Raw genomic sequence first — 57671 nt, forward strand, 5'->3', positions numbered from 1 at the left:
ACCCTCTCGGGCTTTCCTCCGGGCTTTCGTTCTTCGTTCTTGCGTTTCCGACTCTATCAGAGTCAGTTCCGCTTGCTTTCCGGGGTCTTCGCTTTCGCGCTTTCCCTTTCCGGCGATTCCGACTCTATCAGAAGTTTTCCACCGGATTTCCCGGCTTCGGATTCCTGAATGAGGAGTCGATTGTGCCCCACGGGAATTCAATTCCTTTGGGGGCGAGAGAGACTTCAAACCATCGCTGCCGAACTTGTCCAGTTCGAGGCAACCGTTCGAATCTACCTCCCCACGGCGACGGTGTCAACAGTCGCTGCGGGACGACCAGGAGACTAGCAGCTGAACGGGGTGCTACGCACATCAGGCCGCCGTCGGCAGCGTGGCCGTCTGGTCGGCTGCCTCCACGTCCCCCACCTCGCCGGCGCGCGCGGCCCGGCCGCCCAGGACGTAGACGTACGCCAGGAACAGGGCCTCGGCGGCGACGCCGATCGTGATGCGGGCCCAGGTCGGGAGGCCGGACGGGGTCACGAAGCCCTCGATCAGGCCCGATACGAACAGGACCACCGCAAGGCCGATCGCCATGCCCAGCGCGGCCCGCCCCTGCTCGGCGAGGGCGGCGCGGCGCGTGCGCGGGCCCGGGTCGACGACCGTCCAGCCGAGGCGCAGGCCGGTGCCCGCCGCCACGAAGACGGCGGTCAGTTCGAGCAGGCCGTGCGGCAGGATCAGGCCGAGGAAGACGTCGAGGCGGCCCGCCGAGGCCATCAGGCCGATGCCCGTGCCGAGGTTGAGCATGTTCACGAAGAGGATCCAGAGCACCGGTATCCCCAGGAACGCGCCCAGGACCAGGCAGATCGCGGCCGCCTGGGCGTTGTTCGTCCAGACCTGGGCGGCGAAGGAGCCCGCCGGGTTGCTGGAGTAGTACGTCTCGTACCCGCCACCCGGCTTCGTGAGCGCCTTCAGGTCCTCCGGGGCCGCGATGGCGCCCTGCACCTCCGGATGCGTGGCTATCCACCAGCCGAGGAGGATGCCGACGGCCGTGGAGATCAGCGCCGTCGGTATCCACCAGCGGCGGCTGCGGTACACGGCGGCCGGGAAGCCCGCGGTGAAGAAGCGGGCCGCGTCGCGCCAGCCGGCGCGGCGGGCGCCCGTCACGGTGGCGCGGGCGCGGGCGACGAGCTGGGTCAGGCGGCCCGTGAGCATCGGGTCCGGGGTGCTGGACTGGATCAGCGAGAGGTGTGTGGAGGCCCGCTGGTACAGAGCGACCAGTTCGTCCGCCTCGGCGCCGGTCAGCCGGCGGCCGCGGCCGAGCAGCTGTTCCAGGCGGTCCCATTCCGCCCGGTGGGCCGTCACGAAGACGTCGAGATCCATCCGGTTACCGCTCCCCTGCCCCAGGACCCTCTGCTTCTGCTTACTTCTACCGTGGTCAGCTTGGCAGACTGGGTGGCCAAGGGGCGGGTCCGGTCACGGGAAAGGTGTGCAGGGTGAGCGATCTGGTGACGGGGGACGCGGTCGTCTTGGGGCTGAGGCCGGCGAGGCTGCCGAGCCGGGCGCTGGCGATCTTCCTCGACCTGCTCGTGTACCTCACCGGGTACCTGCTCATCTCGATCGGGCTGACCCTCGCGACCGCCTCGCTGGACACGGCCGCACAGGCCGCGGTGTCGGTGGCGAGCTTCGTCCTGGTGCTGGTCGGCGTGCCGATCGCGGTGGAGACGCTGTCCCACGGGCGTTCGCTCGGCAAGCTCGCCTGCGGGCTGCGCGTCGTGCGCGACGACGGCGGGCCGATCCGCTTCCGGCACGCGCTGGTGCGCGGGGCGATGGGGGTCGTGGAGCTGCTGGGCACCTTCGGTGCCATCGCCTGTATCGCGTCGCTCGTCTCTGCGCGGGGCCGGCGGCTGGGGGACGTGTTCGCGGGGGCGCTGGTCATACGGGAACGGGTGCCGGGGGCGCGGGTCATGCCGGTGCCCGCGCCGCCGCCGTGGCTGGCCGGGCGGTTCTCCGGGCTGGACCTGTCGGCCGTACCGGACGGGCTGTGGCTGGCGATACGGCAGTACCTGACGCGGATGAACCAGCTGGACCCGCAGGTGGGCGCCGCCATGGCGGTGCGGCTCGCCGATGATCTGGTGGCGCGTACGGGAGCGCCGGCGCCGGTGGGGGTGCCGGCCGCCGCGTTCCTGATGGCGGTCGTGCACGAGCGGCAGTCCCGGGACGCGGCCCGCGCCTTCGGTCCCGGTGGGCCCTCGTACGCTCCGCCCGTCTACGCTCCGCCCGTCTACGCTCCGCCCGTCGCGCCCGCGATGCCCGCGGGGATGCCGGCCGTGTCGGGGCACCCGGCTCCCGGGGCGTACGCACCGCCGGCCGTACCGCCCGCGACTGCGCCGGTCCCGGTTCCGGTCCCGGGCGAGGTGCCCGCGGCTCCCGCGCCGCCGCGGCCCGCGACGGGGTTCGCGCCCCCGGCGTGATCGCCTAACGTGCGCGGCATGTCAGCGAACATCGCATTCACCTTCCGCGTCACGGGCATCGCGGACGAGGCCCGGGCGCAAGCCGTCGTCGAGGAGCTCCGGGAGCTGATGCGGGACGAGAGCATGGGCGGACAGGTCACGATCGGCGTCCGGCGGGAGGGCGGCGTGCACGTCGTCACCGGCGGGACCGATTTCCCGGTCTCCGTCAGCCGCGCCCACCTGTGGTGCCCGGAGTTCGAGAAGTCCGTCGCCTGGTACGCGAAGGAGGCCGCGCCCTCGGCGACGTGCACGGTCGAGTGGAGCCACCCCGACGAGCAGTGCTGACGCGGGGGCGGGGCGCCGGACGGGGCCGTCAGTCCTCGGGGAACGTCGACGGCGGGGTCTCCAGGTGCTCCAGCTCGATGCCGGGGGCGGCGAGGACGACGTCCCCGGCGATGTGGACCGTGTGGACCTCGCCCGTGTCCAGGGCGGTGACCTGGTACTCGTCCACCACGAGCGGTCCGCTGTCCGTCGCGTGCCCGGCGCGCCCCCGCAGCGCCCACGCCTGGTCGACCGTACGGGGCGCCAGCACCGGGTCGGTGAGCGCGACGAGCCGGACCCGGGTCGCGGGGGCGCCGGGGGTCAGCCGCAGCAGGCGGGCCGTCGCGACGAGGAAGGCCGGCGAGGTGCCGGTGAAGCCCGCGGCGGGGACGTTGCCCTCGGTGGCCTCGGTTCCGGCCGGGTCGGAGCGCACCCAGGTGACCCCGTCGATGGCGGCGCCGCGGACCTGCCAGCTCGAAGCGTTGGCTTCGAGGCGGATCGGGCGGCCGAGTTCGTCGATGGCGAGGTCGACCGAGCCGCGGTGTTCGCCGTCCGGGCCGGTGAGCTGGGAGACGTAGCGCCAGCCGGAGGGGCCGGGCGCGCAGTGGAAGTGCTCCTCGCCGAGGGGCGTGTGGTCGTGCGGGTCGTGGAGCGAGTAGCGGCCGCGGGGCATGGGGTGCCGTCCTTGCGTACGTCGTACGGGGTCGTGCGGGTCGGGCCCACGGGGCAGGCCCCCGGCGTACGTGCCGGGGGCCTGCTCGGTGCTGTGCATCCGCGGGGATCGGCCGGGGACCAACCGGGGATCAGTAGCGGTAGTGGTCCGGCTTGTACGGGCCCTCGACCTTGACGCCGATGTAGTCGGCCTGCTCCTGGCGGAGCGTCGTGAGCCTGACGCCGAGGGCGTCGAGGTGGAGGCGGGCGACCTTCTCGTCGAGGTGCTTGGGCAGCACGTAGACGTCGGTCGGGTACTCCGAGGGCTTGGTGAAGAGCTCGATCTGGGCCAGGGTCTGGTCCGCGAAGGAGTTCGACATCACGAACGACGGGTGGCCGGTCGCGTTGCCCAGGTTCAGCAGGCGGCCCTCGGAGAGGACGATCAGGACCTTGCCGTCGGGGAACGTCCAGGTGTGAACCTGCGGCTTGACCTCGTCCTTGACGATGCCCTCGACCTTGGCCAGGCCGGCCATGTCGATCTCGTTGTCGAAGTGGCCGATGTTGCCCACGATCGCCTGGTGCTTCATCTTGGCCATGTCCCCGGCCATGATGATGTCCTTGTTGCCCGTGGTCGTGATGAAGATGTCGGCCGTCTCGACGACGTCGTCCAGGGTCGCGACCTGGAAGCCGTCCATGGCCGCCTGGAGCGCGCAGATCGGGTCGATCTCGGTGACGATGACGCGGGCGCCCTGGCCGCGCAGCGACTCGGCGCAGCCCTTGCCGACGTCGCCGTAGCCGAAGACGACCGCGACCTTGCCGCCGATGAGGACGTCGGTGGCGCGGTTGATGCCGTCGATGAGGGAGTGGCGGCAGCCGTACTTGTTGTCGAACTTCGACTTCGTGACGGCGTCGTTCACGTTGATCGCCGGGAAGAGCAGGGTGCCCTCGGCCATCATCTCGTACAGGCGGTGGACACCGGTGGTGGTCTCCTCGGTGACGCCGCGGATCTCGGACGCGAGCTGCGTCCACTTCTGCGGGGTCTCGCCGAGGGTGCGGTTCAGCAGGGTGAGGATGTGGCCGTACTCCTCGGAGTCCGCCGTGGACGGGTCCGGGGCGGAGCCGGCCTTCTCGAACTCGACGCCCTTGTGGACGAGGAGGGTGGCGTCACCACCGTCGTCGAGGATCATGTTCGGGCCGCCGGTGGGGGTGTTCGGCCAGGTCAGCGCCTGCTCCGTGCACCACCAGTACTCCTCCAGCGTCTCGCCCTTCCAGGCGAAGACGGGGACGCCCTGCGGGTTCTCCGGGGTGCCGTTCGGGCCGACGGCGATGGCGGCGGCCGCGTGGTCCTGGGTGGAGAAGATGTTGCAGGAGGCCCAGCGGACGTCGGCGCCGAGCGCGACCAGCGTCTCGATCAGGACGGCCGTCTGCACGGTCATGTGCAGCGAGCCGGTGATGCGGGCGCCGGCCAGCGGCTGGGTCTCGGCGTACTCGCGGCGGATCGACATCAGGCCGGGCATCTCGTGCTCGGCGAGGGTGATCTCCTTGCGGCCGAAGGCGGCGAGGGAAAGGTCGGCGACCTTGAAGTCCATGGGTGCTGCTCCTCATGGGTCGAGAGGGTGGGTACGGCTGAGCCGCGCATCGCCTGTGGGGGCGGTGCACCGGGCACTCAGTCCGTCGGGGGTCCTCTCTCCCCTCGGCCGGTCGCGAGGACCGCCCGACCGCCATCAGCAGCGACGCCTGACACTGATGACGAATCTACACCGATCGGCCGAGCGCGCCCCAGTGGGCCGGGGAAGAAGTCGCCGCGGAACCGGGGCCGTCCGGCCGACCCGATTCAGGCCTTTCGGTCTATTGATCAGACCCTTACGTGATGGACGATGCCGGAGGACCGTTCGTTCGTACGCGCGTGAAGGAGATTGCAGTGACCACTCCGGCCGACTCTCCCGGTGGCGGGACCGCGAGCGGGCGCACGCGCCTGAAGCTGCTCGCCGTCACCGCGTGCCCCACCGGGATCGCGCACACGTACATGGCCGCGGAGAAGCTCCAGCAGGCCGCCGCCCGCCTCGGCGTCGACATGAAGGTGGAGACGCAGGGCTCCATCGGGGCCGAGAACGTGTTCACTGACAACGATGTCAGAGAGGCGGACGGCATCATCATCGCCGCCGACAAGGAGGTCGACCGCGAGCGGTTCGCCGGCAAGCGGGTGCTGTCCACCTCAGTCGCCGACGGCGTCCACCGGCCGGAGGAGCTGATCGAGCGCGTGCGGAGCGCGCCGGTGCAGACCGGGACCGCGGCGGGTGCGGGCGGCGGCGGTGCGGGTGACAGCGGCGGAGCGGGTGGCGGTGGTGGCGGTGGCGGTGGCAAGGAGCGCAGCCTCGCGTACAAGGCCCTGATGAACGGCGTCAGCTACATGATCCCGTTCGTGGTGGTCGGCGGCCTGCTGATCGCCGTCTCCCTCGCACTCGGCGGGCACGCGACGGCCGAGGGGTACGTGATCCCCGAAGGCACCTTCTGGGCCCATGTGAACGCCATCGGCGGCATCGGCTTCCAGCTGATGATCCCGATCCTGTCCGGCTACATCGCGTACGCCATCGGCGACCGGCCGGCCCTCGTGCCGGGCATGATCGGCGGTTTCATCGCGAACACCGGGTCGCTGTACGACTCGAAGGCGGGCGCGGGCTTCATCGGCGCCATCGTGACGGGCTTCCTGGCCGGCCACCTGGTCCTGTGGATCAAGAAGGTCAAGGTCCCCAAGGCCGTCCGGCCGATCATGCCGGTCATCGTGATCCCGGTCGTCGCGACGACGACGCTGGGCCTGTTCTTCGTCTACGTCATCGGCAAGCCCATCGCCTGGGTCTTCGAGAACCTGACGAGCCGGCTGTCCGGCATGACCGGGACCAGCGCGATCCTGCTCGGCGCGATCCTCGGCCTGATGATCGCCTTCGACATGGGCGGCCCGGTCAACAAGACGGCGTTCCTCTTCGGTGCGGGGCTCATCGCCTCCGGGAACCACGCGGTCATGGGCATGTGCGCGGCGGCCATTCCGGTCATGCCGCTGGGCCAGGGCCTGGCGACGCTGCTGCGCCGCAAGCTGTACTCCGACCAGGAGCGCGAGACCGGCATGGCGGCGCTGTTCATGGGGATGTTCGGCATCTCGGAGGGCGCGATCCCGTTCGCGGCGGCGCGGCCGGCGATCGTCATCCCGGCGAACATGCTCGGTGGCGCGGTGGCCGGTGCGATCGCCGGTGTGGCGGGCGTGGGCGACCACGTGCCGCACGGCGGTCCGGTCGTGGCCGCGCTGGGTGCCGTCAGCGGCTGGGCCGGGTTCCTGATCGCCATCGCCGCCGGCACCGTCGTCACCGCCCTGACCACCAACGCCCTCATCGACCTCAAGGTGCGCCGGGGCGGGGCCGCCGCCGTGGCGCCCGCGGGTGTCGGTGTCCCCGAGCCGGTGCTCGTGGGGGTCGGTGCGGGCACGGGTGTCGGTACGGGTAGGGGTACGGGTACGGGCACCGCGACGGCGGTCGGCGCCGCCCCCGGCGGCGACCGGGCCGGTGCGCCCGAGGTGCTCTCCGGGTACCTCACCGCGCGGACCGTGAGGACCGAGCTGGCCTCCGGCACGAAGGAGGCGGCCATCCGCGAGATGGCCGAGATGCTGGCCACGACCGGGAACGTACGGGACGTGGACGAGCTCGTACGGGTCGCCCTCGCCCGCGAGGCGCAGGGCACGACGGGTCTCGGCGAGTCCATCGCCATCCCGCACGCCAAGACGGACGCGGTGTCCCGGCCGACGGTGGGCTTCGCCCGGTCCGGGGCGGGCATCGAATGGGGCGCGCTGGACGGGACCAAGGCCCGGCTGGTCTTCATGATCTCGGTGCCGGAGGCCGCCTCCGGCGACGAGCACCTGCGGATCCTCGCGCTGCTGTCCCGGGGGCTCATGGACGCGGACTTCCGGGACCGGCTCCTGTCGGCCCCGGACGCCCCGGCGGTGCTGGACGTGCTCCGCGAGATCCGGTAGCCGATACCCCTGACAACCGGGCAACCGGTCACCTGCGTACGAAGGCCCCCGCGGCGCATCTCGCGCGGCGGGGGCCTTCGTACGTGTGCAGGTACCGCGTCAGCCCTTCGCGGCGGCTTCCGCCTTGTAGATGTCCGGCTCCAGGTAGATCACGCGGGCGATGGGGACCGCCTCGCGGATCCGGGCCTCGGCGGCGTTGATCGCGTCCGCCACCTGCGTCGCGGTGTCGTCGCCCTCGACGGCGATCTTCGCGGCGACCAGGAGCTCCTCCGGGCCGAGGTGCAGGGTGCGCATGTGGATGATGCGGGTGACGACGTCGCCGTCGACGAGCGCGGCCTTGATCTTCTCGATGTCCTCCGTGCCCGCGGCCTCGCCGAGCAGCAGGGACTTCGTCTCGGCGGCCAGCACGACCGCGATGACGAGCAGCAGGGTGCCGATGCAGAGGGTGCCGATGCCGTCCCAGACGCCGTCGCCGGTCGCGAGGGCGAGGCCGACGCCGCCGAGGGCCAGGACCAGGCCGACGAGTGCGCCGAAGTCCTCCAGCAGGACCACCGGGAGCTCCGGGGCCTTGGCGCGCCGGATGAACTGGCTCCAGGTGAGGGTGCCGCGGATCTCGTTCGACTCCTTGATCGCCGTACGGAAGGAGAAGCTCTCGGCGATGATCGCGAAGACGAGCACGCCGATCGGCCAGTACCAGGCCTCGATGGGGTGCGGGTGGTTGACCTTCTCGATGCCCTCGTAGATGGCGAACATGCCGCCGACGGTGAAGAGCACGATGGAGACGAGGAAGGCGTAGATGTAGCGTTCGCGCCCGTATCCGAAGGGGTGTTGCGGCGTTGCCTCGCGCTGGGCCTTCTTCCCGCCGAGGAGCAGCAGCCCCTGGTTCCCGGAGTCGGCCAGCGAGTGGACGCTTTCCGCGAGCATCGACGACGAGCCGCTGAAGACGAAGGCCACGAACTTGGCTACAGCGATGGCGAGGTTGGCGGCGAGTGCCGCCACGATCGCCCTGGTACCGCCCGACGCGCTCATGGGTTTCCGGAGTCCCTTCCTCGGTACGGCGCCCCTGCCCGGGGCGCCGCTCTACGGCGGCACATTGTTGCAGCCGTGGCCGCGGACGCCACGTCAGACCGACACGGTGGCACGGAAAACAGTGCCGATACCGGACAGTTCGACCTTTTCGCCGGCCGGGACGAAGACCGTCTCCCCGGGCGACAGCGTCACTTCGCCGGCCTTCGCGCGGCCCGCCGTGCAGAGCAGGATCTGCGGGGCGGCGTCCGGCAGGAGGTGGGGGGCGGCGCCGGGGGCCAGGGCGAAGCGGGAGAGCCGGAATTCGTCGATGGGGGTCTCGTAGACCTCCTCGCCGTTGCCCTCGGGGCGCTGTACGGCCGGGTCGCCGGGCTCGAACCGCACGATCTTCAAGAGCTCGGGCACGTCCACGTGTTTGGGGGTGAGTCCTGCGCGCAGCACGTTGTCGGAGTTGGCGAGCAGCTCGACGCCGAGGCCGTCGAGGTAGGCGTGCGGGACGCCGGCGCCGAGGAACATCGCCTCGCCGGGCTGGAGTCGTACGTGGTTGAGGAGCATGGCCGCGATCACGCCCGGGTCGCCCGGGTAGTGGTGGACGAGCGGGGCGTACGGGGCGTACGGGCCTCCGAGCCGCTCGATCGCGGCGCCCGCCTCGGCGACCGTACGGGCCATCTCGGCGCGGTCCGCGGTCAGTACGGCGGTGAGCATCTCGCGCAGGGCCGCCTCCTCGGGGTGGGCCCGCAGCAGGTCGGCGTACGGCTTGAGCGAGTCCACCCCGAGGCCTTCGAGCAGTTCGGCGGCCTCCAGCGGCGGGCGGAACCCGCACAGGCCGTCGAAGTGGGTGAGCGCGCAGATCATCTCGGGCTTGTGGTTGGGGTCCTTGTAGTTGCGGTGGGCCGCGTCGGCCGGGATCCCGCGGCGCTCCTCGTCGGCGTAGCCCGCCTTGGCCTGCTCCAGATCGGGGTGGACCTGGAGGGACAGCGGGGCGCCGGCCGCGAGGAGTTTGAGGAGGAAGGGCAGCCGGGGGCCGAACTTGGTGACGGCGGCCGCGCCGAGCTCGCGCTCGGGGTCGGCGGCGATGACGTCCGCGAGGGTGGTCTCGCCGGCGCCGCGGTCGAGGCGGGAGGGGGCGCCGGGGTGGGCGCCCATCCACATCTCGGCCTGGGGCTCCCCGGTGGGTTCGACGCCGAGGAGCCCTGGGATCGCGGTGGTCGATCCCCAGGCGTAGGGGCGGATCGTGTTCGTCAGGCGGTCCATCTTCGTCCGTCTTCCTGGATGAAGGGCCGGCACGGTGGTGTGCTCAGCCGTGTCCCCTGGTCGCCAGCGCCAGGTAGGCGGTGGCGAAGTCCGTGACGGCGAGGAGTTCGGCGAGCTGTTCCAGTTCGCTGCCTTCCTCAGGTTCGAGCTCGCTGATGGCCGTGTCGTGGCTGAGGGCGAGCTCGCGCGCGGCCGGGGCGGCGGTGAGGCCGCCCGTGGGCCGGTCGCGCAGCAGGACGATGCGGGCACGGAGGGCCTGGGGCTCCTCCACCCGGTCACGGAAGAAGTCTTCGGGGTCGGCGCCGGCGGCGAAGGAGCCGGCGAGCAGGACCCCGTGGGCGGGCAGTGCCTCGGGCAGCTCGGCGGCCAGTGCGGGGCGGCCGGCGAGTTCGGCGAGGGTGGCGGCGAAGCGGCGGCCGGCCGGTCCGGCGCCGGCGCCCTCGCTCCAGATGAGCGGGAGGGTGTCGGCGAGCTCGGCGGCGAGGGTCTTGGCCGGGTTGGAGTACGTGGCGATGGCCGGTCCGCAGCGCTCGGCGGTGCGGTCGAGCCGGTCGGCGACGCCCTGCAGGGTCTCGGGGGCGGCGGTGATCAGCCCGACCTTGTCGAGGAGCAGGAGCAGCGGGATCAGCAGGGCCCACAGGGCGCCGGGTCCGGCCGCGGCCGACTCGTCGTACTCCTGGTACGGGGCCTTGGCCATCGGTACGAGGAGCCCGTGCGCGCCGTCCACGGCCTCGCTCAGCGGGGACCGCTCGGGCGCGACGGCGACGACGGTGCAGCCGCGCCGGTACGCCTGCTCGGCGAGGAGGGCGAGCCCGGGCTCGGAGCCGTCCGTGGTGGCGAGGAGCAGCAGGTCGACGGAGCCGGCCCAGCCGGGCAGCGCCCAGCGCAGGGCGCCCGCGGCGTGGGCGACGCCGGTGGGGTGCAGGCGGGTGACGGGTGCGGAGGCTCCGGCGAGGGCGCCGAGCAGGTCGGCGACTCCGGTGGCGGCGGTGCCGGACCCGGCGATGAGGACGGCGCGGGGCCGGCCGTCGGGGCGCAGGTCGGCGAGGCCCGCCTCGGTCGCGTGCCGGGCCGCGGTGCGGACTCTGGCCCCGGCCTCGGCGGCGCCGCGGAGCAGGCCGCGGCGGTCGGCGCGGGCGAGCTCGTCCGGTGCGTCGAGGAGCGACTCGTCGAGCATTGCGGCCTCCGGCTGATTTCAGAAGGGCGGGCGACTCGGTTGCTCGGGCGCCCGGCGCTGCGACGGGCGCCCCTTGGTGCCTGTGCGGCCCGGGACTCGCGGCCCGGGCCGGCGGCCTCAGGCGGGGCGGCGGGCCTCGTCGACGAGGAGGACCGGGATGCCGTCGCGGACCGGGTAGGCGAGGCCGCAGTCCTGGCCGGTGCAGATCAGCTCGGGAGCCGCTTCGTCGGCCGACTTGTCCTCGAGGGGCGAGTGGCAGGCGGGGCAGGCGAGGATCTCCAGAAGGCCGGCTTCGAGCGGCATGGGGCGGTTCCCTTCGAACATGCGGATTGGGCGAGGTCAGCGTACCGCCGGGCCGCACGTCGCGCGGCCCGGCCGTGACAGGGCGTTTATGCCCGGACGAGGGCGAGGACCTCGTCGCGGACCCTGGCGAGGGTCCCGGGGTCGCGGGCCTCGACGTTGAGGCGCAGCAGCGGCTCGGTGTTGGAGGCCCGCAGGTTGAACCACCAGTCGTCCGAGGTCGCGGTTAGGCCGTCGAGCTCGTCGAGGGTGATCCCCTCGGCGGAGCCGTACGCCTCCTTGACGGCGGCGAGCCGGCCGGCCTGGTCGGCGACGGTGGAGTTGATCTCGCCGGAGCCCGCGTAGCGGTCGTAGGAGGCGACGAGCTCGGAGAGCGGGCCGTCCTGGCCGCCGAGGGCCGCGAGGACGTGGAGCGCGGCGAGCATGCCGGTGTCCGCGTTCCAGAAGTCCTTGAAGTAGTAGTGCGCCGAGTGCTCGCCGCCGAAGATGGCGCCGGACTTGGCCATCTGCTCCTTGATGAAGGAGTGGCCGACGCGGGTGCGGACGGGGGTGCCGCCGTGCTCGCGGACGACCTCGGGCACGGACCAGGAGGTGATCAGGTTGTGGATCACCGTGCCGGTGCCGCCGTTGCGGGCCAGCTCGCGGGCCGCGACCAGGGCGGTGACGGCGGACGGGGAGACGCCCTCGCCGCGCTCGTCGACGACGAAGCAGCGGTCGGCGTCGCCGTCGAAGGCGAGGCCGAGGTCGGCGCCCTCGGCCTTCACTCGGGCCTGGAGGTCGACGATGTTCTTAGGGTCGAGGGGGTTGGCCTCGTGGTTGGGGAAGGTGCCGTCGAGCTCGAAGTACATCGGGACGACGTCCAGCGGCAGGCCCTCGAACACGGTCGGGACGGTGTGGCCGCCCATGCCGTTGCCCGCGTCGACGACGACCTTGAGCGGGCGGATGGCGCTGAGGTCGACCAGGCCCTTGAGGTGCTCGGCGTAGCCGGCGAGGGTGTCCTGCTCGGTGATCTTGCCGGGGGCGGTGCCTTCGGCGACGGCAGGGGCGCCCTGATCGGACCACTGCTCGGCGAGCTCGCGGATGGTGGAGAGGCCGGAGTCCTGGCCGACGGGGGCGGCGCCGGCCCGGCAGAGCTTGATGCCGTTGTAGCGGGCCGGGTTGTGCGAGGCCGTGAACATGGCGCCGGGCAGGTCCAGCGTGCCGGAGGCGTAGTACAGCTGGTCGGTGGAGCACAGCCCGATCAGGGTGACGTCCACGCCGCGGGCGGCCGCGCCGCGCGCGAAGGCGCCGGACAGGGCGGGCGAGGAGGGCCGCATGTCGTGGCCGACGACGATCGCGCTCGCACCGGTGACCTCGACGAAGGCAGCCCCGAACAGTTCGGCCAGCGACTCGTCCCACTCGTCGGGTACGACACCGCGTACGTCGTACGCCTTGACGATGTTCGAAAGATCTGCGGCCACTGCCTGCCCTCCTGAGGTGCTGTGCGGTGGAGCAAACCTACCTGCACGCGGAGCGGCTTTTCAGACCGTGTGATGTCAGGAGTCGGGCGAACGCAGGACGCGCAGGTGTCCGCGGCGCGTCTCCCCGGTGCCGCTGCCTCCGCTGCCCGGGCCGGATCCGCCCGCCTGCGCGGCGCGGTCGTGCGGACGGGCCGCTTCGCGGACGGCGTTGGCCAGCGCTTCGAGGTCGTCGCCGCTCGGGCGGGAGGGCGCGGACCCGTCGGTCAGGCGCACGACGTCCCAGCCGCGCGGGGCGGTCAGGCGCTCGGAGTGCTCGGCGCACAGGTCGTAGCAGTGGGGTTCCGCGTAGGTGGCGAGCGGGCCGAGGACTGCGGTCGAATCGGCGTAGACGTACGTCAGTGTCGCGACGGCAGGGCGGCCGCACGCGGTGCGCGAACAGCGACGTACAAGGCTCACGACGTTGGACGGTACCGCACTCTTGACCGGGCCGCGACGACTCACCCCCGGCCCACTCCCCCGTGTCGTGCCTGCGGAGGGGCGCGGCGGGTCCGGAAACGCCCGGGTGGCAGGGGCCGCGAGGGCTACCCTGCGGGGGTGACCGACAGCCCCCTGCCCCCTGGCCCGCCCCGCTCCGCCGAACCTCCCGCCGAGCCGCGGCCGCGCCGACGCGACCGGCACGGGCGGGGGATGCGGGGGCCGCTGGCCCCGCCGCAGGTGCCGTTGTCGGCGAGCCGGGCGGAGCTGTTCGGGGACCTCGTACGGGACTCGGTCGAGCGGCTGGAGCGGCGCTTCCCGCAGCTGGCGGAGGTGGAGTTCGTGGTCGCGGACGTGCCGGGGCCGCCGGGCGGTCCGGACGCCGGCTGGAACGACGAGGCGGTGCCGCTCGGGGCGCTGTCGGAGGCGGACGGGGCGGGACGGCCGGCGCGGGTCGTGGTGTTCCGGCGGCCGGTGGAGATCCGGACGAAGAGCCGGGACGAGCGCGCCCTGCTCGTGCACGAGATCGTGGTGGAGCAGGTGGCGGAGCTGCTGGGGCTGTCCCCGGAGACGGTGGACCCGCGGTACGGCCAGGACTGACGGGCGGTCCGGCCGTACCTCTCGTACGAGTCGCTAGTCGGTCAGGACCGTGAGGTCCTGGGCGGCCTTGGGGACCGAGACCATCGCGTGGTCGTCCGACAGCGGCTGGATCGTGAACATCGGGATCCCCTCGTGCGGCAGGGTCAGCGTGCGGGCCGCGTACACGGGCCCGCCGGAGACCGTCTCGACCGTCAGCGCGTAGGAGCCCTTGGCCCCCGCCGGGGCCAGCGACACCGCCTGCGTCGTGCCCGCCTTGACCGTGAACTCCTTCGAGGCCGGCTCCCCGGCCTCCGTGCCCGCCGAGGCCGTCACCTTGACCTTCGCGTCCGTGCCTCCCGCCACCGTCAGCGAGAGCACCGTCGCGTTCTCGTCGGCCCGGTTGTCGGCGACCGTGGCGCGCGTCCCGACCGGCCCGGTCGCCGGGACGAAGCCCAGCTCCTGCTTGGCGCCGCTGCCGCGGACCACGCGTACGGCGGCCACCACGGGTACGGCCTTCTTGCCGTTCGCCGGGACCAGCACCAGCGAGCCCGCCTCGCCGCGGGTCACGTCCTTGAGGTCGACGCTCGCGGTCATACCGCCCTTGAGGTGCAGCTGCTCGTTGTCCGCCGGGCTGATCGAGCCGTTCGGCCCGGCCAGCTTGAGGGTGAGGTCCGCGTCCTCCTCGCCCGGCGCGAAGGCCACCAGCCGTACGGAGGTGGCGTCCGCCGGGATCCCGGGCAGCACCAGCGAGCCCGCCGGGTCGGCGGAGGCAGGCAGCCAGTCGGCGCCCACCCCCTCCTCGCCGACCTGCACGGAGGCGCCGACCCGGCCCGCACGGGTCGTCACATGGGCGGTGACGTCCGGGAGCTGCATGCCGGGGGCCAGGGAGGCCAGCGAGACGGCCTTGGTGGACTTGGGGTCGATCCGGATGTTCTCGCCGGTGCCGCCGTCGGACTTGACCGCCCCGTCCGGGCCGAACATCTTGATGTCGATCACGGCCGCGGTGTCGTCCGGGTTGGTGAGGTGCACGTAGTCCTCGCGCCCCTTGGCCGTGCTCGCGCCGGGGAACCAGAAGTCGGTGCCGGGCGTGGTGCAGCCGACGCCCAGGACGCCGCGCGCCCGGCCGACCGTGACCTTCGTGGTCTGCTGCGCGGTCCAGCCGGGGGCCAGGATCCCGTCGGCGACGCCCGTCAGCGCGGGCGCCCCGGCGCCGGAGGCGGTCGCTCCGGCGGGCTTGCCGCGCTCTTTGAGCTCCAGCACCGGCTTGGCCTCCTTGGTCGCGCCGAGGAGGCGGGCCGCGCCCTTGCCCGCGGCGCCGGCCGCGCCGGGCGTGACCGCCGTGTACGTGGTCTCCGCGATGTCCGATGAGCTGGGCGCCGGGCAGACCAGCGCGGAGCGCTCCACCGGCATCCGGGCGGCGGCCGCCGGCTTGGCGTCGGCGGCAGGGGAGGCGGGGGCGGTGAGGTAGCCGACGCCGGTGACGGCCGCCAGGGCCGCGGCCACCGCCGCCAGCGTCAGGGGTGCGCGCTGCTTCACTGCTGGGGGCTCCCGTCCGGACGCGGTTCGTGCTGTCCGTAGGTGTCGTACGGCTGCTCGTACGGCGGGTAGGGGTACGGCTGCTGGGGCTGCTGCGGGTACGCCTGCGGGTCTTCGTAGCCCTGCTGCGGGTACGGGTACTGCTCGTACCCGGGGGCCTGGGCGGGCGCCGGCACGTACGGCTGCTGGGGCTGCTGGGGCTGCTGCTCGTACGCGTAGCCCTGGTCGCCGTACGCCTGGTACGCGTACGCGTCATCCCCGTACACCGGCTGCGCCGGGATCTGCGCGTACGGGTCGGCGACCGCGCCCGAGGGCTCCTCGGCGGCGGCCGGCGCGGCGGCCGGCGACTGCGCCTCCGCGCGCAGCCGGCGGGCGCGGCGGCCCTCGCCGGCCTCGCCCGCGGCGGACCGGTCGGCGGCCTCGGCCTCCTCCTCCGGCAGGTCGTCGTCGAGGCGCGCCCGGCGGCCCGGCAGGGCCATCACGAGCAGGACGAGCGCGAGCAGGCCCTGGGCCCAGTGCCAGGCGGTGCGGGTGAACGCGTCTGCGTGGACGAGGTCGAGGCGGCCTCCGTCGGCGGGCAGTTCGAAGCCCTGGGCCCAGCCGTCGAGGGTCTTGGACTTGAGGGGCTTGCCGTCGAGGGTGGCCTGCCAGCCGGGGGCCGCCCGGTCGGCGATGCGCAGCACGCGTCCCGACTCGCCCGCCGGGATCTTGGTGTGGACCTCGACGGGGCCGGAGGCGACCGGGATGGGCGCCTCGCCCGGCTTGCCGGAGACGATGGCGGCGCGGGCGACCTGGCGGTCCACCCGCCACAGGGCGCTGCCGTCGAGCTGGCTGAGGCGGCTGAGGCCCGGGGTGGCGTCGAGGACCTTGCGCATCTGCTGCGGGGCGCCGTCGCGGACCAGGATGTAGCGGATCGCGAACCCGCTGAGCTGGTCGCTCTGGTCGGCGCCGGAGCCGGCGACGAGGCTGGAGACGACCTTGTCGAGCTGGGGGCTGCTGCCGGCCGCGGCGGCGAGTTCGGCGTCGCCGAGGCGGCCGCCGGAGCCGCGGACCAGGGTGTAGGAGACGGTGGCGGGCGAGGTGCCGCCAAGGACGAGGGTGCGGGCCTGGTCGCGGGTGCCGCTCTCCTCGGCGACGAACGCCGGGACCTGGACGGGGTCGCGCCGCTCCAGCGGGCCGTCGGCGCCGCTGATCATCCAGCCGGCCGCGCCGAGCAGCGGGCCGGCGGCCGCGGCGAGCGCGATCAGCGCGGCGAGCGGCTGGCGCCAGCCGAAGCTGCTGGCGGCGACCCGCTCCTTGGCGCCGTCGGCGCCGACGACGGCGGCGGCGAGCAGGGCCAGTCCGTAGACGAGGGTGGCGGGCCCGGCCCAGCCGGTGCGGTTGACGACGACGGCCAGCAGCAGCGCGGCGAGGGCGGCGGCCCAGGCGCTGCGGACGGCGAACTGCCGCTCCCCGCGCAGCAGGGCCGCCAGGGCGGCGAGCACGATGCCGATGAGCAGCAGGCCGCCGGCGGTCCGGGGGCCGCCGGGGCTGATGCCGAGCAGGTCCAGGGCGGTGGCCGAGCCGGATCCGTACGGCAGGCCGGCCTCGCGCAGGAGCCGGTCGGGGTGCGTGAGCAGGCTCAGCGACCAGGGGGCGAGCACGAGGAGCGGGACGGCGAGCGTGGCGAGCAGCCGCAGGCCGTACGCCTTCCACTCGGCGCGGCGCAGCACCAGGGCGGCGGTCCCGAGGACGGCGGCCAGCGGCCAGACGACGGGGGTGAAGGCGGTGGCCAGGGTCAGCAGGAGGGTGTACGTCCACACCGGGCGCCAGCCGCCCCGCTCATCGCCCGCTGCGCCGAACCCGAAGGCGGCGACGGCCGAGCGGGCGATGAGCGGCAGCAGGATCGCGAGGACGGCGGTGCCGAGGCGGCCGCCGGCCAGGGCGCCGGTGACGGCGGGCAGGAAGGCGTAGGCGATGGCGGCCCAGGCGCGCAGCAGCCGGGATTCGACGAGCGGCCGGGAGGCGAAGTACGCGGTGAGCCCGGCGAGCGGGACCGAGCAGACGAGCAGCAGGGTCAGCGCGGCGCTGGTGGAGCCGAACAGCAGGACGGCGACGGAGCCGAGGACGGCGAGGTAGGGGGGCGCTCCGGCGGTGGAGCCGGCGGCGACGGGCTGCCAGTCGTCGGTGTAGGCCCGCCAGAGGGCGAGTCCGCTGTCGGGGGCGGGCAGCAGGGCGCCGCCCATGAGGGAGCCGCCGCCGAGCAGGGCGCGGCAGGCGATGACGGAGACGAGCAGGAGGAGGGCGAACAGGACGGGCGCGGGGTTGCGGGCGATCCGCTTGAGGCGCGCGAACTGTTCGATCTCCAGGTAGTCGGCGTCGTCGCCGCCGGGGCCGGATTCGACGGCTCCGCCGTGCCGGCCGACGGCGGCCGTGTCGGTGTCGCGGTCGGCGCCGAAGTAGCCGGCGAGCTGTTCGGCGTTGGCCCGCAGGCTCGCGCCCGGGGGCGGGAACAGGGGGCGCAGTTCCTTGGCGGGGACGGCGGGGCGGCCGCGTCTGCGGCGGGCGCCGAGGATCCGGCCGGGGCGCAGCAGGGTGGCGAGGAGGCCGGTGATCTCGTCGACGGCCTGGCCGGGGGCCTTGCCGACGAGGTAGGCGAGGGTGCGCAGCACGGTGCCGACGAGCAGGCGCAGCAGGACGTACGGCAGGGCGCGGCCGGTGCTGTTGGCGAGGACCGTGTAGACGGCGCCGGCCTTGTCGACGCGGTGCGGGCTGGAGCTCGTACGTCCGGCGCAGTCGACGGTGCGGCGCTCGCGGGCGGCGGCCTCGGCGTGGCGCAGGACGGCGTCGGGGGCGACGAGGACGGTGTGGCCGGCGCTCTGGGCGCGCCAGCAGAGGTCGACGTCGTCGCGCATGAGCGGCAGGCGGCGGTCGAAGCCGCCGAGGGCTTCGTAGACGTCGCGGCGTACGAGCATGCCGGCGGTGGAGACGGAGAGGACGGGGCGGACCTGGTCGTGCTGGCCCTGGTCCTGTTCGCGGCGGTCGAGGCCGGTCCAGCGGCGGCCGCTGCGGGCGATGGTGACGCCGGCTTCGAGGAGCTGCTTCTTGTCGTACCAGCCGCGCAGCTTGGGGCCGATGACGGCGGCGTCGGGGTTCTCGTCGGCGACGCGGAGCAGTTCGGTGAGGGCGTCGGGCTCGGGGGCGCTGTCGTCGTGGAGCAGCCAGAGCCACTGGACGGGTTCGCCGTGGGGGAGTTCGGGGAGGTCGTAGGCGTCGTCGCGCCAGGTGCGGCTGACGGGGTCCCAGCCGCTGGGGCGCTTGAGGTACGGGAGGTCCTCGGGGGTCAGGGCGGCGGCGCTGCGGGTGGCTTCGTCGACGGCGGCGCCGAAGCCGGTGCGGCGGGCGAGGTGGAGGACGCGGTCCTCGCCGAGGGCCTCGCCGAGCAAGCGCGCGGAGTCGTCGGCGCTGCCGGTGTCGGCGGCGACGTGGCTCTGGGCGGGGCGTTCCTGGCCGAGGAGGCCGGCGAGCGTTTTGGGCAGCCAGCGGGCGCCGTCGTGGGCGACGAGGACCGCGGTGACGACGTGCCGGGGGAACTCGGGTGTGGCGGCAGCCTGGTGGGAGGCCGTCGACTGGCTGTGCAGGGACATCGCTCTACTGGCCCTCCGGCCTGGGGGTCCCCCCGGACGCGGTCCGGGGAGTGGATCCGGGGGTGGTGTGCTCCCGGAGGCTGCTGGACAGCGCCCCACACTAACGGCTGGAAACACAGCGGTCCGCCTCCTGCGGGGAAGGTGCAGGAGGCGGACCGTTTGCTCTGCTCGTTGCTCTGTTCTGCGCGATGTTCCGCGCTACGTGCCGCGCGATGTTCCGTGTACCGCCGCGCGTTGCCGTGCGTTGCGCCGTGTTGCGCTGCGTGCTCAGACGGCGGCTTTTTTCAGCCGTCGGCGTTCGCGCTCGGAGAGGCCGCCCCAGATGCCGAATCGCTCGTCGTTGGCGAGTGCGTACTCAAGGCATTCGGAGCGGACTTCGCAGGCGAGGCAGACCTTCTTGGCCTCGCGGGTGGAGCCGCCCTTCTCGGGAAAGAAGGACTCGGGGTCGGTCTGGGCGCACAGAGCGCGCTCCTGCCATCCGAGCTCTTCGTCCGCCTCCTCGACCAGCAGTTCCTGAAACAGCTCGGTCATGTGCGCCCCTCGCTCTGTCTGTGCGTCCCCGTGGTGTTGTCGTCACTCATCGCTACGTAACGACACGAGTGAAATTACAAGTGGGCCGCTCCCGGCCAGTCAAGCCGAGATCTGCTATTGGGCCCCTTATTCACTCTGCGGAACCAAGCGTATGCAGAAAGTGTTCATATCGCCAAAAATCGTGACACATGCAACCGGTGCTCCACGGACCCCGTGCTCACCCGCAATCGACGTGCCGCTCCGCGGTGCGGTTGCGATCAAGCCAAAGAAGCGGCGCAGATCACATTTCGATCACGGGGCGGCGCGTCGGGTTTGGGCCGGGCCGGTGTGGCATCGGCGGGATGTGGAGCGCCACCTCCCCTCCATCGGTTTGCACAAACCTTTCTCCCAGCACGGCAACCGGATCAGATGAAACTTTTGCGGCCATACGTGGCATTGGGTTGACAGTCGGGCCCTCGACCCGGTCTCCTTGTCCCCATGTCAGTGACCTCGGCCGCCACCCGGACCCCCATTCGTGGGTTCCTGAGTGCTGCCCAGGTTCGCTGTTGCTGTTGCAGCTGTTGATGCCTCCGGAGCTTCGGCTCCCTTGAGCTCCGGCCACCCCCACAGCGACCGCCAGCACGACTGACATCCGTCGAGGACACCCCCACGATGAACAGCACGCCGCTCAGCACCCCCCTCACCGCTCCCGCCACGGCTCCCGTCGCCGTCGAGAGCGACCTCCAGATCGCCGGCGACATCCTCTCCGTCCAGCACCTCCTCCAGCCCGCCCGCGAACACCCGGCCACCGTCGCCGAGTTCGCCGGCCTCGCCCGCTCCATCGCCGCGAACCGCGCCGAGTGGGAGCACCTGGTCGAGTACGACGCCACCACCCGCTGGTACCACCGGCTGCGCACGGGCCCGGGCTACGAGGTCTGGCTGCTCAGCTGGGTCCCCGGCCAGGGAAGCGGCCGCCACGACCACGGCGCCTCCTCCGGCGTCATGACCGTCCTCGACGGCGAGCTCACCGAGCACGGCTCGCGCGGACCGCTCACCCTCGGCTCCGGCGCCCAGCGCGTTTTCGCCCCCGGCTACGCCCACGAGGTCGTCAACGACACCCTCGACGGAGCCGTCAGCCTGCACGTCTACTTCCCGGGCCTGACCGAGATGCCGATGCACAGCTGCTCCCCGGCCCGGTCCGAGGCCCTCTCCGTCTGATCCCGCGCGGCTGACCGACCGTCCCGCCCGTCGCCCGACCGCCACCCCTCCACGACAGCCTGCGGCTGACTGACACACTGTCCGCATGCGCATTGTTGTTCTGGCCGGCGGCATCGGCGGCGCCCGTTTCCTGCGCGGCCTGGGGGCCGCCGTCCCCGACGCGGACATCACGGTCATCGGCAACACCGGTGACGACATCCACCTGTTCGGACTGAAGGTGTGCCCCGATCTGGACACGGTGATGTACACCCTCGGCGGTGGCATCAACGAGGACCAGGGCTGGGGCCGCACCGACGAGTCCTTCACCGTCAAGGAGGAGCTCGCGGCGTACGGGGTCGGACCGGACTGGTTCGGCCTCGGCGACCGCGACTTCGCCACCCACATCGTCCGTACGCAGATGCTCGGCGCGGGCTACCCGCTGAGCGCCGTCACCGAGGCGCTCTGCGACCGCTGGCAGCCCGGGGTCCGGCTGCTGCCCATGTCCGACGACCGCGTCGAGACGCACGTCGCGGTCACCGACCCCGAGACCGGCGAACGCCGCGTCATCCACTTCCAGGAGTACTGGGTCCGGCTGCGCGCCTCGCTCGACGCCGAGGCCGTCGTACCCGTCGGCGCCGAGCAGGCCAAGCCCGCGCCCGGCGTACTGGAGGCCATCGCGGCCGCCGACCTGATCGTCTTCCCCCCGTCCAACCCGGTCGTCTCGATCGGCACCATCCTCGCCGTGCCCGGCATCCGCGAGGCCGTGGCCGCCGCCGAGGCGCCCGTCGTCGGCCTCTCCCCCATCGTCGGGGGCGCGCCCGTGCGCGGGATGGCCGACAAGGTGCTCGCCGCCGTCGGCGTCGAGTCCACGGCCGCGGCCGTCGCCCGGCACTACGGCGCCGGACTGCTCGACGGCTGGCTCGTGGACACCTCCGACGCCGACGCGGTCGCCGAGGTGGAGGCCGCCGGGATCGCCTGCCGCGCGGTGCCGCTGATGATGACCGACCTGGCCGCGACCGCCGAGATGGCCCGGGCCGCGCTGGCGCTGGCGGAGGCCTCCCGGTGAGCGTCCCCTCCGTCCCTCCGGCCGCTCCGGCCCATCCGGTCCCGCCGGTCCCCTCGTACGAGGTGCGCGCCGTCGCCGGGATCCCGGAGGTCCGCCCCGGCGACGACCTCGCGCGGCTGATCGCGGCGGCCGGTCCCGCACTGCGGGACGGGGACGTGCTGCTGGTCACCTCGAAGATCGTCTCCAAGGCGGAGGGCCGGATCGTCCACGCCGAGTCCCGCGAGGACGCCATCGACGCCGAGACCGTACGGGTCGTCGCGCGCCGCGGCGCCCTGCGGATCGTCGAGAACCGGCAGGGGCTCGTCATGGCGGCGGCCGGCGTCGACGCCTCGAACACCGAGCCCGGCACCGTACTGCTGCTGCCCGAGGACCCCGACGCCTCGGCCGCCGCGATCCGCGCCGGGCTGCGCGAGCTGCTGTCCGTCGACGTCGGCGTCATCGTGACCGACACCTTCGGACGGCCCTGGCGCTCCGGGCTCACGGACGTGGCGATCGGCTCGGCCGGGGTGCGCGTCCTGGACGACCTGCGCGGCGGTACGGACGCCCACGGCAATCCGCTGAGCGCGACGATAGTGGCGACGGCGGACGAGCTGGCCGCGGCCGGAGACCTGGTCAAGGGCAAGGCGACCGGGCTGCCGGTGGCCGTCGTACGCGGTCTGGGGCACCTGCTCGGCGAGGGTTCGACTGCGGCCGACCTGGTGCGCGCGCCGGCCGACGACATGTTCCGGCTGGGCACCTCGGAGGCGGTACGGGAAGCCGTGACGCAGCGGCGTACCGTACGGGCCTTCACCGACGAGCCGGTGGACCCGGGCGCGGTCCGCCGCGCGGTGGCCGCGGCGGTGACGGCCCCGGCTCCGCACCACACGACGCCGTGGCGGTTCGTCCTGCTGGAGTCGGCCGCGGCGCGGCTGGAGCTGCTGGACGCGATGCGCGACGCCTGGGTCGAGGACCTGCGGCGGGACGGCAAGTCCGAGGAGTCCATCGCGAAGCGGGTCCGGCGGGGCGATGTCCTGCGGGGTGCCCCGTACCTGGTGGTGCCGTGCATGGTGACGGACGGGGCGCACGACTACGGGCACGCCCGGCGCGATGCGGCGGAGCGGGAGATGTTCGTGGTCGCGATGGGCGCGGGCGTGCAGAACTTCCTGGTCGCGCTGGCCGGGGAGCGGCTGGGCTCGGCGTGGGTGTCCTCGACGATGTTCTGCCGGGACGTGGTGCGCAAGGTGCTCGGGCTGCCCGAGGGCTGGGATCCGATGGGGGCGGTGGCGGTGGGCCATGCCGCGGCGGCTGCGGCTCAGCGCCCGGCGCGGTCGGCGGAGGAGTTCATCGAGCTCCGCTGACCGGCCTGTTCGCCGGCCGGGTCAGAGCTTTCCGATGTCCGTCTTGCGCATCTTCGGGGCGCGGCGGGGCGGTACGTGGCCCGCGAGGAGGACGAGGCGGGCCGCGCGGTGGCGCTGGCCGGCGTACGGGGCGAGCAGCTCCAGCATCTCGGCGTCGTCGGCGTCCCGGTTCCCGGCGAGGGCGTAGCCGATGATGCCGGGCAGGTGCAGGTCGCCGGTGGTGACGGCGTCGGCGGCGCCGTTGCTGCGCTGGAGGGTCTCGGCGGAGGTCCACGGGCCGATGCCGGGGACGGCCTCCAGCCGGGCGGCGGCCTGCGGGAGCTCCATCGCGGCGGCCTCCTCCAGGCGCTTCGCCACGCGGGCGCTCCGGACGATCGCGGCGGAGCGCTTGGCGTCGACGCCGGCCTTGTGCCAGTCCCAGGACGGGATCAGCGCCCAGGTCCGGGCTTCGGGCATGACGTACAGGCCCTGCGGGAGGCCGCCGCGGGGACCGGGGGCGGGCTCCCCGTACTGGCACACCAGGCGGCGCCAGGCGCGGTACGCCTCGTCGGTGGTGACCTTCTGTTCCAGGACGATCGGGATCAGGGACTCCAGGACCAGTCCGGTACGGGTGAGGCGCAGCCCCGGGCGGCGGCGGTGGCTGGCGTGCACGAGGCGGTGGCGGGGGACGAAGGCGGCGGGGTCGTCGCCTTCGCCGAGGAGGGCGGGCAGGCCGTCGAGCATCCACTCGGCGCCGGGGCCCCAGGCCTCGGCGTGGGCGGTTCCGGTACGGGGGCCCAGGGCCACGCGGAGGGTGGCCGGGCCCTGGGGGGTCCGGCTGGTCTTCCAGACGGAGCCGTCGGGGGTGGTGCGGAACGTGGGGTCGCCGGGGCCGCGCCGCAGGGGCCCGAGCGTGAGCCCGAGATCGACCGCCCGGCCGGGATCCCACTCCCGGGTCCGGGCGCCTGCGGTGGCCGCGGCGGGTGCGCCGGCCGCGGTGGGTGCGCCGGCCGCGGTGGGTGCGCCGGCCGCGGTGGGTGCGGGCACGCTGGTGCGGCCGCCGCGGACGGCGGTGCGGGTGAGGGGGTCGAAGCGGCCGGCCATGCCTTGAGCGTAGCCCCGCGACGTCCCCCTACGGGCGGCCCTGGAGCTTCGCGGACGAAGTGCGGGTGGGCGGGAGCTGCGCGTAGAGGAGCTTGCCCGGGCATTCCGTGGCGAAGCCGTCGCGGTGGCCGGAGATCACGTTCAGCTTGACGTTCGTGCCCTTCTTGAAGCGGTTGCCGCCGCCCGACTTCAGGGTGGTCTTCGCCCGCGGGTCCCTGTTGAACAGCCCCAGCTTCCACGCCGTGAGCTGCGCCACCGCCTTCACCGCGGCCGCGGGCGGGTTGGTGCTCGTGTAGGTGCCGAGCACCGCGACGCCCATGCTGTCCGTGTTGAACCCCATGGTGTGCGCGCCGAGCACCGCCTTGGCGACTCCGCCCGCCCGGCCCTCGTACACCGTGCCGCACTTGTCGACGGCAAAGTTGTAGCCGAGGTCGCGCCAGCCGCTGCTGACCACGTGGTAGCGGTACAGGCTGCGCAGCACCGCCGGGGCGTCCTTGCAGGCGTAGTTGTTCCCGGAGGCGGTGTGGTGGACGAAGGCCGCCTTGACCGTGCTCGTGTAGACGAAGCCCGGCTCGCGCAGGGACTCGTCCGCGCCCCAGCCCAGCCGTGTCACGATCCGCGGTCGCGGGCCGATGTACGGGCGGGCGGCCGCGCTGAGGGTGCCCTCGCTGGCGAGGACGGCGTCGGCGGTGGAGTCGGCCTTGTCGAGCGCGCTGATCTCCTTCGCGCCGAGCGCGGCCAGCGGGACGTTGGCTGACGAGGACTCCGCCGTCTCCATGGTCATGCCCGGCAGGGCCACCACGTCGCCCTTGTCGTCGCCCTCGGGCTCGTCGGCGGTGCCCGTCGCGCCGTTCTTGGCGTCGACCACCGTCACCGGGTCCGTCGCGCCCGGGTCGACGAGCTCGATCCGCATGCCCGACGGGAGCCGGGCGCCCGCGCGGGTGGCCGGGGCTCCGGCTCCGGGTTCCGCCCGGACGCGGACCTCGATGCCGTCGGAGTCGCCGACCCACAGCGGGGCGGTGCTGCCGCGGACCCGGCCGGAGCCGCTCTCCCGGGTGTCGAGGTCGGGGGCGTGTTCGCTGTTGTGGGTCTCGATGTCCTGCCAGTCGGACCAGGTCCCGGTCGCCACCGTGCGGGTGCGGACCTGGACCCGGCCGGACAGCTGGGTGCTCGCGTCGTCCCAGACGACGCCGACCAGCGAGAACCGCTTGACCTCGCGCGGCGGCAGCCCCCGGCTCTCGGGCAGCCGCGGCGAGGTGCTCATGCCGGGGACGCCGGGCGACCGGTCGGCCGCGGGACCCAGGGGGCCGAGCGGCAGCGACTGGGTGGACCCGGCGGGGGCGACGGGGGTGGCGGCCGCGCCCTGCGAAGGCGCGGCCAGGGCCGGAGTGGAGAGCGCGAGCGGCAGGGCCGCCAGGGCGGCAGCCGTCGCGACACCGATCGAGGAAGCAAGGAATCCACGCATGAAAGCGATGCTGAGCACAGTCACCTCGAAGCGCCATCGGAGAACTGACGGTCCGTCCGATCCGGCCCGCGCGTCCCTCGCCCGTACGGAGGAGCCGATGCCCGCCGTACGGGCGAGGGGCCCGCGTAGGCTGGGGCGGGTGAACGCCACTGACCGCACCCCTGCCGACCTGCTGCGATCCGCGCTCGCCGCCGATCCGGGCCGCCCGCTCGTCACGTTCTACGACGACGCCACGGGCGAACGCGTCGAATTGTCCGTCGCCACCTTCGCCAATTGGGTGGCCAAGACCGCCAATCTGCTCCAGGGCGACCTGGGCGCCGAGCCCGGCGACCGGCTCGCGCTGCTGCTCCCCGCGCACTGGCAGAGCGCCGTGTGGCTGCTCGCCTGCGACTCGGTCGGGGTCGTGGCCTCGGTGGGCGGACGCCCGGACGACGCCGATCTCGTCGTCAGCGGGCCGGACACCCTGGAGGAGGCCCTGGCCTGCGGCGGCGAGCGCGTGGCGCTCGCGCTGCGTCCGCTGGGCGGGCGCTTCCCGCAGCCGCCCGCCGGATTCGCGGACTACGCGGTGGAGGTACCGGGCCAGGGCGACCGCTTCGCCCCCTTCGTCCCGGTGGAAGCCGACGGTCCGGCACTGATCGTCGACGGCGAGGAGTTCACGCACGCGCAGCTCGTCGACCGCGCCCGCGAGGACGCGGCGAAGCGCGGCCTCGCCGCCGGCTCCCGACTGCTGTCCGGCCTGGACTACGACACGTGGGACGGCCTCTCGGCCGGCCTGTTCGCCTCCCTGGCCACGGGCGGCTCCGTGGTCCTGTGCCGCAACCTGGACCGCCTCGCCCCGGAAGCCCTGACCCAGCGCATCGAATCCGAACGCGTCACCCACACCGCCGAGTAGGACGGGGCCGGGAGGAGCCGAGTGGTGTGGGTCTCGTCTCGTTCGGGCGTCGGGCGGGCGCTGACGCGGATGGGCTAACTTGGGACCCTCATAGGGCCCGAACCGGGTGGGGAGAAACAATTTTGGAAGCCATCCTGCTGGTCGGGGGGCAGGGGACGCGGCTGCGCCCCGTCACGGTCAACACCCCCAAGCCGATGGTGCGCGCGGCCGGTGTTCCGTTCCTCGCCCACCAGATAGCCAGGGCCGCCGCCGCCGGTGTCACGCACATCGTGATGGCCACCTGCTACCTCGCCGAGGTCTTCGAGCCGTACTTCGGCGACGGCTCCGCCTTCGGCGTCTCGCTGGAGTACGTCGTCGAGGACGAGCCGCTCGGCACCGGCGGAGCCATCCGCAACGCCGCGCAGCGGCTGACCGGCGGGCCGGACTCGCCCGTCCTCGTCTTCAACGGCGACATCCTCACGGGCCTCGACATCGCCGGGCTCGTCGACTCCCACCGGGCGGCCGCCGCCGACGTCTCCCTGCACCTGGTGCGGGTCGAGGACCCGCGCGCGTTCGGCCTGGTCCCCACCGACTCCGAGGGGCGGGTGCTGGCCTTCACCGAGAAGCCGCAGACCCCCGAGGAGATCATCACGGACCAGATCAACGCCGGCTGCTACGTCTTCCGCCGCAGCGTGATCGACTCCATCCCGGCCGGGCGCCCCGTCTCCGTCGAACGCGAGACCTTCCCCGGCCTGCTCGCCTCCGGGGCCCTGCTCCACGGCGTCACCGAGAACACGTACTGGCTGGACCTCGGCAAGCCCGAGTCCTTCGTCCAGGCCTCCGCCGACCTCGTACGCGGAGTCGTCCCCTCCCCGGCCGTCCCGGGCCCGCGCGGCGAGTCCCTGGTGCTCCCGGGCGCCGAGGTGGCGGCCGGAGCCAAGCTGTCCGGGGGCACCGTCGTGGGCGCCGGAGCCCGTATCGCGGCGGGCGCGGTCGTCGACGGCTCCATCGTGCTCGACGGCGCGGTCATCGCCGCGGACACCCAGGTGCGCGCCAGCCTGATCGGCGTCGGCGCCTCGGTGGGCACGCGGACCGTCCTGGACGGCGCGGTCGTCGGCGACGGGGCCGTCGTCGGCTCGGACAACGAACTGCGCGCGGGCGCGCGGGTGTGGTGCGGGGCCGAACTGCCCTCCGCCGCCGTCCGCTTCTCCTCCGACCGGTAACACCGCCGACGGCATACGACACGACGATGCCGCCGGCCCCGCGGGGCCGGCGGCATCGTCGTGTCCGGCTAGTTGGCCGTGACCGTGACCTTCTCGTCGTTCTGGATCTGCTTGACGAGCTGCTGCACCTTGGCCTTGTCCCAGAGCAGGTTGCCGCCGCGCTCGCCCGCGATCGGCATGTTCATCGACACGCCCTCGCCGCCGCTGATGCCCTTCATCGCGAAGAACATGTCGGCCAGGTCCCACAGGGACATGTCCTTGTCCACGACCAGCGTGTCCAGGCCCGCACCCAGCACCGGGTACAGCTTGAACGGGTTGAGGATCGTGCCCGGCGTCGCCGCCTGGTTGGCCAGCGTCGACAGGAACTTCTGCTGGTTCTTCGTACGCGCCAGGTCCGACTCGGCGAACGCGTACCGGGTCCGGACGAAGGCCAGCGCCTGGCTGCCATTGAGGGTCTGCTCGCCGGCCTTGAAGTCGGCGCCCGACTTCTCGTCCTTGAAGCCCTTCTCGATGTTCATGTCGACACCGCCGAGGGCGTCCACGATGTTCGCGAACCCGGCGAAGCCGATCTCCGCGTAGTGGTCGATGCGCAGGCCCGTGTTGAACTCCACGGTGCGCACCAGCAGTTCCGGGCCGTCGTCCGCGTACGTCGCGTTGAGCTTGGTGTGCTTGCCCGTGCCCGCGAACTTCTTCCCGGACTCGGAGCCGACGAAGGAGGGGACCTCCACGTCCGAGTCGCGCGGCAGCGAGACCATCGTGTTCCCGCTGGAGCAGGCCGCCAGGATCATCATCGAGTCGGTGCGCTTGCCCTCGGCCGAGCCCGTGTGGAGCTGCTTCTTCTGCTCGTCGGACAGGCCCTCGCGGCTGTCCGAGCCCACGACCAGGTACGTCGTGCAGTCGCCCTCCTTCGGGCGCTCGATGACCTTGGAGAGGTCGACCTCGCGGCGCACCTTGGAGTCGGCCCAGAAGTACGTGCCGATGGTGGTCGCGAGCAGCGCCGTGACGAGCACGATGGAGCCGATCTTGATCCGCTTGCGCCAGTCCGGGGCGGGTCCGGCCGGCCGCCCCGGCCGCCCGCCGGGACCCCCCGGGCCGCCGGGGCCGCCGGGACCGGTGGGCGAACCCGGGCCGCCCGGACCCGCCGGGGTGCTCTGCGGCCGCCCGTAGACCTGGCCGGTGTTGTAGCCGCTGTCGTAGCCGCCGTACGTGTCGTGGCTCGGGGCCTGCTGCGGAGGCACCCCGTACGCGGGCGGCTGCCCGGGCCGGGCCGGCGGCTGCGCCGGTCGCTGCGGTTGCTGCTGCGGCGGCACCGGCCGCTGCTGCCGGCGCTGGACATGCGGCATACGCCGGGCACCCTCGGGCTGCGCCTGTGCGCTGCCGTGTCCGTACCGGTCGTCCCCGCTGTCGTTGCGCCCCTCGGGCCACTCACTCATGCCGCCTAGGATGCCTGGCCGGATACGGTGCCCGACAGTCCGGGCGGAGCTTCGTTCCGGTGCTGTTGCAGAGCTGATGCCTGCATGTCGGGTTTCGCGTCGGCTTTAAGGTAGGCGCATGACAGAGATACCGGGCCGGGCGGCCGGCGAACCCCAGGGCAAGCCGATCTCGGCCTCGCGGACCACGCTCAGCCACATCATGACGGCCAACGACACCAACCTCCTCGGCACCGTGCACGGCGGCGTGATCATGAAGCTGGTGGACGACGCGGCGGGCGCCGTCGCCGGGCGCCACTCCGGCGGCCCCGCCGTCACCGCGTCCATGGACGAGATGGCCTTCCTCGCCCCGGTCCGCGTGGGTGACCTGGTCCACGTGAAGGCCCAGTGCAACTGGACCGGCCGCTCCTCCATGGAGATCGGCGTACGGGTCCTGGCGGAGCGGTGGAACGAGTCCACCCCCGCCACCCAGGTCGGCAGCGCCTACCTCGTCTTCACCGCCGTGGACGCCGAGGGCAAGCCGCGCACGGTCCCGCCGGTGCTCCCCGAGACCGACCAGGACCGGCGCCGCAACCAGGAGGCCCAGATCCGGCGCACGCACCGGCTCGCCCGGCGCCGGGCGATCATGGCGCTGCGCGAGGAGCGCGCGGCCCAGGGCTTCGACGACGACTGAGACCGGTCACCGGCGGCCGGGACCCGTCACCCGGGGCGGGGACGACCCGTCACCGGCGACCGAGACCCCTCACTTCCCGCAGATCACCTGGTCGCCCGTGACCACCCCGTACTGGCCCTGGTTCGGATCCTCGGGCCGGACCGGCACCACCTTCCGGTAGTCCGCCCCGGCGATCACCAGCACCGTCCGCCCCTGGCCCGCCACCGCCCGCAGCTCGCTGCCGGGCAGCGCGGTGGACACCGTACGGGCCGAGCGGTCCCAGCGCGGGTCGTACGCGACCACCGTGCGCTTGACGTCGCGGCTCGCGCCGTTGCCCGGGGCCCGGGTGGTGTCGAAGCCGGTGGCGCGCAGCGCCGCGTCCACGCGCCCGCCGAGCCCGTCGATCCGGGTGCCGTTCTCCACCTGCACCCGGATCTGCTGCGGCGGCACGTCCACCGGCACCGCCGGCTGCTGCTGCGGCCGGCGCGCAGGCCGGCGCCCCGGCTCTGCGGGGACGAGCGGCCGGTCCAGGCGCAGCGCCTCGAAGAGCTTCGCGGCCTTCGGCTCGTCCCACTTCACCGTCGAGCCGATGCCCTTGACGGGGTACGAGGGGTCCCCGATCGGCACCGACGCGAACTCCGACGACGCCGGGGTGAAATCGCGCAGGGCCTGCCCCAGGGCCAGCATCTGCTCGGAGCCGAAGCCCCGGTCGGCCCGGACCGAGCCCAGCAGGGTGGAGCTGACCTCCTTGAACTTCACCGGGTTCAGCAGCACCCCGCCGCCGGTGGCCTGCTTGATCAGGGCCGCGACGAACCGCTGCTGGCGCTGCATCCGGCCGAGGTCGGCGGCTCCGTCCACATGGCGCGAGCGCACGTACTGCAGGGCCTGTCCGCCGCTGAGCCGGTGGCTGCCCGGCTGCAGGTCCAGCCCGGTGTTCTGGTCGCGCAGGGCCTTGGCGGTGCAGATCTCCACGCCGCCCATCGCGTCGACCGTTTTCATGAAGCTGGTGAAGTCGACCTCCAGGTAGTGGTCGATCTTCACCCGGGTCATGCTCTCGACGGTCCGCACGGTCAGCTGAGGCCCGCCCTCCGCGTACGCAGCGTTCAGCTTGACGGGGTGCGGCCCGTGCTGCTTCCCGCTGGACTCGTCGCGGTGCTCGGGCAGCTCGGCGTAGCTGTCGCGGGGCAGGCTGACCACGCTGGCCCGCTGCCGGTCGGCGGAGAGGTGCACCAGCATGACGGTGTCGGTGCAGTGACAGGGGGCGCCGCCGAGGCGGTACTCGCGCTTGTCCTCGCGGGTGATCTTGTCCCGTCCGTCGGTGCCGACCAGCAGGAAGTTCAGTCCGTGTCCGGCCTGGGGCCGGTTCTTCATGTCCTTGAACGGGTCCACCCGCTCGATCCCGGTGTCCAAGCCGGTCATCACCGCGTGCCCGATCGCCCCGGAGCCCAGTACCGCCACCGCCAGCCCGGCCGCCAGCCGTACCCCCCACCGGGGCCGGTCGTCCCCCCGGCGCCGGTCCGGAGCACCGCCGCGCCGCGCGCGCTGCGGCCCCGGGGGCCGGGCGGGTCGGGTGGGACGGTGCGGTTGGGGCACGGGGGACACCTCCGCGGGGGCAGCAGGGCCGACAGGAACGAACCGGACACACCGGAGTCGGGTACATCAGGGACAGACACATCGGGCAGATCGTCAGAACAGTAGGCCCATACGATCAGCTGCTGTCCCTACCGATCATGCGGCGCGCACCCGTTTCCCCCGTACGCGGTAACGTGACACCGATACCCGACCTTGAAGGACCACATGCCCGCCCAGCAGCCCGCAGTCTCGGTGATCATGCCGGTGCTCAACGAGGAGCGCCATCTGCGTGACTCCGTCCGCCACATCCTCGGACAGGAGTACGCCGGCGAGATGGAGGTGGTGATCGCACTCGGGCCGTCCAAGGACCGCACCGACGAGATCGCCGCCGAGCTCGTACGCGAGGACCCCCGCGTCGTCACCGTTCCGAACCCCTCCGGCCGCACCCCGGCCGCTCTCAACGCCGCCATCAAGGCCTCGCGTCACCCGATCGTGGTACGCGTCGACGGCCACGGCATGCTCTCGCCGAACTACATCGCCACCGCGGTCCGTCTCCTGGAGGAGACCGGTGCGCAGAACGTCGGCGGCATCATGCACGCCGAGGGCGAGAACGCCTGGGAGGACGCCGTCGCCGCGGCGATGACCTCCAAGATCGGCGTCGGCAACGCGGCCTTCCACACCGGAGGCAAGGCCGGCCCCGCCGACACCGTCTACCTGGGTGTCTTCCGCCGCGAGGCGCTGGAGCGGGCGGGCGGCTACAACGAGGAGTTCATCCGCGCCCAGGACTGGGAGCTGAACTTCCGCATCCGCGAGGCCGGCGGGCTCATCTGGTTCTCGCCCGAGCTGAAGGTCCAGTACCGGCCGCGGCCCTCCGTACGGGCGCTCGCCAAGCAGTACAAGGACTACGGCCGCTGGCGTCACGTGGTGGCCCGCTACCACTCGGGCTCGATCAACCTGCGCTACCTCGCCTCGCCGACCGCCCTGTGCGCCATCGCCGCCGGTGTCGTGGTCGGCGCGGCCGTCAGCCCGTGGGGGTTCCTGGTCCCGGCCGGCTACCTCGCGGCGATCACCGTGGGCTCGGTCCCGGCCGGCAAGGGGCTCTCCCTCAAGGCGCGGGCGCAGATCCCGGTGGCCATGGCCACCATGCACATGTCCTGGGGCTTCGGCTTCCTGACCAGCCCGCGCTCGCTCGCGGACAAGGTCATCGCGAGCCGCCGCCCGGCGGTGCGCCGGGACCTGGCCAGCGAGGTCTGAGCAGGCCGCGTACGTACATGTGAAGGGGCCCGGTGGCGACAGCGCCACCGGGCCCCTTCGTTGCGTACGGGTCCTACCAGGTGAAGCCCGGCTGGATCGCCATGCACTCCTTGTCGTCGTCGCCGTTGAGCGGACGGGCGGAGTCCGGGGCCTTGGTCGGGGCGGGCGGCGGCGGGGTCGGCGCGTTGCCGGTCCGCCAGTCCTTGCCGACGAACAGCACGATCCCGGTGACGTCCTCGGTCTTCTCCACGGCGCTCGCCGGCAGGCCGAGCGCGGTGGCCACGGCCGCCGCGTCACCCGCCTGGTCGGGGCTGGAGAAGCGGATCACGGTGGTGTCCTCCGCCCCGGTCTGCGTGGTGGACAGGGCCTTGGTGAAGCCCTTGCCGACCAAGATCGCGGCGACGTCGTCGGCCCGGCCCTTGACCCGGGTCTGGGCGCCGTCCTTGCCTCCGGTCGCATTGCGCACGCTGACCGCGATCTTCGCCGGGGGCGCGGCCGGATCGGCGGCCGGCTGGGACGGGACCGCGGTCGAGGGGGAGGCGGCGGGCTGGGACGCGGCGGCGTCCGGGTTCGGGGTCCCGGAGCCCTTGCCGTCGAGGGCGATGTCCTCGCGGACCATCCGGAACAGGGCCTCGGCCTCGACCGGCTTGGGCTCGACCCGGCCCTCCTCGCGGGTGCTGTAGACCCACGGCATGGTGGTCATCGTGATCCGCCCGGTGGGGACCTTCTTGAGCTCCGTGCTGAGGTCGTACAGCTTGTCGATCTTGTTCAGGCCGGGGTCCACGACCATGGCCTTGATGGCCGCCTGCGCCAGGCTGTTCAGCTTCATCGGGTTGCTGAGCTTGGCGTTCTTGCGGAACTCGCGGGCCATCGAGTTCATGTACATGTGCTGGGCGTGGGTGCGGCCGAGGTCGGTGCCGTCCTCGAAGCCGTAGCGGGTGCGCAGCCACTGGAGGGCCTGCTCGCCCTGGATGGTGTTCGTCCCGGCGGGCAGCTTCAGGCCGGAGCCCTTGCCGTCGCGGGTGCGCGACTCCACGTTCTGCTGGACGCAGACCGGGACGCCGCCGATGGCGTCCGCCATCGTCACCACGCCCTTGAAGTCGATCATCATGAAGTGGTCGATCGGGATGTGCGTGAGCTCCGTCCAGGCGGCGACGGTGCAGCCCGGCCCGCCCCGGCCGAGGGACTCGTTGGTCTGCACGAGGCCCCGGCTGGCCGGGTGGACCTTGCCGCCCGGGCCCGGCTCGGTGCACTTCGGCATCATCAGCATCGTGTCGCGCGGCATGGACACGACCGACATGTTGCTGCGGTCGGCCGACAGGTGCAGCAGCATCTGCACGTCCGCGAGGGGCGGGCCGTCGAAGGTGTCCCTGGCCCCGCCGAGGGCCTGGTTGGCCGCGTCGTCACGGGCGTCGGAGCCGATGAGGAGGATGTTCAGCGGGGTCTGACCGAAGGCGTTGGGCTTGGAGCCGCCCAGCTTGTTCTCGCCGAGGTTCAGGACGTCCGTCTTGATGCTGCCGTTGAGGTGGCGGTAGTAGAGGTAGCCGCCCGCCGCCGTCGCGAGTATGAGGAGCGCCAGTACGGAGGACACCCAGCGCAGCACCCGCCGCCGGCCGCGCCGCTGGGGGGCGCCGCCGCCGGCGCCGCCTCTCGGTCGGGGGACGGTGCCGGACGCGCCGGATCCGCCGCCGGATATCTCACCGGACTGGGCGGGCGCCCCCTCCCCTCGCACGCTGCTGTGCCTCACGCGTCCCCCTCAAGATTCACTTCGTGTCGTGGTGTGCCGGTGCAGTTCCACCGGCACGGGCCGGCCTGCTTGCCTTGCTCGGTCGTGCTCGGCTTGCCTGCCTTGCGGCCTTGCTGTGATGCGGCGCCCCGGCCGGCCTACTTGGCGCAGATCGCCTTGTCGGCCTCGACCCGCTGAATGTCCTCCGGAGCCTTCTGCGGCGCCGTCAGCGAGACCCCCGCCCCCTTGAAGTCGGCGCCGAGCGTCAGCTTCATCGGCGTCTTGGGTCCGGCGTCCGCCGAGCCCATCTTCAGTGCCGTGGCCGGCAGCCCCATCAGGTCGGCCAGCGCCCGGGCCTGGTCGGCCTGGTTGGGCGCGTACTCCAGCTGCGTCGCGTCGAGCTTGGCGGGCGCGTTGCCGCGGTTGCTGGACTTGTTGACGCCCTTGCTGTTCTGCAGCCAGTTCACGGTGGCGGAGGCCGCACCCCCGGGCCCGCCGCCGTTGTAGACGTCCACCCGGACGTCGCCGGCGGGCGCGCGGTTGCCCTGGAGCAGGGCGTCCGCCTTGCCCTTGGCCTCCGCGTCGGCCGCGTCCTTCGCCGCCTGCTCCTTCTTCTCGACCTCCGTCAGCGAGACGTCGCCCTGGATCATCTTCAGCAGCGGGTCGGCCAGGCGCTGGTCGACGACGACGGTCGCCTTCTTGCCCTCGGGCTCGGCCGGGTTGTCGAGCACCGGGAGCGTGGTGAAGGTGATGTTCTTGAGGTCCATGTCCTTCAACTCACCGGCGAGATTGGTGAGTTTGTCGATGGACCCTATGCCCGAGTCGACGGTCAGCGACTTGGTGGCCGCCTCCGCGAGGGAGAAGAACTTCTTCGGACTGGTCAGCGTCTCCTTCGACTTCATCTCGCGCATCATCGAGCCCAGGAACTGCTGCTGGGTCTTGATCCGGTCGAGGTCGCCGTGGTTGCCGAACGAGTGCCTGGTGCGTACGAAGGCCAGGGCCTGCTCGCCCTGCAGCCGGTGCTCGCCGGCGTCCAGCTTCAGCTTGGAGTCCTTGTCGTCCACGGGCTTCGCGAGGCAGACCGGAACGCCGCCGACCGCCGTGCTCAGCACCTTCACCGCGTTGAAGTCGACCATCATGAAGTTGTCGACGGTGATCCCGGTGATCTCCTTCACCGTACGCATGGTGCAGCCCGGGTCGCGGCCCTCCTGGCCGAGGCTGATGTTGAACCGGGTCCCCTTCTCGCCGGGGATCGTCTTCGTCGAACCGTCGGGCTGCTTCGTCGGGCAGGCCGGGATGTTCGTGATCAGGTCGCGCGGGATGGACAGCGCGGTGGCATTGCTGCGGTCCTTGGAGACGTGGAAGAGGATCGTGGTGTCGGCGTGGCCGACGCTGTCCGCGTCCCCGTAGCCCTCGTTGCCGGCGCCGCTGCGCTTGTCGGTGCCGATGACCAGGATGTTGATGGGCTGGTCCTTCTTGAACCCGCCCGTGCCCGCGTCACCGACGTCGGTGACGTTGAGGTTGTTGTTCAGGTGGTCGTAGTAGAGGTACGCGCCCACCGAAGCGCCGACCAGCAGGAAGGCCAGGGTGCCGCCGGTGACGACCAGGATCCGCTTGCGCCGGCCGCCGCCTCCGCCGCCCTTGCGCGGCCGGCCGCCGCGCCGCCCGGGCGGACCCTCGCCGCGCCGCGGTCCGGGCACCGCCGGAGACGGGGCCTTGGGGGTCTTGGGGGTCTTGGGGGCCGTCGGCGCTCCGGGCGCACCGGCCCGGGCCGAAGACGGTCTGCGAGGTGCGGCGACGGAGGGCTGCTGCTGCGCAGCGGAACGGTCCAGTCGCAGTTCGTAGTTGCCAGTGCGGGGGTTGAGCACCCACTGGTCTGCGGGGTCGATCTCGTCTGCCCGCCCACGGCTTTGCGCATCCACGGTTGCTCGAATCCTCCGTCGGTGCCTCGCGACGCGTCTCCCCCAAGACGCCCGGTCAACGATCCGGCTGCTGGTGCACGGCCTCTTTTCTGGCCGGGGCACCGGATCGCTCACCCTATCCGCCCTGGTCAACTGCAAACCATGGTGGTGACAAATTCCACTCCCCTTATAACGGGTCAAACCCCGCAAGGCCTTCGGTTCGGACACCGCCTTTGGGGATTGCTTTACCGGCAATCGGCCGTGCCCGCCGTCGTTCCCGTGAAGGTGGGGACGGGCGCGGGGGTGGATCCGGTTCCCTTCGGGGCCGCCGAGGCCTCGCCTTCGGCGGCCCGGGCGGTCTCCGGGGCCTGTTCGGTTTCGGCCTTCGCCGGGGTCGTCGGGGGCGGCGGGGTCACCGTGAGCGGCCTGTCCATCCGCAGCTGCTCGAAGAGTTGGGCCGCGTCCGGCTGCACCAGCTCGTCACGGTTCGGGTCGGCGGCGTACGGGCGGCGGGGCACCGTCAGGAACTTGACCTGCTCGGCCGGTATGTCCCGGATGCCCCGCACCAGTTCGTACAGGCCGCGCAGCGAGGCCAGTCCCGGGTCCGTGGTCACCGAGGAGGTCGCCGCGTCCAGCAGCGGGTACAGCCGGCCCGGGTTCAGCAGCACCCCGGTGCTCTGCACCTTCTCGACCAGCGAGCCGAGGAACTGCTGCTGGCGCTCCATCCGTTCGGTGTCGCTGCCGTTGCCCAGGCTGTAGCGGGCGCGGACGAAGCCGAGGGCCTGCTCGCCGTGCAGGGTCTGCCGGCCGGCCGGGAGCTTCAGCTTCGCCTCGGAGTCGTTCATCGGCTGCTTGAGGCAGATCTCCACCCCGCCGACCGCGTCGACCATCTTCTTGAACCCGTCGAAATCCACCACCATGTGGTGGTCGATCCGGATTGCGGTGAGTTTCTCGACCGTACGGATCGTGCAGGCGGCCCCGCCCCACTGGTACGCCCAGTTGAACTGCGCGAGCCGCTCGGCGGTGCGGCTCCCGTCCGCCGTCAGGCAGGCCGGGATCCGCGTCATCAGGTCCCGGGGTATCGAGACCGCGGTCGCGCTCCTGCGGTCCGCGGGCAGGTGCAGCAGGATCGCGGTGTCCGAGCGCTCGGTGCCGCGGTCCTGCCCGTAGCGGGCGTTCTCCTTGCCGGAGCGCGAGTCCGAGCCGATCAGCAGGATGTTCTGCGAACCGCCCACGGCGTGCGTGGGGCGCTCGCGCTCGTAGCGCCCCAGCTCGGCCGCCGCGGAGGTGTCCTCGGTGATGTTCCCGTCGAGCTTGCGGTAGAGCCACCAGCCGACCGCGGCCCCGCACAGGACCAGCAGGGCCAGCCCGAGCGCGATCCAGCGCAGCAGGCGGCGCCGGCGGCCGCGCGGAGGCTTCGAGGAGCCTCCGGCCGCTTCGGTGCCGCCCGGTATGCCTGCGCTGTCCGTCACTGGCGTTCCGTCCCCTCACCACACGTGCGGGCCGTACGGCTGAAACCACGACCCCAGCCGATCGTGCCCCCGCCCCACCGCCCCGGCCCGGGGACAGCCCCCTGTCTAGACCCATGTGGGTGACAAATCGTGGCAACGCGAACGGCCCCCGGCGGAATGCCGGGGGCCGTTCGCGGTACTGCGGGCCGGGCGGGGTTACGGCAGGTTGCGGGCCATCACGATGCGCTGGACCTGGTTCGTGCCCTCGTAGATCTGCGTGATCTTCGCGTCGCGCATCATGCGCTCGACCGGGTAGTCGCGGGTGTAGCCGTAGCCGCCGAGGAGCTGGACGGCGTCCGTGGTGACCTCCATGGCGATGTCGGAGGCGAAGCACTTGGCCGCGGCGCCCAGGTACGTCAGGTCGGCGTCACCGCGCTCGGAGGCGGCGGCCGCCTGGTAGGTCAGGGCGCGGGCGGCCGAGACCTTCATGGCCATGTCCGCGAGCATGAACTGCACGCCCTGGAAGTCGCCGATCGGCTTGCCGAACTGCTTGCGCTCCTGGACGTAGCCCTTGGCGTAGTCCAGGGCGCCCTGGGCGATGCCGAGCGCCTGGGCGGCGATGGTGATGCGGGTGTGGTCGAGGGTCTTCATCGCCGTGGCGAAGCCGGTGCCCTCGGCGCCGATCATGCGGTCGGCCGGGATCCGCACGTTGTCGAGGTAGACCTCGCGGGTCGGGGAGCCCTTGATGCCGAGCTTCTTCTCCGGGGCGCCGAAGGAGACGCCCTCGTCGGACTTCTCGACGACGAAGGCGCTGATGCCCTTCGAGCGCTTCTCCGGGTCCGTCACGGCCATGACCGTGTAGTACTCGGAGACGCCCGCGTTGGTGATCCAGCGCTTGACGCCGTTGAGGACCCAGAAGTCCCCGTCGCGCACGGCGCGGGTCTTCATGCCGGCGGCGTCCGAGCCCGCGTCGGGCTCGGAGAGGCAGTACGAGAACATGCCGTCGCCCTTGGCCAGCGGGCCGAGGTACTTCTTCTTGAGGTCCTCGGAGCCGGAGAGGATCACCGGGAGCGAGCCGAGCTTGTTCACGGCCGGGATCAGGGAGGAGGACGCGCAGACGCGGGCCACCTCCTCGATCACGATCACGGTGGCCAGCGCGTCCGCGCCGGCGCCGCCGTAGATCTCGGGGACGTGGACGGCGTGCAGGTCGTTGGCGACGAGCGCGTCGTGGGCCTCCTGCGGGAAGCGGGCCTCCTCGTCGACCGCGGCGGCGAACGGCAGGATCTTCGCCTCGGCGAGCGAGCGGACGGACTCGCGGAGCATGTCGTGCTCCTCGGCCGGGCGGTACAGGTCGAAGTCGGCAGAACCCGCCAAGACTCTCACTCCCCAAGTGTGATGCGTGATGCTAACTACCGTTAAGTAACCCAAATCTTAGTGTCCGGCGTCCCGGCAGCGATATGTACGGGGCACGTGAGCTGCGTGACAGCCGGGTCTCCTGGGGAACGTCCCCCCGGACCGGCCCGACTATGCTCAGTGGCCGCAAACGGCCCCGCACCTCTGGAGCACCCATGGCCCCCCTCAGGATCACTGTGATCGGCACCGGCTACCTCGGCGCCACCCACGCCGCGGCGATGGCCGAGCTGGGCTTCGAGGTGCTCGGGCTGGACGTGGTCCCGGAGAAGATCGAGATGCTGTCCGCGGGCCGGGTGCCGATGTACGAGCCCGGGCTGGAGGAACTCCTCGCCGCGCACGTCGAGGGACTGCCGGGCTCCACCGGGCGGCTGCGCTTCACGCAGTCCTGGGAGGAGGTCGGCGCCTTCGGCGACGTCCACTTCGTCTGCGTGAACACCCCGCAGAAGCACGGCGAGTACGCCTGCGACATGAGTTACGTCGACTCCGCGATCGAGTCCCTCGCCCCGCACCTGACCCGGCCGGTCCTGGTCGTCGGCAAGTCCACCGTGCCCGTGGGCTCGGCGGAGCGGCTCGCCGCGAAGCTGGCCGGGCTGGCCCCGGCGGGCGACGAGGTCGAGCTGGCGTGGAACCCGGAGTTCCTGCGGGAGGGCTTCGCCGTACAGGACACCCTGCACCCCGACCGGATCGTGATCGGCGTCCAGGGCGAGCGCGGCGAGAAGGTGCTGCGCGAGGTGTACGGGACGCCCATGGCGGAGGGCACCCCGCTGGTGGTGACCGACTTCCCGACCGCCGAGCTCGTCAAGACCGCCGCCAACTCCTTCCTCGCCACCAAGATCTCCTTCATCAACGCGATGGCGGAGGTCTGCGAGGCGGCCGGCGGCGACGTGGTCAAGCTCGCCGAGGCCATCGGCCACGACGACCGCATCGGCAGGAAGTTCCTGCGCGCCGGCATCGGCTTCGGCGGCGGCTGCCTGCCCAAGGACATCCGGGCCTTCATGGCGCGCGCCGGCGAGCTCGGCGCGGACCAGGCGCTGACCTTCCTGCGCGAGGTCGACTCCATCAACATGCGCCGCCGCGGCCACATGGTCGAGCTGGCCCGCGAGGCCGTGGGCGGGTCCTTCCTCGGCAAGCGCGTCGCGGTGCTCGGCGCCACCTTCAAGCCGGACTCCGACGACGTCCGCGACTCCCCCGCGCTGAACGTGGCCGGGCAGATCCACCTCCAGGGCGGCCAGGTCACCGTCTACGACCCGAAGGGCATGGACAACGCCCGCCGCGTCTTCCCGACGCTCGGGTACGCGGACTCGGCGCTGGAGGCGGCCCGCGGCGCGGAGGTCGTCCTGCACCTCACCGAGTGGCGCGAGTTCCGCGACCTCGACCCGGTGGAGCTGGGCGCGGTCGTCACCGACCGCCTGATCCTCGACGGCCGCAACGCCCTGGACACCGACCGCTGGCGCGCGGCCGGCTGGACCTACCGCGCGATGGGCCGCCCGCGGGCCTGAGCCCCGGGCCGGGACCTGGACCTGCGCCTGGACCTGGGCCGGGACCTGGGCACTGGGCCTGGACCTGGGCCGAGCCCGGACCGAGTACCCGGACCGGGGACCCGGATCACGCCGGTCTGCGGTGCTGGGCGGCGCGGGCCGTGAATTCCGCGTCGCGCAGCACCCGCTGGGCGTTGCCCCAGGTCAGCAGGGCCAGGTCGGTCTCCGACCAGCCGCGCTCCAGCAGTTCCGCGATCAGCCGCGGATAGCCCGAGGGGTCGGTCAGGCCCGTCGGCCGGGGGACGCCCGGCTCGGTGCCGAAGGTGGCGCCGAGGCCGACGCAGTCCGGGCCGGCGACGGCCCGTACGTGTTCCACGTGGTCGGCCACCGCGTGCAGGGAGTCCCCGGTCTGCGCGGCGTCGAAGGTGACCATCGCCAGCCCCTGCGCGGCCCGCAGGGCCAGCAGCACCTCGTCGGTCACGTTCCCCGGATGCGGGTTCAGCGCCGCGGCCGCGGTGTGCGAGACGATCACCGGGGCCTTGGAGGCCCCCGCGAGCTGGCAGGCCACCTCCGGAGTGCACCCGGTCAGGTCCACCAGCATCGCCAGCCGGTTCATCTCCTTGACCACCTCGTGGCCGAAGGGCGACAGGTCCTCCCGGGCCCACGGCGCTCCCGCGGGGGCGAGGATCCGTACGCCCAGTGCGTGGAAGGCGCGCAGCGCGCCCAGCGAATCGGTCAGCGCACGTCCGGGTACCGGGCCCAGGAACGAGGCGATCCGGCCCCGGTTGCGGGCATCGGCCATGTCGTCCGCGGTCAGCGCGAGGCACAGGCCGTCCGGGTACCGGCGCATCAGGGCCAGCGCCACGTCGATCTGGTCGAGGGTGTCGGCCACCACCTGGTCGGCGGCCGCGGCCTCGCGCGGCGGCAGCAGCGACCAGAACTGGGCGCCGACCCCGCCGGCGCGCAGCCGAGGGATGTCGGTGTCGACACCGCTGTCGGGCGTTTCGATGTCGTGGTACGGGCTCTGGCGCAGGGTCCAGACGAGGGTGTTGTGCCCGTCGGCGACGGGATGTACGGACAGCAGCGCGACGGCCCGTTCCAGGGCGCTGCCCGCCACCGGGGCGGGCGTGTCCTCGGCCCCTTCGGAGCCGGGACCCACGGGGACCGTTTCGGCGGTGCTCGCGGTGGTCGCGGTGTACGCGGTGTGCGCCGCAAAGGCGGCTTGAGGTTCATCCTGCAGGTCGGCCATGGCGTTCGGCTCCGGTCTCGGCGGCAGCAGGGAGAGAGATGCTGCCACCGTGACACGCCAGGGGCCCGGGTCGCCCGGCGGATGTGGCGTTCGGGTGTCACCCGCAGGTCACACCCCTCGCCGCAGCCGCCGGGCAGGCCCGCCGCCGTGGCGCCGACGCGGCTACAGCACCGCGTTGGACGGGCCGCGGGACGCCGAGAGCTCGCGCGCCACCGCCTCCGCGTCGCGCAGCGCCCGTACGGCGTTGGACCAGGTCAGCTTGGCCAGGTCGGCCCGGGACCAGCCGCGCGTGAGCAGCTCCGCGATCAGGTTCGGGTAGCCGGCCACGTCGTCCAGCCCGGACGGGGTGAAGGCCGTGCCGTCGTAGTCCCCGCCGATGCCGATGTGGTCGACGCCGGCCACCTCGCGCATGTGGTCCAGGTGGTCGGCGACCGTGGCGGCCGTGGCCACCGGGCGCGGGCGCTCGGCCTCGAAGGCCCGGTGCAGGGCCATCGCCTCGGGCCTGGTGTCGAGGTGGTGGAAGCCGTGCGCGCGCAGGTTCTCGTCAGCGGCCAGGGTCCACTCGACGGCCGCCGGGAGGATGAACTTCGGTACGAACGTGGCCATCGCGACGCCGCCGTTGGCGGGCAGCAGCTCCAGCACGTCGTCCGGGATGTTGCGCGGGTGGTCGCAGACCGCCAGCGAGGACGAGTGCGAGAAGATCACCGGCGCGGCCGAGACGGCGAGCGCGTCGCGCATCGTCGTCGCGGCGACGTGCGAGAGGTCGACGAGCATGCCGACGCGGTTCATCTCGCGGACGACCTCGCGGCCGAAGTCGCTCAGGCCGCCGTGGCGCGGCTCGTCGGTCGCCGAGTCCGCCCAGTCGATCGTGTCGTTGTGCGTGAGCGTCATGTACCGCACGCCCAGCCGGTGCAGGGCGCGCAGCGTGGCGAGCGAGTTGTTGATGGAGTGGCCGCCCTCGGCGCCCATCAGCGAGGCGATCCGGCCGTCGGCGCGGGCCGCCTCCATGTCGTCGGCCGTCAGCGCCCGTACGAGGTCCGCCGGGTAACGCTCGATCAGCTGGGCGACGGCGTCGATCTGCTCCAGGGTGGCGCTGACCGCCGTGTCGCCCGCGTAGTCGGAGCGCACGTACACCGACCAGAACTGCGCGCCGACCCCGCCGGCGCGCAGCCGGGGGAGGTCGGTGTGCAGCCGGCCGCGCTGGTCGCCGGCGATGTCGCGCTGTGCCAGGTCGTAGCGGACCTGCTCGCGCAGCGCCCACGGCAGGTCGTTGTGCCCGTCGACCACCGGGTGCTCGGCGAGCAGCTCCCGCGCCTCGCTCAGGCGCTGCGCGGCGCTCACTTGCCGAATCCGAAGGAGTCCGCGCCCGTGACCTTCGCCCGCAGCCGCTTGCCCTTCTCGGTGGCCTGGTCGTTCAGCTCCTGCTGGAAGTCCTTCATGCGGGCGAGCAGCTCCGGGTCGTGGGCGGCCAGCATCCGTACGGCCAGCAGCCCGGCGTTGCGCGCCCCGGCGACGGAGACGGTGGCGACGGGAACCCCTGCGGGCATCTGGACGATCGACAGCAGGGAGTCCATGCCGTCGAGGTACTTCAGCGGCACCGGGACGCCGATGACCGGCAGCGGGGTGACGGAGGCGAGCATGCCGGGCAGGTGGGCGGCGCCGCCGGCCCCGGCGATGATCGCCTTGAGGCCGCGCCCGGCGGCCTGCTCCCCGTACGCGACCATCTCGCGCGGCATCCGGTGCGCCGAGACCACGTCGACCTCGTAGGGGATCTCGAACTCGTCCAGGGCCTGCGCGGCGGCCTCCATGACGGGCCAGTCGGAGTCCGAGCCCATGACGATGCCGATGACGGGACCTGCGGTGGAGCTGCTCATGTGGTGATCGTTCCCCTGAGGTAGCCGGCTGCGTGGCGTGCGCGTTCCAGCACATCGTCCAGGTCGTCGCCGTAGGTGTTGACGTGGCCGACCTTGCGGCCGTGTTTCACGTCCTTGCCGTACATGTGGATCTTGAGCTGCGGGTCGTGGGCCATGCAGTGGAGGTACGCCGCGTACATGTCGGGGTAGTCCCCGCCGAGCACGTTCGCCATGACCGTCCAGCGGACCCGGGGGCGCGGGTCGCCCAGGGGGAGGTCCAGGACCGCCCGTACGTGGTTGGCGAACTGGGAGGTGATCGCGCCGTCCTGGGTCCAGTGGCCGCTGTTGTGCGGGCGCATCGCCAGCTCGTTGACGAGGATCCGGCCGTCGGTGGTCTCGAACAGCTCCACGGCCAGGTGGCCGGTCACGCCGAGCTCCTTGGCGATGCGCAGGGCGAGGGCCTGGGCCTCGCCCGCGAGGGCCTCGGAGAGGTTCGGGGCGGGGGCGATCACCGTGTCGCACACGCCGTCGACCTGGATGGACTCGACCACGGGGTAGGCCACGGCCTGGCCGTGCGGGGAGCGGACGATGTTCGCCGCGAGCTCGCGGACGAAGTCGACCTTCTCCTCCGCGAGGACCGGGACGCCCGCCTTGAAGGGGGCCTCCGCGTCCTCGGGGGTGCGCACGAACCACACGCCCTTGCCGTCGTAGCCGCCGCGCACGGTCTTGAGGATGACCGGGAAGCCGCCGACCTCGGCCGCGAAGGCCGCCGCGTCCGCCGGATCGCTCACGATCCGGTGGCGGGGGCTCGGGGCGCCGATCTCGTCGAGCTTCGCGCGCATCACCCCCTTGTCGGCGGCGTGCATCAACGCGTCGGGCCCCGGGCGGACGGGGATGCCGTCCGCTTCCAGGGCCCGGAGGTGCTCGATGGGCACGTGCTCGTGGTCGAAAGTGATCACATCGCAGCCGCGCGCGAAGGCGCGCAACGTCTCCAGATCGCGATAGTCGCCGATGACGACGTCGCTCACGACCTGGGCCGCCGAGTCCTGTGGGGTGTCACTGAGGAGCTTGAATCTGATGCCGAGGGGGATACCCGCCTCGTGGGTCATGCGGGCGAGCTGACCGCCGCCGACCATGCCGACTACCGGGAACGTCACCTCTCCAGGGTATCCGCCGGTATTCCGCCATCCGGACGTGACCCTGGCCCGTTCTGGTCGACGCGCGTAGCATTCGCGCCCCGTGTGCCGTGCGTCGCACGGTGTGCGAAGGCACAGACGGGCCCCTGGGGCGACACTTAGCATGGGCGGGTTGACCGAAGGCGGCAGACGCCTCCACGGACGCCCCCGACCGGGGCGGTGACGACAGGACTGATCGATCACATGAGCACGCCGCAGCAGGGTTCCGCGCTCGAACGCGTACGGGGCCTCGCCCGCGAGGTCGCGAAGTTCGGGGCCGTCGGCGGCGTCGGTGTGCTCGTCAACCTGGGCGTCTTCAACCTGATCCGCCACACGACCGACCTCCAGGTCGTCCGGGCCAGCGTCATAGCCACCGTCGTGGCCATCATCACCAACTACCTGGGCTTCCGGTACTTCACCTACCGCGACCGCGCCCGCACCGGCGGGTCCCGCGAGCTGCCGCTGTTCGTGGCCTTCAGCGTGATCGGCCTGGTGATCGAGAACGGCGTGCTGTACACCGCCACCTACGGGTTCGGCTGGGACGGCCCGCTCGCCACGAACGTGTTCAAGTTCATCGGCATCGGCACGGCCACCGTGTTCCGCTTCTGGTCGTACCGGACCTGGGTCTTCAAGGCCCTGCCGGAAGCGGAGCCCGTTCAGGCCCCCGCCTCCGTGGTCGCCTCGCCGCGCGGCGGTGCGGCCGGGACCCGAGCCCCCGAGCCCGCCCGCAAGTAGCGCGGGGACCGCCCGCTCAGCGGACCGTCTGCTCCGGCGCCGGCCGCTCCGGCGCCGTCCGGCTCAGGAACAGCGCGAACACCGGCGGCTGCGTCTGCAGCAGCTCCAGGCGCCCCCCGTCGGCCTCCGCGAGGTCCCGGGCCACCGCCAGACCGATCCCGGTGGAATTGCGTCCGCTGATCGCCCGCTCGAAGATCCGGTTGCCGAGGTCCGGCGGAACCCCCGGCCCCTCGTCCGTGACCTCCAGCACCGCCTGGTTCCCGATCACCCGGGTACGCAGCGCGACCGTGCCGCCACCGTGCATCAGCGCGTTCTCCACGAGCGTCGCCAGCACCTGCGAGACCGCGCCCGGGGTGCCGACGGCCCGCATGCCCGTCTTGCCGGAGCGCACGATGGCCCGCCCCGCACTGCGGTAGGCCGGCCGCCACTCCTCCACCTGCTGCTTGACGACCTCGTCCAGGTCGAAGGGGACCGCCGAGCCCGTCCGCGGGTCCCGCGAGTTCGTCAGCAGCCGCTCGACCACATCCGTGAGCCGCTCCACCTGGGTCAGGGCGATGGTCGCCTCTTCCCGTACGGTCTCCAGGTCGTCGGTGACCGTGATCTCCTCCAGCCGCATCGACAGCGCCGTGAGCGGGGTGCGCAGCTGGTGCGAGGCGTCCGCGGCCAGGCGCCGCTCGGCGGTCAGCATCCGGCCGATCCGCTCCGCGCTGGAGTCCAGTACGTCCGCGACCCGGTCCAGCTCGGGGACCCCGTACCGCTTGTGCCGGGGCCGCGGGTCGCCCGATCCCAGCCGCTCGGCGGTCTCGGCCAGGTCGGTGAGCGGGGACGCCAGCCGGTTGGCCTGCCGTACGGCGAGCAGTACGGCCGCCACGACGGCGAGCAGCGCCACCGCCCCGACCACGGCCAGGGTCCGCCCGACCTCCCGGGTCACCGTGGAGCGGGACTCCTCTACGACCACGGTCTCGCCCTGCTCACCCTTGGCGGTGCCGCGGATGACGCTGTCGGGGATCCGGTCCCCGACCTCCACGGGCGGCTGCCCGGGGACGGTGATCCGGGCGTGGCTGCCCATGTCCAGCTGCTCGGCGAGGGCCTGGGCGTCGATGGGCTTGTGCTCCAGGACGCTCGCCTCGACGATGCCCACCAGGCGCAGCGCCTCGGACTCGATGCGGTCCTGGGCGCTGCTGGTGATCGTCCGGGTCTCCACGATCACCAGGGAGACCCCGAAGACGGCGATGACGACGAGCACCACGGCGAGCGTGGAGTTGATCAGGCGGCGGCGCATGGTCCCGGAGGCCGCTCAGCTCTTCTCGAAGCGGAAGCCGACCCCGCGGACGGTGGCGATGTAGCGGGGGTTCGCGGCGTCGTCGCCGAGCTTCTTGCGCAGCCAGGAGATGTGCATGTCGAGGGTCTTGGTGGAGGACCACCAGGTGGTGTCCCAGACCTCGCGCATCAGCTGGTCGCGGGTGACGACCCGGCCGGCGTCGCGGACCAGGACCCGCAGCAGGTCGAACTCCTTGGCCGTGAGCTGGAGCTCCTCCTCCCCCATCCACGCGCGGTGCGATTCGACGTCGATCCGCACGCCGTGGGTGGCGGGGGCCTGGGCGGCGTCGTTGGCGCCGCGCCGCAGCAGGGCCCGGACCCGGGCCAGCAGCTCGGCGAGGCGGAAGGGCTTGGTCACGTAGTCGTCGGCGCCGGCGTCCAGGCCGACGACCGTGTCGACCTCGTCCGCGCGGGCGGTGAGCACAAGAATGGGGAAGCCGTGGCCCTCGGCGCGCAGCCGGCGGGCGACCTCGAGGCCGTCCATGCCCGGCAGGCCCAGATCCAGGACGACGAGGTCGACTCCGCCCTGAAGTCCCGCGTCCAGGGCGGTGGGGCCGTCCTCCCGGACCTCGACCTCGTACCCCTCCCGGCGCAGGGCGCGGGCCAGGGGCTCCGAGATGGATGCGTCGTCCTCGGCGAGCAGTACACGCGTCATGTGGGTGATGGTAGTCCGCGGCGGGTGCGCGCAGGGGCGTGCCTGCACACCCCTGCCGATCTGGTCTTATGAAGGAGGGGGGCCTTCGAATGTGGCGAAACGGTTCCCGGCTCGCCTTGTGATCCATCTCTCAAGTCCTTTCATACGCCACAGTGTCGTGTCGTATGGTGGCGAGACGCCTTATGCACTACCTCTGAGACCTTTGTGCCGAAAAGCGCGCCGAAGGTCTCGATTCTGTCCGGATCGATCAGGGGGTCTTGACGACCTGCCTCATCGCGTTCGGTGACAGTGAATGACCTGTGGGCCGGGCCCCGCGCGCGAAGGATGCGCGACGGGGCGTGGATCCCGGTTACGGATGTCCCCTGCCCCCTTCCTCAAGGACGGGGGCAGACCCCTGGGCGTGGGGTGGGACACCCCGTCGCCGGTGCCGGCCACCCCCCACCCGGGCGCTGTTCCGCTCACGAAGCGAAGCGTCCCGAGCAAGCAAGGATCGACCATGGCTTCCAGCCTGACGAGGGGCTCGGCGGACCCGTCCACCGAGAAGACCTTCTTCGGCCACCCCCGTGGCCTGGCCACTCTGTTCATGACCGAGATGTGGGAGCGCTTCTCCTACTACGGCATGCGTGCACTCCTGGTGTACTACCTGGTCTCGGGCGGCGCCGACGCCGCCACGGGCAGCCAGGGTGGCGGTCTGGCCATGACCGCGGCCACCACCACGGCCATCTATTCCGTGTACGTCTCGATGGTCTACCTGATGGCCATGCCGGGCGGCTGGTTCGGTGACCGTGTCTGGGGCGCCCGCAAGACGGTCGCCATCGCCGGCTTCGTGATCATGGCCGGCCACCTCTCGCTGGCCCTCCCCGGCCAGGCGATGTTCTTCGTCGGTCTGATCCTCGTCGCGGCGGGCTCCGGTCTGCTGAAGGCCAACATCTCCACGATGGTCGGCCACCTGTACAACGGCCCGGAGGACCCGCGCCGTGACGGTGGCTTCACGCTGTTCTACATCGGCATCAACCTCGGTGCCTTCGTGGCCCCGCTCGTCGTCGGCACCGTCGGCAAGGAGCACAACTGGCACCTGGGCTTCGCCCTCGCCGCCGTCGGCATGGGCCTGGGTCTGACCCAGTTCCTGCTCGGCACCAAGCACCTGAGCCCGAAGAGCAGCGTGGTCCCGAACCCGCTGTCGCCCGAGGAGCGCAAGGCCGTCCTCACCAAGGTCGCGTTCGCGGTGCTGGGGATCGCCGTCTTCTACGGTGCCGTGGTCGCCCTCGGTGCCTACACCCTGAACTGGGCCCTGGTCCCGCTGACCCTGGCCGGCCTGTTCATCCCGATCGCCGTCCTGACGCGCATCAAGCGCGACAAGGACCTGTCGGGCGCCGAGCAGTCGAAGATGACCGCGTACATCTGGTTCTTCATCGCCGCCGCCGTCTTCTGGATGATCTACGACCAGGGTGGCTCCACGCTGTCCCTGTTCGCGGACGACAAGACCGCCGGCACCGTCTTCGGCTTCGACTTCTCCGCCACCTGGTACCAGTCGCTGAACCCGCTGTTCGTGATGGCCCTGGCCCCGGTCTTCGCCTGGCTGTGGGTGTGGCTGGCGCGCAAGAACCAGGAGCCGAACACCATCGTGAAGTTCGCGATGGGCCTGGTCCTGATCGGTGCCTCGTTCTTCGTCTTCATCGTCCCGATGGGCATGGCCGGCGACGGCACCAAGGTCTCCCCGATGTGGCTGGTCTCGATCTACATGATCCAGACCATCGGCGAGCTGTGCGTCTCCCCGGTCGGCCTCTCCGTCACCACGAAGATGGCCCCGCAGAAGTACGCCTCCCAGATGATGGGTGTCTGGTTCCTCGCGGTCACCGCCGGTGACTGCATCACCAGCCTCCTGTCCATCGGCGGTGTCGACCTCAACGGCACCTGGGTGATCGCCTTCCAGGCGCTCGCCGCGGCCCTGGCCGGCTTCGCGGTCTACGCGTACCGCAAGAAGGTCCAGGTTCTGATGGGCGACGTGCACTGACGCACTCCCTCTGACGCGCGCGGCGGCCCGGCACACCTCCTGGTGTGCCGGGCCGCCGTGTTGTCGGCTGCGTCGTTCCCTCGTACGGGTTACCGCGTGCCGCGCAGGCGGCGCCAGGGGGTGAACGTGAAGACCGCGCCGCCGAGCAGGATCACCGTGCCGGCGACCAGGGCCAGGGCCTTGATCCCGCCCTCGTCCTCGGCGCCCGTCTCGGCGAGGCCGCCCGAGGCGCCGGCGGAGCCGGTGGATCCGGTGGTGGCCGGCGAGCCGGAGCCGCCCTCCTGGGCCGTGGTGTCGAGCTCCAGCGAGACGCCGCTGCTGGCCGCCTTGCAGGGCACGTTGATCGGCGTGGCCCCCGGGGCCATCGTGACGTCGATCGTCAGCTGGTCCGGGCTCAGCGTGACCTTGCCGGTCTTTCCGGGCTTGTAGGTGCCGGTCATGTCGCTGAGGCTGACCGGGGCCTTGTCCGGGATCGGCTCGGCGTTGGCCGGGCCGGAGACCTTGACCATGCCGCTGTCGGCGCCGCCGAGCTTGATGTTCATCGAGGGCTTGAGGGCGCCGGCCGGCAGGGCCATCGGGCTGGCCATCGCGCCCTTGGCGGTCTTGACGGTCAGGTCGTAGCTGCCGCCGTTCTTCTTGGCGTTGATCGTGACCGGGGTCTTGATGCCGCCGGGGACGACCGGGCCGCAGTCGAAGGCGACCTCGACGGGCTTGCCGGGGAAGTCGGTCTGGCCGCCGCCCCCGGCGGTGGTGCCGCCGCTGGTGGCCCCGCCGTTCGTGGCACCACCGTTGGTGGCACCCCCGGTCGTGGCACCGCCATTGGTGGCACCGCCATTGGTCGCTCCGCCGTTCGTGGCACCGCCGTTCGTGGCACCGCCGTTCGTCGTGCCGCCGCTGGTCCCGGCCGCCACGTCGATGGTGGCCCCGACGCCCACGTCACCCGTGGGCGCGCACTTGGTGACGAAGGTGCCGAAGGAGAAGGTGACCGCGACGTCGTACTTGCCGGGGGTCAGCGTGATCTTGCCCGCCTTGGTGAGCTTCAGCTTCCCCTTCATCGTGGACATCTGCATGGGGGCCTTCTTGGGGATCGGCGGGTTCTTCTTCTCCCCGACGACCTTCAGCTCGCCGCCCCCGCCGCCCACCGTGATCCAGCCGGTGGGCTGGACCGAGTCCTGCGGGATGTCCATCAGGTCCGTGTTGTTCGAGGCCGGCTTCACGGTCTCCCAGGACACGTCGACCTCGTCACCGACCTTCGCCGACGCCGGAGCGGTGACCTTGGCGGTGGTCTCGCCCTCCACCGGGTCGCCGCCGCCCGCCGGCGGCACGCACTTGACGTTGAACTTGGTCTCCGCCGCCTGGGCGGGAGTGGCCCCGATGGCTATCCCGGCGCCGCCGAGCAGCAGCGCGATCACGGCCGCGCTCACCCTCCGTTGGGTCTTCACAAAGGTCCTTTCGTCGTCGGACTGTTCTCAGACGGTGCGGACGCCTGTGGTGCGTGTGGGGATCTCGGCCCCGGCGCGCTGTCCGGGGTGAACCACGGCAGGACCGCCGCGGTGGTGTGGGGGGAGTCCGGCGCGGCCGCCGGCCCGGCGTCGAATACGCCCTGCTGCTCCGGGGACTTCGCGCCCCGGTGGCGGCCGGCGCCCTGCCCCGGGCCGCGCGGCCGGACCTTGTCGACGACGGCCATGCCGATACGGAAGACCGCGGCCGGGATCACCAGCAGGAGCAGGCCCCAGAACAGCAGCACCCCGTACGGGCGGTCCACACCCCAGGGCTGGGTGGCCACGACCGTGTCGCCGTACTTGAGGGAGACGGTGTAGTCCCCGTGCGCCCCCGCCGCGAGGCTGACGTCCAGCCGCACCTCCGCCTTGCCGCCCGGCGGGATCGTGCCCTTCCACCGGACCTCGTCCCACAGTGGCGCGAACACCCCGTGGGCGGTGCCGAGCTGGAAGACCGGGTCCTTGACCGGGGCCGAGCCGAGGTTGCCGACGGTGACCGTGAACTTCCGGGCGGGCGGGGCGCCGAACCAGGTCAGCACCCCGTCCTCGCCCTCCAGCCGGACCCCGGTGAGCATCGCGAGACGCGCCGTGCCGGACTCGGCCGGCAGCTCGGCCACCGGGTGGTCGGTGATCTTCAGCGGGGCGGCGACGGTGGACTGGTCCCCGTTGACGGAGGTCACGTTGACGACGCAGGGGCAGGGCTTGGGGGGTGCCACCACGGCCAGCCGGGCGGTGAAGCGCCCGTCGTCGCCGACCGAGACCGCGGCCCCGTCGGCGTTGGCGCAGCTGTTGGTGCCGCCGATCATGTTCTGCCCGCAGACCAGCAGCATCACCAGCGTCCTGGCGCGCCAGCCGGTGCCGGTGACGGTGATCTCGGTGCCCTTCGCGGCCTCCTGGAGCGAGAGCGCCACGGCGGGCTTGCCCTCGTCGGCGGCGGCCGCCGCGGCCGGGGCGGAGGCCGGGAACAGGATCAGAGCGCACAGCGCCAGCCCCGTCGCGATGAGGGCCATGGCCTTGCCGCCGACCGCTGCGCTCACCTGGATGCTCCCGTCAGCTCGTGTTCCGGTGCCCGGTTCCCCGCGGGTACGGGCTCCTCGTCCGCCGGCGGTCCGCCGCGGGCCCGCCTGCCGCGTACGAGGAGCAGCGCGGCCAGGACGACCCCGCCGAGGCCGAGCAGCCCGGCGCCGACCCCGGCCGCGATCCCCCAGGGCACGAACCACGCCGATGCGGTGGCGGTGGCCGGGGCCGCGCCGGGGGCGGTGACCCTGAGGGTGAGGGCGACGTCGTCGAGGACCGGGGCTCCGGGCCAGGGCTCGGTCAGCGACACCCGCTGGCCCGGGAGCAGTTCCACGGGCAGGGCGCGGGCGGTGCGGCCGGGGACCTCGCCGAAGAGCCCCTCGGCGCGCAGGGCCAGTTCGGGGGCGAGGGCCACGTTGCCCCGGTTGACCAGGGTGTACGCGACGACCGCGCGGGCGCCCTTGCCGCGTACGGAGACGTCCTCGACGGTGAGGGCGGCCAGCGTCGGGCCGCCGACGCGCAGGTGGACCCGTACGCCCGCCTCGCGGCCGTCCTCGGTGGCGATCACGGCGGCCGGGTGGTCGCCGGGGAGGGAGGCGGGCGGCAGGGTGACCGTGAAGGGGACCACCGCGCGGGTGCGGGGCGGGATCTTCACGGTGGCGGCGGCCCCGAAGCTGATCCAGGAGCCGGCGCCGGGAGCCTCGCTGTTCTGGCGGCCTCCGGCCGCGGGGGTGGCCGGGCGGACGGCGAGGGCCCCGTCGGCCGTGTTGTAGGCGTCGGCCCCGCGCAGGGTGACGGTGCGCTCCCGGTCGGAGGTGTTCGTCAGGGCCAGCCGGTCCTCCAGGACGGTGCCGGCGGGGCCCGCGAGGTAGAAGTACGGGCGCGTCGGCCCGGCCCCGCCCGCGGCGGGCTCGGCGGTCCAGCCGGGCTCGTCGGCGGCGGCGGGCGTGGCGGTGGCGGCGGGCGTGGCTGCGGCGGGCGTGGCGGCGCCCGCGGCCCCGAGCAGCAGGGCCGCGGCGAGCAACGCGGTGCACAGGCGCCGGACCGGGGTGGGGATGGGGGTGGAGGTGGGGGTGTGGAGCACGGGCATGGCCGGGGGTGCTCCGTTCAGGACCGGGCCCGCTGGCCGCGCCGGGTCAGCCAGAGCACGCCGGCGGCGCCGGTGAGCAGCACCGTGCCGCCGAGGGTGCCGAGGGCGAGAGCGGAGTCGGTGGGTCCGGTCTGCGGGAGGGTGTCTTCCGTACCGCCGCCGCCGGAGCCCCCGGACGCGGCCGGCGCGGAGCCGGTCACGTCCAGCTCCAGGGAGGGCTTGGGGCTGTTGCCGGGGGTGCAGGTGGTGGTGGTCCCCAGCGCCTTGATGGTGAGCACGCCCGCGGTGAAGGTGACCTTGCCGCTCTTCTTGGGGGTGTAGGTGCCCGAGAGGTCGGTGATCTTGATGGGGGTGTTGGCGGGCACGGCCTCGGGGTTGGGCGGTCCCGAGACCGGCACGGACGCCTTCTCGGCGCCGCCGACGAGGATGACGGCGCTGGGGCTCATGGCGCCCTTGCCGAGTTCGACGGGGCTGGACGAGACGCCCTTCTGGAAGGACATCGTCAGCTTGTACCCGTCGCCCTCCTTGACGGCCTTGATGTCGATGGGCGAGACCGCCGACTTGTCCCCGATGGGGGTCTTGCAGTCGTACGCGACGTCGACGACGTCGGCATGGGCTGCGGGGGCGGCCAGCAGGACCGCCGTTCCGGCCAGCGCGGAGGCCAGCGCAAGCGCGGTGGAGCGTTTCCGGTCGGACACCTTCGTCTTCCCCTCGGGCCACGGATTTCTGACGGAACATCAGATCGGTGGCTCAAGGTACGCCCGGGGCCTTACGGAGGGAAGACAAAGGACAGGCCCGGATTGACCGTTCGTCAGTGCGCGCGCAGGCCCTTCTGCCAGACCGCCGAAACCAGCGGAACGCCCGGCCGGTAGGCCAGGTGGACGTGGCTCGGGGCATCCAGGAGGGCCAGGTCGGCGCGGGCCCCGGGGGCGATCCGGCCGATGTCGGTGCGGCGCAGGGCGCGGGCCCCGCCGGCGGTGGCGGACCAGAGCGCCTCGTCCGGGGTCATCCGCATGTCGCGTACGGCGAGGGCGATGCAGAAGGGCATGGAGCTGGTGTACGAGGAGCCCGGGTTGCAGTCCGTGGACAGCGCGACGGTGGCGCCCGCGTCGATCAGGCGGCGGGCGTCGGGCCACTGGGCGCGGGTGGAGAACTCCGCGCCGGGCAGCAGGGTGGCGACGGTGGTGTCCGCGGCCTGGACGAGCGCGTCGACGTCGGCGTCGGTGAGGTGGGTGCAGTGGTCGGCGGAGGCGGCCTCCAGCTCGACGGCGAGCTGCACGCCGGGGCCGTAGGACAGCTGGTTGGCGTGGACGCGCGGGATCAGCCCGGCGGCGGCGCCGGCGGTGAGGATCGCGCGGGCCTGGTCGCCGTCGAAGGCGCCCTTCTCGCAGAACACGTCCACCCAGCGGGCGTACGGGGCGCAGGCCGCCAGCATCTCGCCGGTGACGAGGTCGACGTAGCCCGCCGGGTCCTCGGCGTAGTCGGGGGAGACGATGTGGGCGCCGAGGTAGGTGACCTCCTCGGTGTGCGCGGCGGCGATGCGCAGGGCGCGGGCCTCGTCCTCGACGGTGAGGCCGTAGCCGGACTTGGTCTCGAAGGTGGTGGTGCCCTGGCGGCGGGCCTCGTCGAGGTGCCGTACGAGGCCGGCCTCCAGCTCCGCGTCGGTGGCGGCGCGGGTGGCGGCGACGGTGGTGCGGATGCCGCCGGCGGAGTAGCTCCGCCCGGACATGCGGGCGTTGAACTCGGCGGTGCGGTCGCCGGCGAAGACGAGGTGGGAGTGCGAGTCGACGAAGCCGGGGATCAGCGCCCTGCCGTTCGCGTCGAACGCGGAGTCGGCGGCCGGGGCCTGGCCGGCCGGACCGACCCAGGCGATCTTGTCGTCCTCGATGACGACGGCCGCGTCCTGGAGGAGGCCGAGGGGGGAACCGTCGCCGAGGGCGGGGTCGTTGGTGACGAGACTGCCGATGTTGGTGATGGCCGTGGTGGTCATGGGTTCCTCTCAGGGCTTGCTTGTCCCCCGCCCCGCCCCTTCCCGAAACCGGGCTCTGCCCGGACCCGAGGCGGGGTCTGGGGCGGAGCCCCGGTTTCGGGAAGGGGCGGGGCGGGGGAAAGACGGCGTCAGCCGCGGAGGGCTGCGATCGATTCGGCCAGGGCCGACGGGACGTCAGGGACCAGGGTGTGGGCGCCGTCGCGGACGATGTGGCGGCCGCCGACCACCGTGTGACGGACGTCCGACGCGGTGGCGGCGAAGACCGCGGTCTCGGCACCCAGCCGCGGCAGCGGACCCGCCGTACGGACGGAGTCCAGGGCGATGGTGGTGAAGTCCGCGAGCGCCCCCGCCTCCAGGCGCCCCGCGTCCGCGAGCCCCAGCGCCGCGTGCCCGTCCGCCGTGGCGGCGGTGAGCAGCGCGTTCGCCGTCCAGTGCCCCCGGGTCCGGCTCCGCAGCCGCTCGTTGAGCTCCATCGCGCGGGCCTCCTCCAGGAGGTCGATCACCGCGTGGCTGTCGCTGCCGAGCGAGAGCGGGCTGCCCGCCTGCTGGAGGCGGGTCGCCGGGCCGATGCCGTCGGCGAGGTCGCGCTCCGTCGTGGGGCACATGCACGTACCGGTCGTCGTGCCGCCCAGCAGGGCGATGTCCACGTCCGTCAGGTGCGTGTTGTGGACCCCGGTGGTCCGCGGGCCGAGCACCCCGTGGTCGGCCAGCAGCTGGGTCGGGGTGCGCCCGTGCGCGGCCAGGCAGGCCTCGTTCTCGGCGGTCTGCTCGGAGAGGTGGACGTGCAGCGGGGCCTGCCGCTCGTCCGCCCAGCGGGCGACGGTGGCCAGCTGCTCCGCCGGCACGGCGCGTACGGAGTGGATCGCCGCCCCGATCAGCGCGTGCCCGCGCGGCTTGAGGGCCGAGACCCGCTCGGCCCAGGCGTCGGCCGTCCCGTCCGAGAACCGCAGCTGGTGCGGGTTCGGGGCCTCGCCGAAGCCCGACGACAGGTACGCCGTGTCCAGCAGCGTGATCCTGATGCCGGCCGCCGCGGCCGCCTCGATCAGCGCCTCGCCCATGGCGTTGGGGTCGGCGTACGGGGCGCCGCCCGGCGCGTGGTGCACGTAGTGGAACTCGCCGACGTTGGTGATGCCGGCCAGCGCCATCTCCGCGTACACCGCGCGCGCGAGCGCGAAGTACGTGTCGGGGGTGAGGTTCTGGGCGACCTGGTACATGAACTCGCGCCAGGTCCAGAAGGTCCCGGAGCCCACCTGCACCAGCGAGCGCAGCGCCCGGTGGAAGGCGTGGGAGTGCGCGTTCGCGAGCCCCGGGACGGTCAGGCCGCGCAGCACCTCGGCCCCCGGCGGCGGGGTCTCGGCCCCGGTCCGCAGGGCGCCGATCCGGCCGTCCGCGGTGACCTCCAGGGCCACGCCCGGCTCGACGTGCGTGCCGAGCCAGGCGTGTTCCAACCAGTACGTCTTCACCGGCAGGCCAGTCCTTCCAGTACGTCGGCCAGCGCGAGGACACCGGCCACGCAGTCGTCCTCGGGGGCGAACTCCCGCGGGGAGTGGGAGACCCCGGTGGGGTTCCGTACGAACAGCATCGCGGTCGGGACGGCGGCGGAGAGGATTCCGGCGTCGTGTCCCGCCCCGGTGCCCAGGACGGGGACGGAGCCGCCGAGGATGCGGTTCATCTCGTCGCGCAGGGCGTGCTCGAACTCGACGACCGGGGTGAAGGACTCCCGTACGACGGCCAGGTCGATGCCGTCCTGGTCGGCGCGCTCGCGGGCGGCCTTCTCGATGGCGGTGACCACGGTGTCCAGCGTCGCCTGGTCGGCGGCGCGGGAGTCGAGCCAGCCGCGCACGAGGGACGGGATGGCGTTGACGCCGTTCGGCTCGACCGAGATCTTGCCGAAGGTCGCGACGGCGCCGGCCAGGGCCGCCTCGGTACGGGCGGCCAGGACGGTCGACGCGTACGTGAGCATCGGGTCGCGCCGGTCCACGAGACGGGTGGTGCCGGCGTGGTTGGCCTCGCCGCGGAAGTCGAACCGCCAGCGGCCGTGCGGCCAGATCGCGGACGCGATGCCGACGGCGTCGCCGGAGAGGTCCAGGGCCCGGCCCTGCTCCACGTGGAGCTCGACGAAGGCGCCGATGCGGGCGAGGCGCTCGGGGTCGGCCCCGATGGCCTCGGGGTCGTACCCGGCGGCCTCCATGGCCCGGGGCAGGCTGATCCCGTCGGCGTCGCGGAGCTCGTACGCCTTCTCCTTGGTCAGCTGCCCGGCGGCGAGCCGGGAGCCGACGCAGGCGAGGCCGAAGCGGGCCCCCTCCTCGTCGCCGAAGTTGGTGATGGCCAGTGGCCTGGCGAGCTCCGCGCCCCTCCTGCGGAGTTCGTCCAGGGCCGCGAAGGAGGACACCACGCCGAGGGGGCCGTCGAAGGCGCCGCCGTCGGGCACGGAGTCCAGGTGGGAGCCGGTGACGACGGCGTCACCGGCGAGGGGGTCGCCGAGCCAGGCCCACTGGTTGCCGTTGCGGTCGGTCTCGTACGCGAGGCCGCGGGCCTCGGCCTGGGCCTGGAACCAGGTCCGGCAGTCGGCGTCGGCCCCGGTCCACGCGTAG

General features: G+C 72.8%; 47 protein-coding genes (1 of these 47 running past the window's edge). 14 read left to right on the plus strand and 33 right to left on the minus strand.

What is annotated here, in order from left to right; all coding sequences use genetic code 11:
• Window positions 1-351: 351 nt before the first annotated feature.
• Window positions 352-1359 (minus strand): stage II sporulation protein M, encoded by a 1008-nt coding sequence (locus tag IF02_RS0112815; RefSeq protein WP_030156392.1) that lies wholly within the window; start codon window positions 1357-1359, stop codon window positions 352-354.
• A 113-nt stretch (window positions 1360-1472) separates the two neighbouring features.
• Between IF02_RS0112815 and IF02_RS0112820 the strand changes: the two genes are divergently transcribed.
• Both IF02_RS0112820 and IF02_RS0112825 read left to right on the plus strand, forming a co-directional pair.
• Complete coding sequence (locus tag IF02_RS0112820; RefSeq protein WP_030156394.1) at window positions 1473-2450, plus strand: RDD family protein; 978 nt, start codon at window positions 1473-1475, stop codon at window positions 2448-2450.
• Between the two features lie 18 nt (window positions 2451-2468).
• Window positions 2469-2774, plus strand: coding sequence for a hypothetical protein (locus IF02_RS0112825; RefSeq protein WP_030156396.1), 306 nt, complete (start codon window positions 2469-2471; stop codon window positions 2772-2774).
• Between the two features lie 28 nt (window positions 2775-2802).
• Here IF02_RS0112825 and IF02_RS0112830 read toward each other — a convergent pair whose 3' ends face one another.
• Both IF02_RS0112830 and ahcY read right to left on the minus strand, forming a co-directional pair.
• Window positions 2803-3423 carry a hypothetical protein gene (locus IF02_RS0112830; RefSeq protein WP_030156398.1) on the minus strand — a complete coding sequence of 207 codons (621 nt, stop codon included), beginning with the start codon at window positions 3421-3423 and terminating at the stop codon, window positions 2803-2805.
• 130 nt (window positions 3424-3553) lie between these two features.
• Window positions 3554-4990, minus strand: a complete 1437-nt coding sequence (gene ahcY / locus IF02_RS0112835; protein WP_030156399.1) for an adenosylhomocysteinase — start codon at window positions 4988-4990, stop codon at window positions 3554-3556.
• A gap of 332 nt (window positions 4991-5322) precedes the next feature.
• Here ahcY and IF02_RS0112840 point away from each other — a divergent pair, with 332 nt between their 5' ends.
• The gene (locus IF02_RS0112840) at window positions 5323-7419 is read left to right on the plus strand and encodes a fructose-specific PTS transporter subunit EIIC (RefSeq protein WP_030156401.1); all 2097 of its coding nucleotides are present in this window, start codon (window positions 5323-5325) and stop codon (window positions 7417-7419) included.
• Between the two features lie 99 nt (window positions 7420-7518).
• Here IF02_RS0112840 and IF02_RS0112845 read toward each other — a convergent pair whose 3' ends face one another.
• The 6 genes from IF02_RS0112845 to IF02_RS0112870 all read right to left on the minus strand — a co-directional run bounded on the left by IF02_RS0112845 (window position 7519) and on the right by IF02_RS0112870 (window position 13137).
• Window positions 7519-8448 (minus strand): cation diffusion facilitator family transporter, encoded by a 930-nt coding sequence (locus IF02_RS0112845; protein ID WP_030156403.1) that lies wholly within the window; start codon window positions 8446-8448, stop codon window positions 7519-7521.
• A gap of 93 nt (window positions 8449-8541) precedes the next feature.
• Entirely contained in the window at window positions 8542-9699 is a 1158-nt protein-coding gene (gene manA / locus IF02_RS0112850) for a mannose-6-phosphate isomerase, class I (protein ID WP_030156404.1), read from the minus strand.
• Between the two features lie 43 nt (window positions 9700-9742).
• Entirely contained in the window at window positions 9743-10876 is a 1134-nt protein-coding gene (locus tag IF02_RS0112855; protein WP_030156406.1) for an SIS domain-containing protein, read from the minus strand.
• A gap of 117 nt (window positions 10877-10993) precedes the next feature.
• A complete protein-coding gene (locus IF02_RS0112860) occupies window positions 10994-11179 on the minus strand; it encodes a Trm112 family protein (RefSeq protein ID WP_030156407.1) in 186 nt (61 codons plus the stop codon).
• 86 nt (window positions 11180-11265) lie between these two features.
• Entirely contained in the window at window positions 11266-12636 is a 1371-nt protein-coding gene (locus IF02_RS0112865) for a phosphomannomutase/phosphoglucomutase (protein WP_030156408.1), read from the minus strand.
• 75 nt (window positions 12637-12711) lie between these two features.
• Window positions 12712-13137, minus strand: coding sequence for a DUF3499 domain-containing protein (locus IF02_RS0112870; RefSeq protein WP_078622061.1), 426 nt, complete (start codon window positions 13135-13137; stop codon window positions 12712-12714).
• Between the two features lie 93 nt (window positions 13138-13230).
• Between IF02_RS0112870 and IF02_RS0112875 the strand changes: the two genes are divergently transcribed.
• The gene (locus IF02_RS0112875) at window positions 13231-13710 is read left to right on the plus strand and encodes a metallopeptidase family protein (protein WP_078622062.1); all 480 of its coding nucleotides are present in this window, start codon (window positions 13231-13233) and stop codon (window positions 13708-13710) included.
• Between the two features lie 33 nt (window positions 13711-13743).
• Here the strand turns inward: IF02_RS0112875 and IF02_RS0112880 are convergent, their stop codons facing one another.
• From IF02_RS0112880 to IF02_RS0112890, 3 genes are all read right to left on the minus strand, one after another.
• Window positions 13744-15225 carry a DUF5719 family protein gene (locus IF02_RS0112880; RefSeq protein ID WP_030156411.1) on the minus strand — a complete coding sequence of 494 codons (1482 nt, stop codon included), beginning with the start codon at window positions 15223-15225 and terminating at the stop codon, window positions 13744-13746.
• Complete coding sequence (locus IF02_RS0112885; RefSeq protein ID WP_078622063.1) at window positions 15222-18851, minus strand: glycosyltransferase family 2 protein; 3630 nt, start codon at window positions 18849-18851, stop codon at window positions 15222-15224. The genes IF02_RS0112880 and IF02_RS0112885 overlap by 4 nt, the downstream gene beginning before the upstream one ends.
• Before the next feature lie 267 nt (window positions 18852-19118).
• On the minus strand, window positions 19119-19382 hold the full coding sequence (locus IF02_RS0112890) for a WhiB family transcriptional regulator (protein ID WP_003983763.1): 264 nt from the start codon (window positions 19380-19382) through the stop codon (window positions 19119-19121).
• A gap of 651 nt (window positions 19383-20033) precedes the next feature.
• On the opposite strand from IF02_RS0112890, the gene IF02_RS0112895 reads away from it, so the two are divergent.
• The 3 genes from IF02_RS0112895 (at window position 20034) to IF02_RS0112905 (ending at window position 22961) form a co-directional block, all read left to right on the plus strand.
• On the plus strand, window positions 20034-20579 hold the full coding sequence (locus IF02_RS0112895; RefSeq protein WP_051696181.1) for a cysteine dioxygenase: 546 nt from the start codon (window positions 20034-20036) through the stop codon (window positions 20577-20579).
• 85 nt (window positions 20580-20664) lie between these two features.
• A complete protein-coding gene (gene cofD / locus IF02_RS0112900; protein WP_030156415.1) occupies window positions 20665-21624 on the plus strand; it encodes a 2-phospho-L-lactate transferase in 960 nt (319 codons plus the stop codon).
• A gap of 62 nt (window positions 21625-21686) precedes the next feature.
• Window positions 21687-22961: a coenzyme F420-0:L-glutamate ligase gene (locus IF02_RS0112905; protein WP_030156417.1), complete on the plus strand. Its 1275-nt coding sequence runs from the start codon at window positions 21687-21689 to the stop codon at window positions 22959-22961.
• Window positions 22962-22982: 21 nt separating this feature from the next.
• On the opposite strand, the gene IF02_RS0112910 is transcribed toward IF02_RS0112905, so the two are convergent.
• Both IF02_RS0112910 and IF02_RS0112915 read right to left on the minus strand, forming a co-directional pair.
• The gene (locus IF02_RS0112910; protein WP_030156418.1) at window positions 22983-24044 is read right to left on the minus strand and encodes a DNA-3-methyladenine glycosylase family protein; all 1062 of its coding nucleotides are present in this window, start codon (window positions 24042-24044) and stop codon (window positions 22983-22985) included.
• 28 nt (window positions 24045-24072) lie between these two features.
• A complete protein-coding gene (locus IF02_RS0112915) occupies window positions 24073-25509 on the minus strand; it encodes a peptidoglycan recognition protein (protein WP_030156420.1) in 1437 nt (478 codons plus the stop codon).
• A gap of 139 nt (window positions 25510-25648) precedes the next feature.
• Between IF02_RS0112915 and IF02_RS0112920 the strand changes: the two genes are divergently transcribed.
• Window positions 25649-26401 (plus strand): TIGR03089 family protein, encoded by a 753-nt coding sequence (locus IF02_RS0112920; RefSeq protein WP_030156422.1) that lies wholly within the window; start codon window positions 25649-25651, stop codon window positions 26399-26401.
• A 119-nt stretch (window positions 26402-26520) separates the two neighbouring features.
• Window positions 26521-27603, plus strand: a complete 1083-nt coding sequence (locus IF02_RS0112925) for a sugar phosphate nucleotidyltransferase (RefSeq protein ID WP_030156424.1) — start codon at window positions 26521-26523, stop codon at window positions 27601-27603.
• Between the two features lie 68 nt (window positions 27604-27671).
• Here IF02_RS0112925 and IF02_RS0112930 read toward each other — a convergent pair whose 3' ends face one another.
• Window positions 27672-29036, minus strand: a complete 1365-nt coding sequence (locus IF02_RS0112930) for an LCP family protein (RefSeq protein WP_078622065.1) — start codon at window positions 29034-29036, stop codon at window positions 27672-27674.
• Window positions 29037-29154: 118 nt separating this feature from the next.
• Here IF02_RS0112930 and IF02_RS0112935 point away from each other — a divergent pair, with 118 nt between their 5' ends.
• Window positions 29155-29706, plus strand: a complete 552-nt coding sequence (locus IF02_RS0112935) for an acyl-CoA thioesterase (RefSeq protein WP_030156426.1) — start codon at window positions 29155-29157, stop codon at window positions 29704-29706.
• A 69-nt stretch (window positions 29707-29775) separates the two neighbouring features.
• Here the strand turns inward: IF02_RS0112935 and IF02_RS0112940 are convergent, their stop codons facing one another.
• A complete protein-coding gene (locus IF02_RS0112940) occupies window positions 29776-31278 on the minus strand; it encodes an LCP family protein (protein WP_078622066.1) in 1503 nt (500 codons plus the stop codon).
• A 204-nt stretch (window positions 31279-31482) separates the two neighbouring features.
• Between IF02_RS0112940 and IF02_RS0112945 the strand changes: the two genes are divergently transcribed.
• Window positions 31483-32511 (plus strand): glycosyltransferase family 2 protein, encoded by a 1029-nt coding sequence (locus tag IF02_RS0112945; RefSeq protein ID WP_030156430.1) that lies wholly within the window; start codon window positions 31483-31485, stop codon window positions 32509-32511.
• A 73-nt stretch (window positions 32512-32584) separates the two neighbouring features.
• On the opposite strand, the gene IF02_RS0112950 is transcribed toward IF02_RS0112945, so the two are convergent.
• The 4 genes from IF02_RS0112950 to IF02_RS0112965 form a co-directional block, all read right to left on the minus strand.
• Entirely contained in the window at window positions 32585-34258 is a 1674-nt protein-coding gene (locus IF02_RS0112950; RefSeq protein WP_234318182.1) for an LCP family protein, read from the minus strand.
• A gap of 137 nt (window positions 34259-34395) precedes the next feature.
• The gene (locus IF02_RS0112955; RefSeq protein ID WP_030156435.1) at window positions 34396-36159 is read right to left on the minus strand and encodes an LCP family protein; all 1764 of its coding nucleotides are present in this window, start codon (window positions 36157-36159) and stop codon (window positions 34396-34398) included.
• A gap of 224 nt (window positions 36160-36383) precedes the next feature.
• Window positions 36384-37610: an LCP family protein gene (locus IF02_RS0112960; RefSeq protein WP_030156436.1), complete on the minus strand. Its 1227-nt coding sequence runs from the start codon at window positions 37608-37610 to the stop codon at window positions 36384-36386.
• 195 nt (window positions 37611-37805) lie between these two features.
• A complete protein-coding gene (locus IF02_RS0112965; protein WP_030156437.1) occupies window positions 37806-38963 on the minus strand; it encodes an acyl-CoA dehydrogenase family protein in 1158 nt (385 codons plus the stop codon).
• A gap of 194 nt (window positions 38964-39157) precedes the next feature.
• Here IF02_RS0112965 and IF02_RS0112970 point away from each other — a divergent pair, with 194 nt between their 5' ends.
• Window positions 39158-40501, plus strand: a complete 1344-nt coding sequence (locus tag IF02_RS0112970; protein ID WP_030156439.1) for a UDP-glucose dehydrogenase family protein — start codon at window positions 39158-39160, stop codon at window positions 40499-40501.
• Between the two features lie 106 nt (window positions 40502-40607).
• Here the strand turns inward: IF02_RS0112970 and IF02_RS0112975 are convergent, their stop codons facing one another.
• The 4 genes from IF02_RS0112975 to IF02_RS0112990 all read right to left on the minus strand — a co-directional run bounded on the left by IF02_RS0112975 (window position 40608) and on the right by IF02_RS0112990 (window position 44739).
• Window positions 40608-41777 (minus strand): dipeptidase, encoded by a 1170-nt coding sequence (locus tag IF02_RS0112975; RefSeq protein ID WP_234318183.1) that lies wholly within the window; start codon window positions 41775-41777, stop codon window positions 40608-40610.
• Between the two features lie 114 nt (window positions 41778-41891).
• A complete protein-coding gene (locus IF02_RS0112980; RefSeq protein ID WP_030156443.1) occupies window positions 41892-43070 on the minus strand; it encodes a dipeptidase in 1179 nt (392 codons plus the stop codon).
• Window positions 43067-43603, minus strand: a complete 537-nt coding sequence (gene purE / locus IF02_RS0112985) for a 5-(carboxyamino)imidazole ribonucleotide mutase (RefSeq protein ID WP_030156445.1) — start codon at window positions 43601-43603, stop codon at window positions 43067-43069. The genes IF02_RS0112980 and purE overlap by 4 nt, the downstream gene beginning before the upstream one ends.
• The gene (locus IF02_RS0112990) at window positions 43600-44739 is read right to left on the minus strand and encodes a 5-(carboxyamino)imidazole ribonucleotide synthase (RefSeq protein ID WP_078622067.1); all 1140 of its coding nucleotides are present in this window, start codon (window positions 44737-44739) and stop codon (window positions 43600-43602) included. The genes purE and IF02_RS0112990 overlap by 4 nt, the downstream gene beginning before the upstream one ends.
• Window positions 44740-44961: 222 nt before the next feature.
• On the opposite strand from IF02_RS0112990, the gene IF02_RS0112995 reads away from it, so the two are divergent.
• Window positions 44962-45492: a GtrA family protein gene (locus IF02_RS0112995; protein WP_037836175.1), complete on the plus strand. Its 531-nt coding sequence runs from the start codon at window positions 44962-44964 to the stop codon at window positions 45490-45492.
• A gap of 16 nt (window positions 45493-45508) precedes the next feature.
• Here IF02_RS0112995 and IF02_RS0113000 read toward each other — a convergent pair whose 3' ends face one another.
• Together IF02_RS0113000 and IF02_RS0113005 are read right to left on the minus strand one after the other, a co-directional pair.
• A complete protein-coding gene (locus IF02_RS0113000) occupies window positions 45509-46774 on the minus strand; it encodes an ATP-binding protein (protein ID WP_030156450.1) in 1266 nt (421 codons plus the stop codon).
• A gap of 15 nt (window positions 46775-46789) precedes the next feature.
• Entirely contained in the window at window positions 46790-47467 is a 678-nt protein-coding gene (locus tag IF02_RS0113005; protein ID WP_030156453.1) for a response regulator transcription factor, read from the minus strand.
• 496 nt (window positions 47468-47963) lie between these two features.
• On the opposite strand from IF02_RS0113005, the gene IF02_RS0113010 reads away from it, so the two are divergent.
• A complete protein-coding gene (locus tag IF02_RS0113010; protein ID WP_030156454.1) occupies window positions 47964-49481 on the plus strand; it encodes a peptide MFS transporter in 1518 nt (505 codons plus the stop codon).
• A gap of 89 nt (window positions 49482-49570) precedes the next feature.
• Here the strand turns inward: IF02_RS0113010 and IF02_RS0113015 are convergent, their stop codons facing one another.
• The 7 genes from IF02_RS0113015 to IF02_RS0113045 form a co-directional block, all read right to left on the minus strand.
• A complete protein-coding gene (locus IF02_RS0113015) occupies window positions 49571-50905 on the minus strand; it encodes a hypothetical protein (RefSeq protein ID WP_030156456.1) in 1335 nt (444 codons plus the stop codon).
• 14 nt (window positions 50906-50919) lie between these two features.
• Entirely contained in the window at window positions 50920-51990 is a 1071-nt protein-coding gene (locus IF02_RS0113020) for a hypothetical protein (protein ID WP_051696202.1), read from the minus strand.
• 23 nt (window positions 51991-52013) lie between these two features.
• Window positions 52014-53087, minus strand: coding sequence for a hypothetical protein (locus IF02_RS0113025; protein ID WP_051696184.1), 1074 nt, complete (start codon window positions 53085-53087; stop codon window positions 52014-52016).
• Window positions 53088-53104: 17 nt separating this feature from the next.
• On the minus strand, window positions 53105-53785 hold the full coding sequence (locus IF02_RS0113030) for an LPXTG cell wall anchor domain-containing protein (protein ID WP_030156461.1): 681 nt from the start codon (window positions 53783-53785) through the stop codon (window positions 53105-53107).
• A 113-nt stretch (window positions 53786-53898) separates the two neighbouring features.
• Entirely contained in the window at window positions 53899-55077 is a 1179-nt protein-coding gene (gene hutI, locus IF02_RS0113035; protein WP_030156462.1) for an imidazolonepropionase, read from the minus strand.
• Window positions 55078-55205: 128 nt separating this feature from the next.
• Complete coding sequence (locus IF02_RS0113040; protein ID WP_030156464.1) at window positions 55206-56546, minus strand: formimidoylglutamate deiminase; 1341 nt, start codon at window positions 56544-56546, stop codon at window positions 55206-55208.
• Window positions 56537-57671, minus strand: partial view of an allantoate amidohydrolase gene (locus IF02_RS0113045; RefSeq protein WP_030156466.1) — the 3' portion only. The gene runs 56 nt beyond the window's last position; only the last 1135 of its 1191 coding nucleotides appear in the window; its start codon lies beyond the right edge, outside the window; it ends in the stop codon at window positions 56537-56539. The genes IF02_RS0113040 and IF02_RS0113045 overlap by 10 nt, the downstream gene beginning before the upstream one ends.

Source organism: Streptomyces sp. NRRL S-244, from assembly GCF_000717915.1.
Taxonomy (GTDB): Bacteria; Actinomycetota; Actinomycetes; order Streptomycetales; family Streptomycetaceae; genus Streptomyces.

What these genes read in the sequence shown, in the direction of transcription:
- IF02_RS0112815 (WP_030156392.1), bottom strand. Translation starts at nt 1,359, where the DNA reads ATGGATCTCGACGTCTTCGTGACGGCCCACCGGGCGGAATGGGACCGC.
- IF02_RS0112825 (WP_030156396.1), top strand. Translation starts at nt 2,469, where the DNA reads ATGTCAGCGAACATCGCATTCACCTTCCGCGTCACGGGCATCGCGGAC.
- IF02_RS0112830 (WP_030156398.1), bottom strand. Translation starts at nt 3,423, where the DNA reads ATGCCCCGCGGCCGCTACTCGCTCCACGACCCGCACGACCACACGCCC.
- ahcY (WP_030156399.1), bottom strand. Translation starts at nt 4,990, where the DNA reads ATGGACTTCAAGGTCGCCGACCTTTCCCTCGCCGCCTTCGGCCGCAAG.
- IF02_RS0112845 (WP_030156403.1), bottom strand. Translation starts at nt 8,448, where the DNA reads ATGAGCGCGTCGGGCGGTACCAGGGCGATCGTGGCGGCACTCGCCGCC.
- manA (WP_030156404.1), bottom strand. Translation starts at nt 9,699, where the DNA reads ATGGACCGCCTGACGAACACGATCCGCCCCTACGCCTGGGGATCGACC.
- IF02_RS0112855 (WP_030156406.1), bottom strand. Translation starts at nt 10,876, where the DNA reads ATGCTCGACGAGTCGCTCCTCGACGCACCGGACGAGCTCGCCCGCGCC.
- IF02_RS0112860 (WP_030156407.1), bottom strand. Translation starts at nt 11,179, where the DNA reads ATGCCGCTCGAAGCCGGCCTTCTGGAGATCCTCGCCTGCCCCGCCTGC.
- IF02_RS0112885 (WP_078622063.1), bottom strand. Translation starts at nt 18,851, where the DNA reads ATGTCCCTGCACAGCCAGTCGACGGCCTCCCACCAGGCTGCCGCCACA.
- IF02_RS0112890 (WP_003983763.1), bottom strand. Translation starts at nt 19,382, where the DNA reads ATGACCGAGCTGTTTCAGGAACTGCTGGTCGAGGAGGCGGACGAAGAG.
- IF02_RS0112895 (WP_051696181.1), top strand. Translation starts at nt 20,034, where the DNA reads ATGAACAGCACGCCGCTCAGCACCCCCCTCACCGCTCCCGCCACGGCT.
- cofD (WP_030156415.1), top strand. Translation starts at nt 20,665, where the DNA reads ATGCGCATTGTTGTTCTGGCCGGCGGCATCGGCGGCGCCCGTTTCCTG.
- IF02_RS0112910 (WP_030156418.1), bottom strand. Translation starts at nt 24,044, where the DNA reads ATGGCCGGCCGCTTCGACCCCCTCACCCGCACCGCCGTCCGCGGCGGC.
- IF02_RS0112915 (WP_030156420.1), bottom strand. Translation starts at nt 25,509, where the DNA reads ATGCGTGGATTCCTTGCTTCCTCGATCGGTGTCGCGACGGCTGCCGCC.
- IF02_RS0112930 (WP_078622065.1), bottom strand. Translation starts at nt 29,036, where the DNA reads ATGAGTGAGTGGCCCGAGGGGCGCAACGACAGCGGGGACGACCGGTAC.
- IF02_RS0112935 (WP_030156426.1), top strand. Translation starts at nt 29,155, where the DNA reads ATGACAGAGATACCGGGCCGGGCGGCCGGCGAACCCCAGGGCAAGCCG.
- IF02_RS0112945 (WP_030156430.1), top strand. Translation starts at nt 31,483, where the DNA reads ATGCCCGCCCAGCAGCCCGCAGTCTCGGTGATCATGCCGGTGCTCAAC.
- IF02_RS0112970 (WP_030156439.1), top strand. Translation starts at nt 39,158, where the DNA reads ATGGCCCCCCTCAGGATCACTGTGATCGGCACCGGCTACCTCGGCGCC.
- purE (WP_030156445.1), bottom strand. Translation starts at nt 43,603, where the DNA reads ATGAGCAGCTCCACCGCAGGTCCCGTCATCGGCATCGTCATGGGCTCG.
- IF02_RS0112995 (WP_037836175.1), top strand. Translation starts at nt 44,962, where the DNA reads ATGAGCACGCCGCAGCAGGGTTCCGCGCTCGAACGCGTACGGGGCCTC.
- IF02_RS0113000 (WP_030156450.1), bottom strand. Translation starts at nt 46,774, where the DNA reads ATGCGCCGCCGCCTGATCAACTCCACGCTCGCCGTGGTGCTCGTCGTC.
- IF02_RS0113005 (WP_030156453.1), bottom strand. Translation starts at nt 47,467, where the DNA reads ATGACGCGTGTACTGCTCGCCGAGGACGACGCATCCATCTCGGAGCCC.
- IF02_RS0113010 (WP_030156454.1), top strand. Translation starts at nt 47,964, where the DNA reads ATGGCTTCCAGCCTGACGAGGGGCTCGGCGGACCCGTCCACCGAGAAG.
- IF02_RS0113020 (WP_051696202.1), bottom strand. Translation starts at nt 51,990, where the DNA reads ATGGCCCTCATCGCGACGGGGCTGGCGCTGTGCGCTCTGATCCTGTTC.
- IF02_RS0113025 (WP_051696184.1), bottom strand. Translation starts at nt 53,087, where the DNA reads ATGCCCGTGCTCCACACCCCCACCTCCACCCCCATCCCCACCCCGGTC.
- hutI (WP_030156462.1), bottom strand. Translation starts at nt 55,077, where the DNA reads ATGACCACCACGGCCATCACCAACATCGGCAGTCTCGTCACCAACGAC.